This is a genomic window from Kitasatospora sp. GP30 (genome assembly GCF_029892145.1).
GTDB lineage: Bacteria > Actinomycetota > Actinomycetes > Streptomycetales > Streptomycetaceae > Kitasatospora > Kitasatospora acidiphila.
In genome coordinates, this window is record NZ_JARZAH010000027.1 from 1 (window position 1) to 55878 (window position 55878).

The 55878-nt window shown below is 72.2% G+C and carries 54 protein-coding genes and 1 pseudogene (1 of these 55 only partly in view); 32 read left to right on the forward strand and 23 right to left on the reverse strand.

Annotated features, from left to right (window positions below):
• The 4 genes from P3T35_RS28355 to P3T35_RS28375 all read left to right on the forward strand — a co-directional run.
• A partial coding sequence (locus tag P3T35_RS28355) for an SDR family NAD(P)-dependent oxidoreductase (RefSeq protein ID WP_280708287.1) occupies positions 1–3564 on the forward strand: 3564 nt, incomplete at its 5' end.
• Entirely contained in the window at positions 3561–5813 is a 2253-nt protein-coding gene (locus P3T35_RS40460; protein WP_180356273.1) for a cytochrome P450, read from the forward strand. The genes P3T35_RS28355 and P3T35_RS40460, both read left to right, overlap by 4 nt.
• Entirely contained in the window at positions 5813–6976 is a 1164-nt protein-coding gene (locus P3T35_RS28370; RefSeq protein WP_218976623.1) for a macrolide family glycosyltransferase, read from the forward strand. The genes P3T35_RS40460 and P3T35_RS28370 overlap by 1 nt, the downstream gene beginning before the upstream one ends.
• 538 nt (positions 6977–7514) lie before the next feature.
• Complete coding sequence (locus P3T35_RS28375) at positions 7515–7679, forward strand: SflA family class IV lanthipeptide (RefSeq protein WP_180356272.1); 165 nt, start codon at positions 7515–7517, stop codon at positions 7677–7679.
• Positions 7680–7829: 150 nt separating this feature from the next.
• Here P3T35_RS28375 and P3T35_RS28380 read toward each other — a convergent pair whose 3' ends face one another.
• Positions 7830–8789: a LysR family transcriptional regulator gene (locus P3T35_RS28380; protein WP_180356271.1), complete on the reverse strand. Its 960-nt coding sequence runs from the start codon at positions 8787–8789 to the stop codon at positions 7830–7832.
• A 158-nt stretch (positions 8790–8947) separates the two neighbouring features.
• Between P3T35_RS28380 and P3T35_RS28385 the strand changes: the two genes are divergently transcribed.
• The 5 genes from P3T35_RS28385 to P3T35_RS28405 all read left to right on the forward strand — a co-directional run bounded on the left by P3T35_RS28385 (position 8948) and on the right by P3T35_RS28405 (position 13448).
• Positions 8948–9616, forward strand: a complete 669-nt coding sequence (locus P3T35_RS28385) for a hypothetical protein (RefSeq protein WP_101378583.1) — start codon at positions 8948–8950, stop codon at positions 9614–9616.
• A 313-nt stretch (positions 9617–9929) separates the two neighbouring features.
• The gene (locus P3T35_RS28390; protein WP_101378582.1) at positions 9930–10313 is read left to right on the forward strand and encodes a DUF485 domain-containing protein; all 384 of its coding nucleotides are present in this window, start codon (positions 9930–9932) and stop codon (positions 10311–10313) included.
• Complete coding sequence (locus tag P3T35_RS28395) at positions 10310–12046, forward strand: cation acetate symporter (protein ID WP_101378581.1); 1737 nt, start codon at positions 10310–10312, stop codon at positions 12044–12046. Before P3T35_RS28390 ends, P3T35_RS28395 begins: the two co-directional genes overlap by 4 nt.
• Positions 12047–12192: 146 nt before the next feature.
• Positions 12193–12792, forward strand: a complete 600-nt coding sequence (locus P3T35_RS28400) for a cysteine dioxygenase family protein (protein WP_101378580.1) — start codon at positions 12193–12195, stop codon at positions 12790–12792.
• Between the two features lie 56 nt (positions 12793–12848).
• Positions 12849–13448: a GNAT family protein gene (locus tag P3T35_RS28405; protein ID WP_101378579.1), complete on the forward strand. Its 600-nt coding sequence runs from the start codon at positions 12849–12851 to the stop codon at positions 13446–13448.
• 15 nt (positions 13449–13463) lie between these two features.
• Here the strand turns inward: P3T35_RS28405 and P3T35_RS28410 are convergent, their stop codons facing one another.
• The gene (locus P3T35_RS28410; RefSeq protein WP_101378578.1) at positions 13464–14408 is read right to left on the reverse strand and encodes an NADP-dependent oxidoreductase; all 945 of its coding nucleotides are present in this window, start codon (positions 14406–14408) and stop codon (positions 13464–13466) included.
• 103 nt (positions 14409–14511) lie between these two features.
• On the opposite strand from P3T35_RS28410, the gene P3T35_RS28415 reads away from it, so the two are divergent.
• Complete coding sequence (locus P3T35_RS28415; protein WP_101378577.1) at positions 14512–15525, forward strand: helix-turn-helix domain-containing protein; 1014 nt, start codon at positions 14512–14514, stop codon at positions 15523–15525.
• Between the two features lie 17 nt (positions 15526–15542).
• On the opposite strand, the gene P3T35_RS28420 is transcribed toward P3T35_RS28415, so the two are convergent.
• The gene (locus tag P3T35_RS28420) at positions 15543–15872 is read right to left on the reverse strand and encodes a hypothetical protein (protein WP_280708297.1); all 330 of its coding nucleotides are present in this window, start codon (positions 15870–15872) and stop codon (positions 15543–15545) included.
• A gap of 82 nt (positions 15873–15954) precedes the next feature.
• Between P3T35_RS28420 and P3T35_RS28425 the strand changes: the two genes are divergently transcribed.
• A complete protein-coding gene (locus tag P3T35_RS28425) occupies positions 15955–18732 on the forward strand; it encodes a SpoIIE family protein phosphatase (RefSeq protein ID WP_101378576.1) in 2778 nt (925 codons plus the stop codon).
• A gap of 337 nt (positions 18733–19069) precedes the next feature.
• Here the strand turns inward: P3T35_RS28425 and P3T35_RS28430 are convergent, their stop codons facing one another.
• Positions 19070–20107 carry a cytochrome P450 gene (locus P3T35_RS28430; protein WP_280708299.1) on the reverse strand — a complete coding sequence of 346 codons (1038 nt, stop codon included), beginning with the start codon at positions 20105–20107 and terminating at the stop codon, positions 19070–19072.
• A 539-nt stretch (positions 20108–20646) separates the two neighbouring features.
• On the opposite strand from P3T35_RS28430, the gene P3T35_RS28435 reads away from it, so the two are divergent.
• The 4 genes from P3T35_RS28435 to P3T35_RS28450 all read left to right on the forward strand — a co-directional run bounded on the left by P3T35_RS28435 (position 20647) and on the right by P3T35_RS28450 (position 23629).
• Positions 20647–21141 carry an archease gene (locus tag P3T35_RS28435; protein ID WP_101378575.1) on the forward strand — a complete coding sequence of 165 codons (495 nt, stop codon included), beginning with the start codon at positions 20647–20649 and terminating at the stop codon, positions 21139–21141.
• A gap of 70 nt (positions 21142–21211) precedes the next feature.
• A complete protein-coding gene (locus tag P3T35_RS28440; protein ID WP_101378574.1) occupies positions 21212–22195 on the forward strand; it encodes a CapA family protein in 984 nt (327 codons plus the stop codon).
• Positions 22192–22971, forward strand: coding sequence for an RtcB family protein (locus P3T35_RS28445; protein WP_280708304.1), 780 nt, complete (start codon positions 22192–22194; stop codon positions 22969–22971). Before P3T35_RS28440 ends, P3T35_RS28445 begins: the two co-directional genes overlap by 4 nt.
• Complete coding sequence (locus P3T35_RS28450; protein ID WP_280708352.1) at positions 22877–23629, forward strand: RtcB family protein; 753 nt, start codon at positions 22877–22879, stop codon at positions 23627–23629. Before P3T35_RS28445 ends, P3T35_RS28450 begins: the two co-directional genes overlap by 95 nt.
• 40 nt (positions 23630–23669) lie before the next feature.
• On the opposite strand, the gene P3T35_RS28455 is transcribed toward P3T35_RS28450, so the two are convergent.
• The 5 genes from P3T35_RS28455 to P3T35_RS28475 all read right to left on the reverse strand — a co-directional run bounded on the left by P3T35_RS28455 (position 23670) and on the right by P3T35_RS28475 (position 27162).
• Positions 23670–24545, reverse strand: a complete 876-nt coding sequence (locus P3T35_RS28455; RefSeq protein WP_180356270.1) for a universal stress protein — start codon at positions 24543–24545, stop codon at positions 23670–23672.
• A gap of 38 nt (positions 24546–24583) precedes the next feature.
• On the reverse strand, positions 24584–25081 hold the full coding sequence (locus P3T35_RS28460) for a universal stress protein (protein WP_180356269.1): 498 nt from the start codon (positions 25079–25081) through the stop codon (positions 24584–24586).
• 171 nt (positions 25082–25252) lie between these two features.
• Positions 25253–26011 carry a hypothetical protein gene (locus tag P3T35_RS28465; RefSeq protein WP_101378571.1) on the reverse strand — a complete coding sequence of 253 codons (759 nt, stop codon included), beginning with the start codon at positions 26009–26011 and terminating at the stop codon, positions 25253–25255.
• A 158-nt stretch (positions 26012–26169) separates the two neighbouring features.
• Positions 26170–26778, reverse strand: a complete 609-nt coding sequence (locus P3T35_RS28470) for a GNAT family protein (RefSeq protein WP_101378570.1) — start codon at positions 26776–26778, stop codon at positions 26170–26172.
• Positions 26779–26904: 126 nt separating this feature from the next.
• Positions 26905–27162, reverse strand: a complete 258-nt coding sequence (locus P3T35_RS28475; RefSeq protein ID WP_101378569.1) for a dsRBD fold-containing protein — start codon at positions 27160–27162, stop codon at positions 26905–26907.
• A 144-nt stretch (positions 27163–27306) separates the two neighbouring features.
• On the opposite strand from P3T35_RS28475, the pseudogene P3T35_RS28480 reads away from it, so the two are divergent.
• Positions 27307–27738: pseudogene (locus P3T35_RS28480) on the forward strand (haloacid dehalogenase); the annotation flags it as partial.
• Positions 27739–27757: 19 nt separating this feature from the next.
• On the opposite strand, the gene P3T35_RS28485 reads toward P3T35_RS28480, so the two are convergent.
• Positions 27758–28726: an ROK family protein gene (locus P3T35_RS28485; protein WP_101384778.1), complete on the reverse strand. Its 969-nt coding sequence runs from the start codon at positions 28724–28726 to the stop codon at positions 27758–27760.
• A 119-nt stretch (positions 28727–28845) separates the two neighbouring features.
• Here P3T35_RS28485 and P3T35_RS28490 point away from each other — a divergent pair, with 119 nt between their 5' ends.
• Positions 28846–29484 (forward strand): hypothetical protein, encoded by a 639-nt coding sequence (locus tag P3T35_RS28490; RefSeq protein ID WP_143676695.1) that lies wholly within the window; start codon positions 28846–28848, stop codon positions 29482–29484.
• Positions 29485–29615: 131 nt separating this feature from the next.
• Here P3T35_RS28490 and P3T35_RS28495 read toward each other — a convergent pair whose 3' ends face one another.
• Both P3T35_RS28495 and P3T35_RS28500 read right to left on the reverse strand, forming a co-directional pair.
• Positions 29616–31583: an Ig domain-containing protein gene (locus P3T35_RS28495; protein ID WP_101378567.1), complete on the reverse strand. Its 1968-nt coding sequence runs from the start codon at positions 31581–31583 to the stop codon at positions 29616–29618.
• Between the two features lie 158 nt (positions 31584–31741).
• Positions 31742–32371 carry a DinB family protein gene (locus P3T35_RS28500; RefSeq protein ID WP_101378566.1) on the reverse strand — a complete coding sequence of 210 codons (630 nt, stop codon included), beginning with the start codon at positions 32369–32371 and terminating at the stop codon, positions 31742–31744.
• A 147-nt stretch (positions 32372–32518) separates the two neighbouring features.
• On the opposite strand from P3T35_RS28500, the gene P3T35_RS28505 reads away from it, so the two are divergent.
• Positions 32519–32857: a MazG-like family protein gene (locus tag P3T35_RS28505; RefSeq protein ID WP_101378565.1), complete on the forward strand. Its 339-nt coding sequence runs from the start codon at positions 32519–32521 to the stop codon at positions 32855–32857.
• Positions 32858–32902: 45 nt separating this feature from the next.
• Here the strand turns inward: P3T35_RS28505 and P3T35_RS28510 are convergent, their stop codons facing one another.
• Positions 32903–33739: a pentapeptide repeat-containing protein gene (locus P3T35_RS28510; protein ID WP_280708307.1), complete on the reverse strand. Its 837-nt coding sequence runs from the start codon at positions 33737–33739 to the stop codon at positions 32903–32905.
• A 272-nt stretch (positions 33740–34011) separates the two neighbouring features.
• Between P3T35_RS28510 and P3T35_RS28515 the strand changes: the two genes are divergently transcribed.
• The 5 genes from P3T35_RS28515 to P3T35_RS28535 all read left to right on the forward strand — a co-directional run bounded on the left by P3T35_RS28515 (position 34012) and on the right by P3T35_RS28535 (position 38697).
• Positions 34012–34692 (forward strand): CHAP domain-containing protein, encoded by a 681-nt coding sequence (locus P3T35_RS28515; RefSeq protein ID WP_180356268.1) that lies wholly within the window; start codon positions 34012–34014, stop codon positions 34690–34692.
• Positions 34693–34774: 82 nt separating this feature from the next.
• On the forward strand, positions 34775–35464 hold the full coding sequence (locus tag P3T35_RS28520; RefSeq protein ID WP_101378562.1) for a TetR/AcrR family transcriptional regulator: 690 nt from the start codon (positions 34775–34777) through the stop codon (positions 35462–35464).
• Positions 35461–36159: a VC0807 family protein gene (locus tag P3T35_RS28525; RefSeq protein ID WP_143676694.1), complete on the forward strand. Its 699-nt coding sequence runs from the start codon at positions 35461–35463 to the stop codon at positions 36157–36159. The genes P3T35_RS28520 and P3T35_RS28525 overlap by 4 nt, the downstream gene beginning before the upstream one ends.
• A 316-nt stretch (positions 36160–36475) precedes the next feature.
• Positions 36476–37231, forward strand: a complete 756-nt coding sequence (locus P3T35_RS28530) for a GNAT family N-acetyltransferase (RefSeq protein ID WP_101378560.1) — start codon at positions 36476–36478, stop codon at positions 37229–37231.
• 110 nt (positions 37232–37341) lie between these two features.
• Positions 37342–38697 carry a DUF5685 family protein gene (locus P3T35_RS28535; RefSeq protein ID WP_180356267.1) on the forward strand — a complete coding sequence of 452 codons (1356 nt, stop codon included), beginning with the start codon at positions 37342–37344 and terminating at the stop codon, positions 38695–38697.
• A 65-nt stretch (positions 38698–38762) separates the two neighbouring features.
• Here the strand turns inward: P3T35_RS28535 and P3T35_RS28540 are convergent, their stop codons facing one another.
• From P3T35_RS28540 to P3T35_RS28550, 3 genes are all read right to left on the reverse strand, one after another.
• The gene (locus P3T35_RS28540; RefSeq protein WP_218976622.1) at positions 38763–40844 is read right to left on the reverse strand and encodes a phospholipase C, phosphocholine-specific; all 2082 of its coding nucleotides are present in this window, start codon (positions 40842–40844) and stop codon (positions 38763–38765) included.
• 89 nt (positions 40845–40933) lie between these two features.
• On the reverse strand, positions 40934–41206 hold the full coding sequence (locus P3T35_RS28545; protein WP_180356266.1) for a hypothetical protein: 273 nt from the start codon (positions 41204–41206) through the stop codon (positions 40934–40936).
• A gap of 240 nt (positions 41207–41446) precedes the next feature.
• A complete protein-coding gene (locus P3T35_RS28550; RefSeq protein WP_101378557.1) occupies positions 41447–42799 on the reverse strand; it encodes a ricin-type beta-trefoil lectin domain protein in 1353 nt (450 codons plus the stop codon).
• A 232-nt stretch (positions 42800–43031) separates the two neighbouring features.
• On the opposite strand from P3T35_RS28550, the gene P3T35_RS28555 reads away from it, so the two are divergent.
• On the forward strand, positions 43032–43655 hold the full coding sequence (locus P3T35_RS28555) for a histidine phosphatase family protein (protein WP_101378556.1): 624 nt from the start codon (positions 43032–43034) through the stop codon (positions 43653–43655).
• Between the two features lie 72 nt (positions 43656–43727).
• On the opposite strand, the gene P3T35_RS28560 is transcribed toward P3T35_RS28555, so the two are convergent.
• The gene (locus P3T35_RS28560; protein WP_101378555.1) at positions 43728–44117 is read right to left on the reverse strand and encodes a hypothetical protein; all 390 of its coding nucleotides are present in this window, start codon (positions 44115–44117) and stop codon (positions 43728–43730) included.
• A 313-nt stretch (positions 44118–44430) separates the two neighbouring features.
• Here P3T35_RS28560 and P3T35_RS28565 point away from each other — a divergent pair, with 313 nt between their 5' ends.
• Complete coding sequence (locus tag P3T35_RS28565; protein WP_101384776.1) at positions 44431–45726, forward strand: MFS transporter; 1296 nt, start codon at positions 44431–44433, stop codon at positions 45724–45726.
• 4 nt (positions 45727–45730) lie between these two features.
• Here P3T35_RS28565 and P3T35_RS28570 read toward each other — a convergent pair whose 3' ends face one another.
• Positions 45731–46729 carry a zinc-dependent alcohol dehydrogenase family protein gene (locus P3T35_RS28570; protein ID WP_101378554.1) on the reverse strand — a complete coding sequence of 333 codons (999 nt, stop codon included), beginning with the start codon at positions 46727–46729 and terminating at the stop codon, positions 45731–45733.
• 117 nt (positions 46730–46846) lie between these two features.
• On the opposite strand from P3T35_RS28570, the gene P3T35_RS28575 reads away from it, so the two are divergent.
• Positions 46847–47191 (forward strand): helix-turn-helix transcriptional regulator, encoded by a 345-nt coding sequence (locus P3T35_RS28575; protein ID WP_101378553.1) that lies wholly within the window; start codon positions 46847–46849, stop codon positions 47189–47191.
• Between the two features lie 62 nt (positions 47192–47253).
• On the opposite strand, the gene P3T35_RS28580 is transcribed toward P3T35_RS28575, so the two are convergent.
• Positions 47254–47982 carry a hypothetical protein gene (locus tag P3T35_RS28580; protein ID WP_101378552.1) on the reverse strand — a complete coding sequence of 243 codons (729 nt, stop codon included), beginning with the start codon at positions 47980–47982 and terminating at the stop codon, positions 47254–47256.
• 140 nt (positions 47983–48122) lie between these two features.
• Between P3T35_RS28580 and P3T35_RS28585 the strand changes: the two genes are divergently transcribed.
• Both P3T35_RS28585 and P3T35_RS28590 read left to right on the forward strand, forming a co-directional pair.
• Positions 48123–48869 carry a TetR/AcrR family transcriptional regulator gene (locus tag P3T35_RS28585; RefSeq protein ID WP_280708317.1) on the forward strand — a complete coding sequence of 249 codons (747 nt, stop codon included), beginning with the start codon at positions 48123–48125 and terminating at the stop codon, positions 48867–48869.
• Between the two features lie 91 nt (positions 48870–48960).
• Positions 48961–50016 carry an alpha/beta hydrolase gene (locus tag P3T35_RS28590; RefSeq protein ID WP_101378550.1) on the forward strand — a complete coding sequence of 352 codons (1056 nt, stop codon included), beginning with the start codon at positions 48961–48963 and terminating at the stop codon, positions 50014–50016.
• Between the two features lie 358 nt (positions 50017–50374).
• Here the strand turns inward: P3T35_RS28590 and P3T35_RS28595 are convergent, their stop codons facing one another.
• Positions 50375–51271, reverse strand: a complete 897-nt coding sequence (locus P3T35_RS28595; RefSeq protein ID WP_101378549.1) for a class I SAM-dependent methyltransferase — start codon at positions 51269–51271, stop codon at positions 50375–50377.
• 47 nt (positions 51272–51318) lie between these two features.
• On the opposite strand from P3T35_RS28595, the gene P3T35_RS28600 reads away from it, so the two are divergent.
• Positions 51319–51888: an XRE family transcriptional regulator gene (locus P3T35_RS28600; protein ID WP_101378548.1), complete on the forward strand. Its 570-nt coding sequence runs from the start codon at positions 51319–51321 to the stop codon at positions 51886–51888.
• Positions 51889–51941: 53 nt separating this feature from the next.
• Here P3T35_RS28600 and P3T35_RS28605 read toward each other — a convergent pair whose 3' ends face one another.
• Positions 51942–52445, reverse strand: a complete 504-nt coding sequence (locus tag P3T35_RS28605) for a GNAT family N-acetyltransferase (RefSeq protein WP_101378547.1) — start codon at positions 52443–52445, stop codon at positions 51942–51944.
• Positions 52446–52552: 107 nt separating this feature from the next.
• Between P3T35_RS28605 and P3T35_RS28610 the strand changes: the two genes are divergently transcribed.
• Entirely contained in the window at positions 52553–53104 is a 552-nt protein-coding gene (locus tag P3T35_RS28610) for a GNAT family protein (RefSeq protein ID WP_101378546.1), read from the forward strand.
• 61 nt (positions 53105–53165) lie between these two features.
• On the opposite strand, the gene P3T35_RS28615 is transcribed toward P3T35_RS28610, so the two are convergent.
• Complete coding sequence (locus tag P3T35_RS28615; RefSeq protein WP_101378545.1) at positions 53166–53822, reverse strand: response regulator transcription factor; 657 nt, start codon at positions 53820–53822, stop codon at positions 53166–53168.
• Positions 53819–54877 (reverse strand): histidine kinase, encoded by a 1059-nt coding sequence (locus P3T35_RS28620; protein WP_101378544.1) that lies wholly within the window; start codon positions 54875–54877, stop codon positions 53819–53821. Before P3T35_RS28620 ends, P3T35_RS28615 begins: the two co-directional genes overlap by 4 nt.
• Before the next feature lie 150 nt (positions 54878–55027).
• Here P3T35_RS28620 and P3T35_RS28625 point away from each other — a divergent pair, with 150 nt between their 5' ends.
• Positions 55028–55534 (forward strand): hypothetical protein, encoded by a 507-nt coding sequence (locus tag P3T35_RS28625; protein WP_101378543.1) that lies wholly within the window; start codon positions 55028–55030, stop codon positions 55532–55534.
• Positions 55535–55612: 78 nt separating this feature from the next.
• On the forward strand, positions 55613–55878 hold the 5' portion of the coding sequence (locus tag P3T35_RS28630; RefSeq protein WP_280708323.1) for a DUF5995 family protein. 460 nt of this gene lie beyond the right edge of the window; only the first 266 of its 726 coding nucleotides appear in the window; its start codon is at positions 55613–55615; the stop codon falls past the right edge of the window.

A 55878-nucleotide genomic window follows, 5' to 3' on the forward strand; every position in this document is an offset into this window, starting at 1 on the left:
CCGGTGCTGGAGGAACTGGGCCAGGTGGCGGCGGGTTTGACGTTCGGTGAGCCGGCGATCCCGGTGGTCTCCACGGTGACCGGACATCCGGTGGATATGGGGGAGCCGGGGTACTGGGCGCGGCAGGTGCGGGAGCCGGTCCGGTTCGCCGACGCCTTGGAGTGGCTGGCGGGCCGGGGTGTTTCGGGGTTGGTGGAGGTGGGGCCGCATCCGCTGCTGGTGGGGAACGGTTTGATGCGTCGTCAGGGCGATTCGGTGGAGCGGTTGTTCGCGGGGTTGGGGCGGTTGTGGGCGGACGGTGCGGTGCGCTGGATGCCACCCGTGACCACAACGGCGGGGGTGTTGGGCGGGCGCGTGCCTTCGTACGCGTTCCAGCACCAGCACTACTGGCTCCAGCCCACCACCCCGTCGGAGGGCCTCGACACGCCCGACCACCCGCTGCTGCGGTCCCTGGTGAAGCTCCCCGACGGGCAGGGCGTGGTGCTGACCGGGAAGCTCTCCGCGTCCGTCCACCCGTGGTTGGCCGAGCACACCGTACTCGGTTCGACGCTGCTGCCCGCGATGGCGTTCGTGGATATGGCCGTCCACGCCGGCGAGCACACGGCCAGCCCCGTACTGTCCGAGCTGGTCCTGGAGGCGCCGCTCGTGCTGTCCGACCGCGACGGTGTGCACGTGCAGGTCACCGTCGGCGCGCCCGACGACACCGGACGCCGACCCGTCACCGTCCACTCCCGCACCTCCGCCGAGCCCGACGAGTGGACCCGCCACGCGACCGGCGTGCTCAGTCCGCCGGCGGACCGGGCGACACGGGCCGATCGGACGGCCGTGCCCGGGGCGGACGACGGCGAGGCCGCGCCGATCGACATCGACTCGCTCTACGACCGGCTCGCCGAAGCCGGCTACGACTACGGGCCGACCTTCCAGGGGCTCACCGGCATCCGGCGGCACGGCGAGGACCTGCACGCCGAGGTGAGCTTCCCGGCGGACCCCGCGCAGCTCACCGGTTACCGCGTCCACCCCGCGCTCCTGGACGCCGCCATACAGCCGCTGACCCTGCTCGCCGGCCTCGCGGCCGAGGACGGCGGCGCCGGCGGCAGCCCGGCGCGGCTGCCCTTCTCGTTCTCCGGTGTGTCGGTCACCGGGTCGGCCGCGACGGTCCGCGTGGTGCTGCACCCGACCGGGCCGGACACCTGCGCGGTGCGGATCACCGACACCGCCGGGAAGCCGGTCGTGAGCATCGACGAGATCGTCCTGCGGCCCGTCGAAGCGGCGGGTGACGGGGCCGGGCGCCGGCCGAACACGCTGTTCGCCGTTGACTGGACCCCGATGGCGGCACCGGACGGCCCGGACACCGAGACGGTCCTCCACGAGGTCGTCGGCGAGGGCGAACCGGTCGCGGCCGCCCACGCGGTGACCCGGGAACTGCTCGGCAGGGTCCGGGAGTTCCTGGCCACCGACACGTCGGCCCGGCTCGTGGTCCTCACCGGCGACGACCTGCCCTCGGCCGCCGCCCGCGGCTTCCTGCGCAGCGCGCACAGCGAGAACCCCGGGCGGATCCTGACCGTCCGGCACGACGGCACGGCCGCTTCACGACGGGCGATCCCCGCCGCGGTGCGCGCCGCCGTGAGCGACGGCGAGCCCGAGATCCAGTTGCGCGACGGAACCGCCCTCGTGCCGAGGCTGGTGAGGGCCGCCCCGGCCGGGCCGGCCGGGCCCCTGGACGGCGCGCCCCTGGACGGCACCGTGCTGATCACCGGCGGCACCGGCACCCTCGGCGTCCTGGTCGCCCGGCACCTGGTCGCACGGCACGGCGCCCTGCACGTGGTGCTCGCGAGCCGCCGCGGCGTCGAGCCGCCCGGGCTCCGGCAGGAGCTGGGCGCCGCCCTCACCGTGGTCGCCTGCGACGCCGGTGACCGCGGGGCACTGAGGGATCTCGTCGCCTCGATCCCCGACCTGCGGGTCGTCGTGCACGCCGCCGGGGTCGTCGACGACGCCATGGTGGGATCGATGACACCGGAGCAGATCGACACGGTGCTGCGCTCGAAGGCCGATGCCGCGTGGCACCTGCACGAGGCCACCGAGCACCTGGACCTGCGGGCGTTCGTGCTGTTCTCCTCGGCGTCCGGGGTGTTCGGCGCCCCCGGGCAGGCCAACTACGCCGCCGCGAACGCGTTCCTCGACGCGCTCGCCGAGCACCGGCACGCGCGCGGTCTACCGGTCACCTCCCTGGCCTGGGGCCAGTGGGCCGAGTCCAGTGGCATCACCGGGAACCTGACCGAGGCCGACCACCGCCGGCTGGCGAGGACCGGGATGCTGCCGCTGGCCACCGAGCAGGCCCTCGACCTGTTCGACACCGCCCTGGCCGGCGAACGCCCGGCGCTGGTGCCGGTCCGCCTCGACCTCGCGGCGATCGACACCCCGCCGGCGCTGCTGCGCGGACTCGTCCGGCCGCGGCGCGCGCCGGCCCCGGCGGCCGGCCCCGGCGACCTGCGGGCCAGGCTCGAAGCCCTGCCCGAGCGCGAGCAGCGCGCCCTGCTGCTCGACCTGGTCGTCACGCACAGCGCGAGCATCCTCGGGATGGCCCCCGGCGGGATCGACGACCCGCGTCAGCTGTTCCGCGACCACGGCGTCGACTCGCTGACCGCTATCGAGCTGCGCAACCAGCTCAACGCGGCCACCGGGCTCCAGCTCCCGGCGACCCTCGTCTTCGACTTCCCGACGCCCGAACAGCTCGTCAACCACCTCTACGGGCAGCTGTGCTCGCCGGAGAACCGGGTCGCCGGGCCGATGGAGCGCCTGCTGCGCAAGGCCGTCGACGTCGGCCGCGCGCAGGACGGCCTCGACCTGCTGGCCACGGCGTCCCGGCTGAGCCCGGCCACCGACGCGCCCAAGGCCGAGGTGGTCGCCCTCGCGGCCGGCTTCCTCCAGCCGTCGCTGGTCTGCCTGCCGTCCGCGCTGGCGTCCAGCGGCATCGAGGAGTACGGGCGGTTCGCCGTGGCGCTGGAGGCCGCCCGCGACGTCACGGCGGTCACCCTGCCGGGCTTCGCCGGCGACCCGCTGCCCGCGGACGCCGACGTCCTGGTCCAGGCGCTCGCCGAGGCCGCGTCGGCCGTCGCCTCGCCGGTGCTGGTCGGCCGTTCGGTGGGCGCGTGGCTGGCGCTGGCGACCGCCAGGGAACTGGAACGGCGGGGGGCCCGGCCCAGCGCCGTGGTGCTCATCGACGGCTACCCCGACGACCTGCCGGGTGTGCTCACAGGCATGCTGGACGCCGGCCACCAGGTCCAGCCGGTCGACGACGACCGGCTGGTGGCCATGGGCTGTTACCTCGATCTGGCCGGCGCCCCGGAGCCCGTCACCGCGCCGGTGCTGCTGGTGGGCACCGGGAAGCGCTCGTGGCCCCGGCTGTCCACCACCGCCCAGGAGGTGCTCACCGTCTCGGGCGACCACTTCACCGTACTGGAGGAGCACTCCGCGGCCACGGCGCTGGCCATCAGCACATGGCTCCTCGACTTCAGCGGATACGGGGCCGGGTTGTCCGCACTCAGGGGAAAGGACTATGCATGATCTGGGACAACGTCTACATCGGCGGAACGGGGCGATATCTGCCGCCCCGCACGCCCGCGACGCAGGCCGTGCCGGACACCGAGACCATGCGGCGGCTGCTCGCGCTGTCGGACTTCGTGTCGTTCACCCGCTCCGACGACGTCACCGAGCACGCGATGGCCGTGCACGCGGCGATCGGAGCCCTGCGCGAGTCCGGCCTCAGCGGCGCCGACATCTCCATGGCCGCCTACGCCCAGATGGACCACCAGGACCACATGGCGTCCTCCTGCCACCTGCAGCGCGTCCTCGGCCTCGGCCACGCCCTCGTCTACGAGGTCGAGGCGACCAGCAACGGCGGCTCGGCCGCGCTGCAGTCCGCCGCCGCGCACCTGGTGGCCGACCCGGCCGCGACCGCGACCCTGGTCACGGCTACCGCCCGGTTCCTGCCGCCACGGTGGGAACGCTGGCAGCCCACCATCGGGATCTTCCTGGCCGACGGTGCGGTCGCGGCCGTGCTCAACCGCGAGGGCGGCCGGGCGCGGCTGGTCGCGACCGCCAACAGCTCCGCGACCCAGATGGAGGTCCTCGCCACCCCGACGATCCCGGACCCCGAGGGCCACCGCAACCGTACGCCGATCGAGGTCACCGGCCTGGCCCCGTATCTGACGCTGATGAGCGGGGCACTGGTCACCGCGGTCGAGCAGGCCGCCAAGGAGGCCGGCGTCAGCGTCGCCGACGTCACCAGGTTCGTCGTGACCGGTCTGGGTCTGGCCCAACTGGAGGTCGTCGTGCTGGAGCCGCTCGGCATCGACCTGGGCCGCACCACCTGGCCGATGCTGCGCGAGCTCGGCCACGTCGGGCCGTGCGACCAACTGCTCGGCATGGACCACCTGCTGCACGACGAGACCCTCAAACCCGGCGACACCATCATGTCGATCGGCCTCGGCATGGGCTCGCGGTTCACCGCCTCCTTGCTGGAGGTCACCGAGCCGCCCAAGCCCCGTACGACCACCACCTTCACCGAGCCGGTGCGCGCGCAGGCCCCGCCCGCCGACGCGTACGTCATCGACCCCTCGGGCGGCGACATCTTCGGCGAGGCCGCTGCCTTGCGCGAGCGCGGCCCGGCCACGCCCGTCGAACTGCCCGGTGGCGTGTCGGCCTGGGCCGTCACCGGGCACGACCTGACGAAGAAGCTGCTGCTCGACCCGAAGGTCTCCAAGGACGCGAACAAGCACTGGCCCATGTGGCGCGACGGCGACATCCCGCCGGACTGGCCGCTGATCATGTGGGTCGCGATGCAGAACATGTTCACCGCCTACGGGGCCGACCACACCAGGCTGCGCAGCCTGGTGGCCAAGGCGTTCACCCCGCGCCGTATCGAAGCGATGCGGCCGCGCGTCGAGGAGATCACGGCCGGCCTGATCGCCGACCTGGCCACGGTGCCGCCGGGGCAGACGGTCGACCTGCGCGCACGGTTTGCGTTCCCGCTGCCGATCCAGGTCATCACCGAATTGTTCGGGGTGACCGCGCAGACGGGCGCGGACCTGCGGCGGCTGGTGGACGCGGTGTTCAGCCTCGACGCGGACCCGGCGGGCGTGCAGGCCGCCTCCGGCGAGCTGTACATGCTGCTCAAGGAACTCGTGGCCGCCAAACGGCGCGACCCCGGCGACGACATGACCAGCGACCTGATCGCCGCGCAGGAGGCGGACGGCACACGACTGTCCGAGCGGGAACTGCTGGACACCCTGCTGCTGACCATCTCCGCCGGCTTCGAGACGACAGTCAACCTGCTCGACCACGCCGTCCACGCGCTGGCCACGCACCCGTCTCAGCTCGCCCTGGTCCGGTCCGGGACCAGCACGTGGGAGGACGTGGTGGACGAGACCCTGCGCTGGCAGGCGCCGGTGCCGAACCTGCCGCTGCGGTACGCCGTGGAGGACATCTCCGCGGACGGCGTGCAGATCCGCAAGGGCGAGGCGATCCTGCTGTCCTACGGCGCGGCCGGCCGCGACCCGGCGCAGCACGGGGCCGACGCGGAGGACTTCTCCGTCACCCGGCCGTCGCGGGCCGACCACCTCACCTTCGGGCACGGCGTGCACTACTGCCTCGGCAGCCCCCTGGCGAAGCTGGAGGCGACGACGGCGCTGTCCGCGCTGTTCTCCCGGTTCCCCCGGCTGCGGCTGGCCGTCCCGTCGTCCGAACTCGAGCCGCTGGGTTCCTTCTTCACCAACGGGCACAAGACTCTACCGGTCATCCTGGAGGAGAGCTGATGGCCCACTTCGCCTTCGTGAGCGCGCCCGCGTCCGGGCATGTGAACCCGACCCTGCCGCTGGTCGAAGAGCTGGTCCGGCGCGGTCACCGGGTCAGCTACGCCACGGGACCAGCCACCATGGACGCCGCCTTCGCCGCCGGGGCGTCGCCGGTGACCCTGCCCTCGCAGCTGCCGCCGGACATGGCGGCGCGGGGCGAGTTCACGGCGGAACAGCTCGCCGTGACGATGGAGTACTACCTCGACGACGCGCGTGCCTCGTTCCCCGTCCTGGCCGAGCACTTCTCGGCCGACCCGCCGGACGCGGTGTGCTACGACTCGGTGACCTTCACCGGGAGGATGCTGGCGAACCTGCTCGAGGTGCGGGAGATCTCCCTGGTGCCGACCTTCGCGGAGAACGAGTCCTTCTCGGCGGCGCAGGTGTACTTACCGGCCGACTTCGACCACACCAACCCCCGGCTGGTGGCCGCGATTCAGGACATGGGGAAGTTCGCGCAGGGCCACACCTTCCTCGAGGACCCGAACCTGATGTTCGGCCACGTGGCCCCGACGAGCCTGGTGTTCATCCCCCGCGAGTTCCAGATGTCGGGGGATACCTTCGACGAGCGCTTCCACTTCGTCGGGCCGTCGCTGAGCAGCCGGCAGACCGCTGAGGAGTGGAGCCCCCGGTCGCAGGCCCCGGTGCTGCTGATATCGCTGGGAACCGTCTTCAACGACCGGCCCGAGTTCTACCGGACCTGCATCGAGGCGTTCGGGGACAGCGACTGGCAGGTCGTCATGGTGGTGGGCGGGCTGGACCAGGAGTCGCTGGGCCCGATCCCGGCGAACGTCGAAGTGCACGCGCACGTGCCGCAGGTGGCGGTGCTGCGACACACCGAGGTGTTCCTGAGCCACGCCGGCATGAACTCGGCGATGGAGTCTCTCTACCACGGGGTGCCCTTCGTGGCGGTGCCGCAGATTCCGGAACAGCGGGCGATCGCCCGGCGGGCGGAGGAGCTGCGGGTCGGCAGGACGCTCGCCGAGCCGACCGTGCAGGGCCTGCGCGACGCCGTCCATGACGTCCGGTCCTGCCGCCCCTGGGCGGAGGCCCTGAGCCGGATCGTGCGCGGGGCGGGCGGCGCGTCAAAGGGGGCGGACGTCCTGGAGAAGCTGCTGACGCGGTAGCGGCCGGGCTCCACCGGGCAGTCCGCACCCGCACCCCGCCCGGTGGAGCCCGTTCCCGCGCACAATCCGAGGCGATCGCCCGCCGCGCGGCGGCGAGGGTGCCTGGCCCTTGCAGACCGCCGAGGGCCTGCGCGAGCTGTGGGGCCTCGATGCGCGCGTGACGGGAGCGGCGCCGGCAGCTACTTGGGCGGGAGCCTCAGGGCTTGCTGATCGGGCGACGCCTGCGGTGCGGGTTTCCCGCGCGGCACGCAGCCAACAGGCCTCGGTGACCGCTGGATCTGCGTTGTCTGCCACGAGCCAGTGCAACAGCCGCCTGCTGCGTGCCACCACCCGTTGGTGTCCGCACCCCTGAGGGCCCATCGTGAGCTCATGACCTCGGCCGGGGTGCGGAGCGGGCGCATCGGGATTTTTTCCATCGGCTGACGTGAAGTACCGGTGAAAAAACGGGCTGGTCAGACCCCTAGGCCAAGGATGAGAGCCAGCTAGTGTGATTCGTCCTGGCAGTAGCATCAACCACAGTGAATGGAAGTGATCCCTCATGACCACCCTCGCTCTGGACATCCGCGACGCGGGCATGCTCGACATCGACGACGAAGTGATCGCCTTCGAGGACGACTTCGACGCCGAACTCGCCCCCGCCGCCTGCTGGCGTGGCCCCCTCACCTTCATACCGGTGCACGTCCCCGGCGACGACACCGTCTGATCCGTTCCACTCTGGGCGGCGCTCCGACGGATACCTGTCCGCCGGAACGCCGCCCGCGACAGGCGACGGCGGCTTCGCCAAGCTTGTGGGTTCCTCTCAAGATCTCTCCGGTCGCAGCCCGGCCCGTAAAGGTGCTTGCCGCACGGTCGCTCACTCGCTCGGGTCGCGCAGGGCGCGGACGCGGATCTCCAGGGCGACCCGGCCGGCCGCCGTTTCCGCTTCCAGGTGGTTCCGGGCGGCTTGGAGCAGGGCGTCGGCGGCGATGCGGGAGGCCAGGTCCTGGGCCGTGTGGCCGTCGCGGTGCAGCAGGCGGAAGATCAGGGTGCCGCCGACCGGCAGGGTGGTGGTCGTGGCCTGGGGCAACTGGGCTGCCATGAAGGTGGGGACGACTGCGGCGCCCAGCCGAGCTGCCATCAGGGCGGCCACCGTGGCCGGGTGTTCGGCGACGTGCACGGTGGCCGGCTCGATGCCGTGCTCGGCCGCGAACCGGGCGAAGGCCCGACCCCGGGCGGACTGCGGAGGAGCAGTGATCCACGGTCGGCCGGAGAGGTCTTGCGGTGTCTTCGGCGGCTCCCAGGAGTCCGGGACCACCACCCGGTAGTCGTCCTCGCCCATCAGCCTGGCCCGGGTGCCGGGCGGCAGCGGCACGGCGGTGTCCCGGTCGTCGGCGAGGACCAGCACGTCCAGCTCGCCGAGGCGCATTGCGCGCAGGCCGCCCACCAGGTCGTGCTCCTGGAAGCTCGGCTCCAGCCCCGGGTGGTAGTGGTTCAGCAACCGGACCACCCCGGCGGCCAGCCGGGCGATCATCCAAGGGCTGGCGCCGATCGCCACCTGACCGCCGAGCGATTGGCTGCCTGTCAGCTGCTCGCGCGCCGCTGCGAGCTGGCCGCTGATCTGCTCGCCGGTGGCGGCCAGCACCCGCCCGGCGCCGGTGAGTTCCGGGCGGGGGCCGGTGCGGTCGAGCAGCGGCAGCCCGGTTTCCTGCTCCAGGGCGGCGAGTTGCTGGGAGACGGCGGAGCGGCTGACGCCGAGGGCGCGGGCCGCCGGGGCGATGCCGCCGGTGCGGGCCACGGTGGCGAGCACCAGGAGGCGGCGGGGGTCGAGGTCCATGTGGGCCCGTCCAGGAGTGTGGGGTCTAGGTTGTGGGGTCTGGGGTGTCAGTTTTGCTTTCGGGCTGGGCAAGTATGCCTGGACGAGGGTGCTGCGCGGGCGGGACGGGGTTGCCAGACTGACGGGCATTCCCGGTTCCGCTCCTCAGGAGGCCTCCCGTGCCTGCTCGGCGTCTCGCCCTCGGCTGCTCGCTGCTCGCGCTCTCGGCGCTGCTGACCGCTTGCGGGTCCGCCGGCTCGCGTGGCGGTGGCTCCACGACCACCGGCTCAGTCGGCGGTTCCGCCCCCGTTCCCGGCCCCGCCGCCGCCCACTGGACCCTGACCGCCCCGCAGACCGCCGGTGGCTACCAGCTGGGCCAGCCCCCGTCGCAGACCACCCAGTTGGTCAACTCCGACCTCGGCCAGGACGCCAAACTGCTGAACCTCTCCGGCACCCCGGTGCACGCCACCTACGACGACCAGGCCGACGGCGCCTGGATCTTCTACTCCGGCCTCAACGGCAGCGGCTTCGACCCCGACCGCCTGCACGACGCGCTCACCCACCCGGTCACCACCGGCAACGACGGCGCGGGCGACCACACCACCTTCAGCTACGCCGACACCGAGCCCGGCCCGCACGGCGGTCGGGCGATCTGCGACAGCCTGCTGATCCGCAACGCCTTCCTCACCACCACCGCGACCACCTGCTCCTGGTTCACTCCCACTACGGCGGCGCGGGTCACGTTGGTGATCAAGGGTGACGGCAGCAACACCAAGATCGGCTTCACCGCCGCCGACGTCGGCCCGGTCATGCGCGCCATCCGCGGCGACGTCGAGCAGAAGCAGTAGTCGGGCGGGCCCGGCCACGTCGCTGCCGTCCCGTGCCGCGGTGAGCCGGCGCCCTGGCGGCCGGATGACCGCCCTGCCGGCCGACTGACCGCCCTGCGGAGGCGGAGCAAGTCCGCGGGTGGAGTGGGATGTTCTAACGCCGCGTTCAACGCGCGTTGATCGCGGGTTCCTATGGTGGTGCCGTTCCCGATCAGGGAGCGAGTCCCGCTGCGGCGGCCATGGTCCCGGACCCCGTGCCTGTCTCCCCGGTGCGGGGTCCGGTTGGGCCGGAACGCTCCGCGTCGCCATCCCGCACTGTCTCGAAGGATGTCCCATGTTTGACCCCGCTGCGCCGTCGCGCCGCGCCGCGCCCTGGATCGGCGACGATCCGCGATTCATCGAACTGCGTTCCGCCTACCGGAGGTTCGTCTTCCCGGTGACGGCGGCGTTCCTGCTCTGGTTCCTGACCTACGTCCTCTGCTCGGCCTACGCCCGCGGCTTCATGGCGACCAAGGTCGTCGGCAACGTCAACGTGGCGCTGGTCTTCGGCCTGCTGCAGTTCGCCTCGACGTTCGGCATCGCGGCCGCCTACAGCCGGTTCGCCGGGCGGCGGTTGGACCCGCCGGCGGCGGCCCTGCGCCTGCGGGCGACGGCCGCTGCGGGCGAGCCGCCGGCCGTCGCCGCCGCCGACGGCTCACTGAAGGGGCGTCAGGCATGAGCGAGCACCTGGAACTGGCCGCGAAGGCGGCTGCCGACGCGTCGAACAAGGGCCTGACCGTCGGCCTGTTCGTGGCCCTGGTGGCGGCCACCCTCGGGATCACGCTCTGGGCGCGGCGCAGTACCCGCGGCACCGGCGGGTTCTACACCGGCGGCGGGCAGTTCTCCGCCCTGCAGAACGGGATCGCGATCTCGGGGGACTACCTGTCCGCCGCTTCCTTCCTCGGCATCGCCGGGATCATCGCCCTGTCGGGCTACGACGGCTTCCTGTACTCGATCGGCTTCCTGGTCGCCTGGCTGGTCGCGCTGCTGCTCGTCGCCGAACTGCTGCGCAACACGGGCCGGTTCACCATGGCCGACGTGCTGGCTGCCCGGCTGCGCAGCGGGCCGATGCGGACCGCGGCCGGCGTGTCGACGATCGTGGTGTCGATCTTCTACCTGATCGCGCAGATGGTCGGCGCGGCGACGATCGTCGGGCAGCTGCTCGGCGTCAAGGGCGCCGCCGCGCAGATCTGGACCATCATCGGGGTCGGCGCGCTGATGATCGTCTACGTCGTGATCGGCGGGATGAAGGGCACCACCTGGGTGCAGATCGTCAAGGCGGTGCTGCTGATCGCCGGCGCGGCCACGATGACCTTCTGGGTGCTGGCGAAGTACGGGTTCAACATCAGCCACCTGCTCGGTGACGCCGCGACCGCCTCGAAGAAGGGCGACGCGTTCCTGCAGCCCGGGCTGAAGTACGGGGCGACCGACGGGTGGTCGAAGCTCGACCTGATCAGCCTCGGCGTCGCCCTGGTGCTGGGCACGGCGGCCCTGCCGCACGTCCTGGTGCGCTTCTACACCGTTCCGACCGGGCGCGACGCGCGCAAGTCGGTGAACTGGGCGATCGGCATCATCGGGGTCTTCTACCTGATGACGCTCGTCCTCGGCTTCGGCGCGGCCGCACTGGTCGGCACGGCGACGATCAAGGAGAAGGACCCGTCCGGCAACACCGCCGCCACGCTGCTCGCCCAGCACCTCGGCGGCGGCGCCGGCAGCACCGGCGGCTCGCTGATGCTCGCCTTCGTGGCGGCGGTGGCCTTCGCCACCATCCTGGCGGTGGTCGCCGGGCTCACCCTGACCTCCTCGTCCTCGTTCGCGCATGACCTGTACGCGAACGTGATCAGGAAGGGCCGGGCAACGGAGCGACAGGAGCTGACCACCGCGAAGATCGCCGCCGTGGTCATCGGCGCCGTGGCGGTCGCCCTGTCGATCTTCGCCAGGGATCTCAACGTGGCGTTCCTGGTCGCGCTCGCCTTCGCCATCGCGGCGTCGGCCAACCTGCCCGCGATCCTGCTCACCCTCTTCTGGCGGCGCTTCACCACCTTCGGCGCCAAGTGCGGCATCTACGCGGGCCTGGTCAGCGCGATCGGCCTGGTGCTGCTCTCGCCGATCTGCTGGGGCGGGGCCAGCAGCACCGTTCCCGCGGTGAAGCTGACGGCCGCTCAGGCGAAGGACTGCGGGGTCGCGGCGACGAACAAGCACGTGGGCAGCGCCACCGCGCTGATCTCCTGCACGGCCACGGCGCCGGTCCCGCTGCAGAACCCCGGCATCGTTTCGATCCCGATCGGGTTCGCCGCCGCGATCATCGGCTCGCTCGTCGGCGGACGCCGTCGGCGGGCGGAGGCAGCGGCCGATGAGCAGCGGTTCGCGGAGCTGGAGGTGCGGGCGCTGACGGGGGTCGGGGCCGGGTAGACGACTGCCGGCAGGCCGTCAGAAGAAACCATCAGGGGGGGTGCGCCCATGCGGGGGCGCACCCCCCTGAGGCATGCCGGGAGCCGGCCGGGGGCCGTCTATCCGACGGTGATCATCCGTCGATCCCCGGATCGCAGCATGGTGCCATGCAGAACAGCACCGAACGCGGTTCCAATCTCGACGAGTTCCTCTCCGATCTCCAGCGCTACGCCGCGGCCGGCGTCCTGACCCCGCAGCTCACCGCCGACACCCTGCGCAAGTACCTCCGCGCCGGCCTGATCGTCCCGGCGGACCTCTGCGCGGGCGACACCGACGGCTACGCGCAGCGGGTGCTGCACACGGCACGGACGTACTCCGTGGTGGCCCTGACCTGGCTGCCCGGCCAGTCCACCCCGATCCACGACCACATCGCCTGGTGCGTGTCGGGTGTGCTGGAGGGCGCCGAGGTGGACGAGGCGTTCCGGTTGTGGCGCCTGCCGCACTCCGGCCGCAAGGTGCTGGTGCCGACCGGCCGCACGACGTGCACGGCCGGCCGCGTGCAGCTGCTGGTGCCGCCGGACGAGGACATCCACCGGGTGTCGAACGGCGGCACGGGGCGTGCGGTCTCCCTGCACGTGTACGGGGCGGACATCACGCTGAGCGGCAACAGCTCGATCAACCGGGTCTTCGGGCACGAGGTGGTGGCCGGCCCGCCGCCGGGGGCGAGCCTGGTCAGCTGGCGGCTGGGGAGCGGGGTGGTGGGGTGAGCGGTTCCGCCGGCTGCTTCCTCTCGCCAATTACAAGATCATTTAGGGTTTCGAACATGAATCGCACAGCTGTCCAACCGGCCGCGACGCTGCCGGTCCTGGAGACCGCCCTCGTCCGCCTGCGGGACCACCGCGCCGACGACCTCGATGCCATGCGCCTGGTCTGGGGCGACCAGGCCGGGATGCGCCACCTCTCGACCGGCGTCATGGACGACACCCGGATCCGACGCAGGCTCGACGAGGCCGTGGCGACCGCCGCCGCGGCACCGCGCCGCCACTACCAGCTGGCCGCGTGCCTCCAGGGCGACGACCGCCCCGTCGGCGGCATCCGCCTCGACGTCGAGGACGCCACCACCGGCTACTCCGGCGTCTTCACCATGGCCCGGCACCTCCGCGGCTCCGGGTGCGCGCCCGACATCGGCTGGCTCATGCTCAAGCTCGCCTTCGCCGAGCTCGGCCTCACCCGGGTGTGGAGCATGGCCTCCCTGGAGAACACCGACGCGGTCCGCGCGATCACCCGCTTCGGCTTCACCCCCACCGGCGAGACCGAGCGCTACTTCGCCGAGGCCGACACCACCATGCGCCTGGTGACCATGGAGATCCTCGCGGACACCTGGCGCGCCATGCCGGTCCCGGCCGGCCCCGGCCCCGCATGACTCCAGCCCGCTGCGTCAGTCGACGGTGAGCACCAACTTCCCGGTGGTCCTCCCGGTTTCACCGAGCTCGTGGGCCTTGGCGGCGTCCGCCAGCGGGAAGACGGCGCCGACGTGCACCGTCAGCTTGCCGGTCTCGACCAGCTCCGTAACGGCCAGCAGCGCCCGCCGGTCGGGCTCGACCAGCATGAAGCCCGAGCGGATGGAGCGCGCGGCCGCGGCCGAGGCGAGCGCCTCGGTCTCGCGGGCCGGGAGGGTGACCAACGTGCCACCGCTGCGCAACACCGACAGTGAGCGCTCCTGGTAGTCCCCGGCGAGCGGGTCGATCACCACGTCCACGTCGGAGACCACCGAGGTGAAGTCGACCGCCGTGTAGTCGATCACCTCGTCCGCGCCCAGCCGCCGCACGAACGCGTGCTTGCCCGCGCTGGCCGTGCCGATGACGTACGCGCCGTACGCCTTGGCGATCTGCACCGCCAGATGGCCCACGCCACCCGCCGCGGCGTGCACCAGGACCCGCTGCCCCTCCCGCAGGGCCGCCATGTCCACCAGGGCCTGCCAGGCCGTGAGCGCGGCGAGCGGCAGGGCTGCCGCCTGCACGTGGTCGAGTCCGGCCGGCTTGGGGGCGAAGTGGCGTGCCGGAGCAGCCACGTACTGCGCGTAGCCGCCCACCATCCGCGGAAAGCCCGGCATGCCGTACACCTCGTCACCCGGCCGGAAGAGCGTCACGCCGAGGCCGACGGCCGCCACCACACCCGAGACGTCCCACCCCACGATGCCGTCGCCGGGGACGAACAGGGCACCCATCGCCCGGGTCTTCCAGTCCACCGGGTTGACGCCGGCCGCGTGCACCCGGACCAGGATCTCCGCCGGACCGGGTACCGGCCGCTCCCGTTCCACCACCTTCAGGACCTCCGGCCCACCGGGCGCTGCGAAGGCCACGGCCGTCATCTTCTCCGTCATCCGGATCCACTCCCCATGTCTCGTTCGCGGTTGATCAACAGCCTGACGCCACCCAGCCGTTGAAAAGAGTGGCCAGATAGCCAACAAGTGAGAGGATCCGGCCATGCAGCGAGCCAGGCACCGCGTCGTCGTCCTCGCCCTCCCCGGCGTCTTCCCCTTCGAACTCGGCATCCCCGCCAAGGCCTTCGGCCTCGCCCGCGGCCCGGGCGGCGACCGGCTCTACGAGGTGCTCACCTGCACCCCGGACGGTCGGCCGGTGCGCACCAGCGAGGACTTCTCGATCGCCGTCGAGCACGACGCGAGCGTGATCGCCACCGCCGACACCCTGATCGTGGCGGCCATCGACGACCCGATCGGCGGCAGCGACCCGCTCCCCGAGCCGGTCGCGGCCGCGCTGGGCCGGCTCCGGCCCGGTAGCCGGCTGGTGTCGATCTGCACGGCCGCCTTCGTCCTCGCCGCCGCCGGGCTGCTCGACGGCCGGCCCGCCACCACGCACTGGGTGCACGCCGAGCGCTTCCGCGAGCGCTACCCGCGGACCCCGCTCGATCCCGACGTGCTCTACGTGGACGACGAGGACGTGCTCACCTCGGCCGGCGCCGCCGCCGGGATGGACCTCTGCCTGCACCTGATCCGCAGCGACCACGGCAGCGAGATCGCCAACCGGGTCGCCCGCCTGTGCGTCGTGCCGCCATGGCGCGACGGCGGACAGGCCCAGTACATCGCCCGACCCGTCCCCGACGCGAGCGGCAGCGACACCGCCGGTGCCCGCGAGTGGGCCCTCCGGCAGCTCCACCAGCCCATCAAACTCGCCCAGTTGGCCACCCAGGCGGGCATGAGCGTGCGCACCTTCAGCCGTCGTTTCCTCGCCGAGACCGGCCAGACCCCCGGCCAGTGGCTCACCACCCAGCGGCTCGAACTCGCCCGCAGACTACTGGAATCCAGCGACCTGCCGGTGGACCGGGTCGCCGAGCACGCCGGGTTCGGCAGCGCCTCCTCGCTGCGCCAGCACCTGGCCGCCGCGATCGGCGTCTCACCCGCCGCGTACCGCCGCACCTTCCAGGGCCGGGACCGCGATCTGCCCGGCCGGCAGCCGGTCAACGCCGTCGCTGCCGGCTGACCCTGGCCTTGCCGGTGTCAGCTGCCGATGCCGGGAGCCTGCGGGAGGACGTTGATGTCGTACAGCCACGCCGCGCCGGCAGTGCCCGAGGCTTGGCGCGGATCCGGGCCGATCCACGCGTTCCCCACCGCCTCGCCCGACCCGTTCTCCGCCACCACGAGATGGTGACCGGCCGTGTCGACCCCGTCGGGGAGGAACCGCGCGGTACCCCGACGGGCCCGCTCCCGCGCCGGCTCCTCGGGCATGAACGTGCCGAGCTCTCGGGCCGTCTCGGCTTCTCGATGCTCGGTCGCCATGTCGTACTCCGACGGTGTCATCTTCCGTAAAGTCACCTTCTGCGCGGCCATGCCCCCATTCTCGTGAGCCCCTCCCGCTGTGCACATCCCTGGGCGGAGTGGCAGCGTGGAGGGGAGTTGAGGGACGGCCTGGATGGATGCAGCGGACGGTGACGGCGCTCGGGGCGCGGCGGTCGGCGGACCAGGGGAACACCGGTCCGCCGGGGGCCGGCTGCGCTCGCGGCTGGGGGTGCGCAGCGTCGCCGGGCAGGTGTTCGTCTGGCTGCTGGCCGTCGTGGTGCTGCTGGTCGGCGCGGCGCTGACGGCGCTCGTGCTGCAGGCCCGGAACAACGCCATGAACGATGCGGAGCATCGCACGCGCGCCGCGGCCGTCACCCTGGCGCAGGTCCCCGCGGTGGCGATCGCGCTGGACGGCCCCAATCCGACCGCGATGCTGCAGCCGCTGGCGAACGAGGTCATGACGAAGGGCAAGTTCGACTACGTGGTGTTCGCCAGCCCGCAGGGGATCCGCTACACGTCCGACAACCCCTCGCTGGTCGGGAAGCACGTCGTCGGCCCGTACCAGGAAGCCTTCAAGGGGCCGATCACGATCAGCTTCACCGCGCCCATCGGGAAGGTCGTGGAGAGCACCGCTCCGGTCACCAGGCCGGACGGTTCGATCGCGGGCGTGGTCCAGGTCGGCTACACGGTCGCGCACACGTCCAGCGCGGTGGGCCGGCAGCTCCCGGTCCTGATCGGCGGCGCGGCGGTCGCGCTCGTGGTGGGCACCGGTGGGGCGTTGCTGGTGCGGCGGCGGCTGCGCCGTCAGACGCGCGGCTTCGACCCGTCCGAGATGACGCGGATGTTCGAGCACCACGACGCGGTGCTGCACGCGGTCCGCGAGGGCGTGCTGATCGTCGGCGGGGACGGGCGGGTGCTGCTGGCGAACGACGAGGCCCGGCGGTTGCTCGAACTGTCGCCCGACGTGGAGGGGCAGCCGGTCGCCGGGCTCGGGCTCGACCCCGGGCTGGCCGAGCTGCTGGCATCCGGGCGGGTTGCCACCGACGAGGTGCACCAGGCCGAGGACCGGCTGCTCGCCGTCAACAACCGCCCCACCGCACCGTTCGGCGGCGGGCCCGGCAGCGTCGCGACCATCCGGGACACCACCGAGCTACGAGCGCTCGCCGGGCAGGCCGAGGAGGCCCGGGCCCGGCTGCAGCTGCTCTACGACGCGGGGGTGCGGGTCGGCACCACCTTGGACGTGGTGCGGACCGCTCAGGAGCTGGCCGATGTCGCGGTTCCCCGGTTCGCCGACTTCGCCACCGTCGACCTGGCCGATCCGGTGCTGCGCGGCGAGGAGCCGCTCCCGGACCCGGGCACCGCGGAGCGCCCGCGGATCCGCCGCACCGCCGCCAGCGGCATCAGCGACGACCAGCCGTTCCATCCGGTGGGCTCGCCGATCGAAGCGCTCCCGGGCACTCCGGGGGAGACCGCCCTGGAGACCGGGCGCGCCGCACTCGCCGCCGATCTGCACCAGGCACACGCCTGGCGGGCGTGCGACCCGGAGGCCACCGACCGGGTGCTCGACTACGGGATCCACTCGCTGATCTCCGCACCCCTGCGTGCCCGCGGCCTGACCCTGGGCACGGTCAACTTCTGGCGGGCGGGGGACTCCGCGCCGTTCGGGGAGGAGGACGTCTCGTTCGCCGAGGAACTGGTCGCCCGCGCGGCGGTCTGCGTCGAGAACGCCCGCCGGTACACCCGTGAGCACCGGATGGCCGAGACACTGCAGCGCAGTCTGCTGCCCCGGGGGCTGCCCGAGCAGAGCGGCCTGGACGCGGCCTACCGCTATCTGCCGGCGCTGCACGGGGTCGGCGGGGACTGGTTCGACGTCATCCCGCTGCCCGGGTTCCGCGTGGCGCTCGTCGTCGGTGACGTCGTCGGCCACGGGCTGCACGCCGCCGCCACCATGGGCCGCCTGCGCACGGCCGTGCTCAACTTCTCCACCCTCGACCTGCCGCCGGACGAACTGCTCGGCCGCCTCGACGAACTGGTCACCCGCCTCGACCAGGTGGAGGCGGCCGTGGGAGAGCAGGACATCACGGGCGATGGTGAACGAGCGCCCGTCACGGGCGCCACCTGCCTGTATGCGATCTACGATCCGGTCTCCGGGGACTGCACCATGGCGCGGGCCGGTCATCCACCGCCCGTGCTGGTGGACCCGGACGGCGGTGCGCAGTTCGTCGAGCTGCCGGCCGGGCCGCCACTCGGCGTGGGCGGTCTGCCCTTCGAGACGATCGAACTGCGGCTGGCGCCCGGAAGCGCCCTGGTGCTCTACACCGACGGGCTCGTCGAGAACCGGGACCGCGACCTGGAGACCGGCCTTTCCGCGCTGCGCCGCTCCCTGGTGGGCTCCGACGCCCGCCGCTCCCCGGACGACATCTGCCAGGCCGTGTTCGACGCGATGGTCCCGCCGCGTCGGAGCGACGACATCGCGCTCCTCGTCGCGCGCACCCGGCTGCTCGACCCCGGGCAAGTGGCCACCTGGGACGTGCCGTTCGACTTCGCCGCCGTGTCACGCGTCCGGAACGAGTGCGTCGAGCAGCTGGCGGCCTGGGGACTGGATGACCTGACCTTCACCGCCGAGCTGATCCTCAGCGAGCTGATCACCAACGCCATCCGCTACGGTGCCGCGCCGGTCCGGGTCCGCATGCTGCGGGACCGCAGCCTGGTCTGCGAAGTCTCCGACGGCAGCAGCACCGCCCCGCACCTGCGCTACGCCGCCACCACGGACGAGGGCGGCCGGGGCCTGTTCCTGGTGGCGCAGCTGGCCGAGCGGTGGGGCACCAGGTACCCGGCCCGGGGCAAGGTCATCTGGGCTGAACAGCCGCTGACCGCGCCGGAGTTCCAGTTCGAGGCGCTGCTCCTGTGAGCCGCCCCCCGCGCACCAGGCGCACGCGACGGCCCCGGCCCGGCGATCCCGTGTGCGAAGCGTGGGCGGACGGGCCGTGAGGTGCTACCACTGCTCGGTGGGCCCATGCCCGCGGGTTCGCCGCGTGAGCCCACCGAGCCGAGGTGCGGCATCCGGGTCTTAGATCCAGAACCAGTTACGGGCCGGCTTCCGGTTGAGGACGCGGCGCAGTGCAGCAGCCATGGTGAGTCACCCCCCTTCAGTCATCGATCACGTGAGCCATCGCTGGTCACACCCAGAACCAGTTCCGGGCCGGCTTCCGGTTGAGGACGCGGCGCAGTGCAGCAGCCATGGTGAGTCACCTCCTGGCGGTTTCGTGGGCCTGCCTGAGAGTGCGATGGACGGTGAAGGGCCGAGGGGTGGCGCCCTCGACCATGACCGGGTGCGTGCCGCTGCCAGTGACGGTGATTCGGGCGTCGCTGGTGAGGGCGCTCAGTGCTTCGGTCATCAACACCTGGGCCACCGCCGCGCCGGCGCAGGTGAAAGGGCCTGCGCCGAACGGTATGTAGGGACCGCTCGGGTGCGGCTCCGCCCAGCGTTCGGGGCGGAACACGTCGTGGTCGGTCCAGCCTCCGTCGTCGTGCTGCAGGAGGTAAGGGCTGACCGAGAGGATGTCGCCCGCTGGGATCGGAATGCCGCCGAATTCAGTGGCGTGCGGGCAGGCGCGACCGATCATCCATACCATCGGACGGTGCCGAAGTGATTCGCGTACTATCCAGTCTTCCGGCCATGGCAGCGGGGAATCCGAAGTGTGGTGTGAAAAGGCCAGCAGAACCGACCATGCCAGCGAGGCACCGACGGGTGCCACGACCGATCGGTACATCGTCAGGAATACCTCGGCCACGGTCCGGTCCGCCAGATCACTCGGACACGCGCCGAGTACGGCGTCCAGCACATCACGGGGCTCACCCGGGCCGCTTTTACGGCGATATCCGACCTGCTCGGTGATCGCCGCGATGAACTTCGCGCGCAGTACCTCCGCGCGTGCCCGCCGCCACACGCCCGGCGCTTGGAACACCACGCCGCCGTGGACGGCCCTGTCCATCAGGCGCCGGGCGTGGGGTGGACTGTCCGGATGCAGCAGTAGATCCGCAAGCGCCCGGTACACGAGGTCGGTCGCGGTGTCCGGCCACCGGCTGGTGGTCGGTAGTCGGACCACCTCCGCCAGGAGCGCCTCGCGGTACTCCGATGTGTGGGCTCGCAGCAGGTTTCGCACCGCGTGGCCGACATCGACCTGCGCGGAACGGGTCGGCAGCAGGTCCCCGAAGAAGAGCGACCTATCGCCGTTGAACTCCGGGCTGCGCAGCAATGCGTGGGCGAGATCGGCGTCGCTCACACACCATCCGCCCCAAGGTAGCCGGAGCATGCCGTTCGAACCGCGGCGACGCAGTTCTCTGAGGTACGCGAAAGGATCGCGCCGAAGCTGGCGCTGGTAGCCCACCCCCACCGAACAACCCCCCGTTGAGTGTCCGCCATGCCCGACTCATTGAACCCGGACCTGGTAAGGCCGGCCCGGTTTCTGGTGCGTCAGGCGAAGCCACTGTAGTCGAGCCTTCGTCGAGTGGGAACAGTCGTGCCGGTCATGCATCGGATTCACGTTCGGTGGTGCCGCGGTCATTATTCGTGCACCTTAATCCGGTGTGTCGAGCTGGTGATGATGAGATTCACGATGTGGTCGTTTGTCGGGTCGAGGGCTGGGTAGGATCGAAATTCGTTGCGATCGCCTCGCCGCAGGCCGTGCCGGAAATGCGCGATGTGAACCGGGCAACCGATCAAGGCCGTCATCGGCGCCGACCCGCCCACCCCGATCGCGTTGGCCGGGTCGGCGCAGCAGGATGGAAGCACGGGCCCGAACCGGCAAGGAGGGCCCGGGAGATGCGCGGACAGCCAGCTTCGCGCACGCGACGTGAGGGGGCGCTGCCGGTGACCGGGCAGCAGCGCTCAGCCAGCGGCCACCGAACCCTGGCGCACACGGCCGACCTGCGGGTGGAGGCGTGGTCGCCGACCGTGGCGGGCTGCATCACGCAGGCGGTGCGCGCGGTGGTCGACGGCTTCGCCGACACCTCGGCGGCCCGGCCCGTCGGCGAGCGGGCGTGCGAGGTCACTGCGGCGGCGGACGAGGACCTGCTGGTGGCCGTCCTGGAGGAGGTCGTCTACCGGATGGACGCCGACGGCGAGATACCGCTCGACACGGAGGTGCTCGCGATCCGGGACACGGCGGCCGGCCGGGTGCTGTCGGTGCGCTTCCGGATGGCGGACGCCGACACCGCCGAGCCGGTCGGCGCGGTGCCGAAGGCCGTCTCGCTGCACGGCCTCCGGCTGCGCGGCGGCCCCGACGGCTGGACCTGCCGGGTGACCGTCGACGTCTGACCGGCGCGGGCGGGAGCGGCGGCCTGGCACGAGTACGGAGCGGCGGCCCGGCGCGAGAGGGAGCGGAGGTATGGCGCTCACGGTGGCACTGGCAGGCGACACCATGCTCGGGCGCGGCGTCGCCGAGGAGCTGCGGCGCTCGCCGACACCGCAGACCCTGCTGGCCGCCGAGGTACGGCAGGCACTGGCGGCGGCCGACCTCGTGGTGCTCAACCTGGAGTGCTGCGTCTCCGACCGGGGCCGCCGCTGGCGGGACCCGCTCAAGCCGTTCTTCTTCCGCGCCCCGCCGGCCGCCGCGACCGTGCTCGCCGAGCTCGGGGTGGACTGCGTGACCCTGGCCAACAACCACGCCCTGGACTACGGATTCGACGCCCTGGCCGACACCCGGACCCTGCTGGAGCACGCCGGCGTCCGCGTGGTGGGCGCCGGGCGGGACGTCCGGGCGGCCCGGGAGTTCGCGGTCCTGGAGGCGGGCGGTGTGCGCCTGGCCGTGGTCGGCGCCACCGACCACCCGGAGGAGTTCGCGGCCGGCGAGCAGCGCCCCGGCGTCGCCTGGGCCGATCTGTACCGGGGCGTGCCGGACTGGCTCGGCCACTTGGTGGAGCGGGCCGCGCGGCAGGCCGACGCCGTGCTGGTCACGCCGCACTGGGGCCCCAACATGACCTCCCGCCCGCCGCGGCACGTGCGCGCGGCGGCGGCCGACCTGCTGGCCGCCGGAGCGACCCTGGTCGCCGGGCACTCCGCCCACGTGTTCCACGGCGTCGCCGACCGGATCCTCTACGACATGGGCGACTTCGTCGACGACTACGCCATCGACCCGGTCCTGCGCAACGACTTGAGCCTGCTGTTCCTGGTGACCCTGGGCGGGCCCGATCCCGCGCGCCCGGCCCCCGTCCGGCTGGAGGCGCTGCCCCTGTTCCTCGACTACTGCCACACCCGCCCGGCCCGGGGCGAGGAATGGGTGTGGATCCGCGAGCGGTTCACCACCGCCTGCGCCGAGTTCGGCACCCCGGTGGGTGAGCGTGCCGGACGGCTGACCATCGATTGGAGATGAGTGACGTGGAGATCAGGCTCGCCGAGGAGAGCGCGTACCGCTTCCGCATCGAGCGGCAGGACCTGATGCGAGTGCCGGGGGTGGTGTACGCGTCCAAGGAGCTGCTGCCGCAGGGGGAGGGGGACAAGGCACTGGAGCAGGTGGCCAATGTGGCGACCCTGCCCGGGATCGTGCGCGCCTCCTACGCCATGCCCGACGTGCACTGGGGCTACGGCTTCCCGATCGGCGGAGTGGCCGCCACCGACATCGGCCACGGCGGCGTCATCTCACCGGGCGGCGTCGGCTTCGACATCTCCTGCGGGGTGCGGCTGCTGGCCGCCGGCATCGACCGCGAGGAACTCGATCCCCGGCGGATGCACCGCCTGATGGACATCCTGGACGACACCACCCCGCGCGGCATGGGGCGCGGCGGCCTGTGGGAGCTGTCCGGCACCGAGGAGATGGACGAGCTGCTGGTCGGCGGGGCCCGGTACGCGGTGGAGCACGGCCACGGCGTGCCGCGCGACCTGGACCGCTGCGAGGACCTCGGCGTCCTGGAGGGCGCCGCCCCCGGGCAGGTCAGCAGCCGGGCCGTGGCACGGGGCCTGTACCAGGTCGGCAGCCTGGGCAGCGGCAACCACTTCCTTCGAGGTCCAAGCCGTCGACCAGCTCTTCGCCCCCGACACCGCGGCCGCCTTCGGGCTGCACGAAGGCCAGGTCTGCGTCATGATCCACTGCGGCTCGCGGGGCCTCGGCCACCAGGTCTGCACCGACCACGTCCGCACCATGGAGCGTGACCTGCACCGCTACAAGATCTCCCTCCCGGACCGCCAACTCGCCTGCGTACCCGTCGACTCCGCACCCGGCCGTGCCTACCTCGGCGCCATGGCGGCCGCCGCCAACTACGGCCGCGCCAACCGGCAGTTGCTCTCCGAGGCCGCCCGCCGCGCCTTCGCCACCGCGGCCGGGGCGGGTCTGGAGCTGGTCTACGACATCTCCCACAACATGGCCAAGATCGAGACCCACCGGGTCGGCGGTGCCGAGCGGCAGCTCTGCGTCCACCGCAAGGGCGCCACCCGGGCCCTGCCGCCCGGCGATCCGAGCCTGCCGCCCGACCTCGCCGACGCCGGGCAGCCGGTGCTGGTCCCCGGCACCATGGGCACGGCCTCGTACGTGATGGTCGGCCTACCGGGCAACGACGCGTTCCACTCCGCCTGCCACGGCGCCGGCCGGGTCTGGAGCCGCCACCACGCGTTGCGCATGGTGCGCGGTGAGCGGCTCCGCGACCAGCTGGAGGCGGGCGGCATCGCGGTGCGCCCGGCTTCCTGGCGCGGTCTCGCGGAGGAGGCACCCGAGGCGTACAAGGACGTCGACGCGGTCGCCGCCGCCACCGAGGGTGCCGGGCTCGCACGGCTGGTCGCCCGCCTGGTACCACTGGGGGTCGTCAAGGGCTGACGCACCGCTGACCTGCCGCCCGGTCGTACGGCGCTCGCTGTCAGTCGCGGGGGTCGTGGGGGATGACGGCGACCGGGCAGACGGAGTGGTGGATGGCGGCGTGGGCCACCGAGCCGATCCGGGGCGCCGGGCCACTGCGGTATCCGCCGCGGCCGACGACCAGGAGCCGGGCCCCGACCGCGATGTCCACGACGGCGCGGGCCGGGCTCTCCTGGCTGAGGTGCTCCACGACGTGGACGTCCGGGTACTTCGCCCGCCACGGCAGCAGCGCGGCGCTCAGCGCCTGCCGGTCCACCTCGGGCGAGGACTCCGCCGGCGGGTGCTCCCGGGCGATCACCGGCCGGCGGCGGCTGGTGGCGTGCACGGCGAGCAGCGCGGCGTCGCGCCGCCGGGCGGCGTCGAAGGCGAAGTCCAAGGTGTTGTCGTACCCGGCCCGGAGACTGACGCCGACCGCGACGCCGCCGGGCGGTGCGGCCGGGATCCGGGTGCCGGACGGCTCCACATCCGTCCGGACCAGCACCACCGGGCGGTCGGCGTGGGCGACGGCGTACAGCGCTACGGAGCCGAGCAGGTAGCCGCTGACGGTCCCGAGCCCCTGCGAGCCGAGGACCACCAGCTCGGCGTCCTGGGCGGCCGACAGCAGGGCGTCGGGGGAATGGGCGGGCAGCACCTGGTTGATGAGCTGCAGGCCGGGATACTGCTGCCGCATGGCGTGCCTGGCCTCATGGAGCAGGCGCTCGGAGGCGGCGGCCTGCTGGTCCTCGCGGACGATCTGCTGGCCCGTCATCGGCGGCAGGATCCACAGGTGCAGCAGCCGCAGCGCCAGGGCCCGCCGCTGGGCCTCACGGGCGGCCCAGTGGGCGGCGGACAGGCTTTCGGGTGAGCCGTCGAGACCGACGACGATCTCGGGTCGCATGCTGGTTGCCCCACCTTCCTGGCGTGGGTTCGGACCGCTCATTTGCGGGTCGGCACGACGACGACCGGCAGATGGGCGTGGTGGACGACCTCGGTGCTGGTCGAGCCGAGCGCGAGGCGGCCCCAGGCACCGGTACCACGGGAACCCACCACCAGCAGGCTCGCATCCTGGCTCTCGTCCAGCAGGACCTGTGCGGGACGGCCGCGGTCGCAGCGGACCTCGACCTCCACGAACGGCTCGCCGACCTGCCGGCGCAGTTCCTCGACCGAGTCGGTCGTCTCGCGCGTCACGATGTCGTGTTGGTGCGCGGGCAGGTTTCCGGTAGCGCTGGGCCACGCGATCCGCTCCATGCCGTGCTGGGCGGTGCGGCTGGTGCCGTGGGTGCGGCCGGAACCGTAGGCGCAGACCGCGCGCACGCTGGTGCCGCGCAGCTGCGCCTCGCGCAGGGCGAAGAGCACGGCTTGGCGGGCCGACTCCGAGCCGTCCGTGCCGACCACGATCGGACCGGTGGATGCCTGCGGGTGAGTGTCGCTCATGGGGACCTCCAGCGACGTGCTGCCGGTGGGCGAGGCGGGCTCGGCACACCCGAGCCGGTCCGGCGGGTGCGGCCGCCGGACCGTGCTCTGCTGTTCATGGTCCTCTCCTACCGGCCGGTTCGCGCGTGCCCACGGTACGGGGAGCATGGCCGGCTTGCCGCGATCAGCGGCTCAGCCGCTCAGTCCCCGCACCTCCATCGTGGCGAGGTCCTGCACCTTCGGCATCCCGCCCTGGTGGCTGTCGCCGGTGACGAACAGCACCCGGTCGCCGACCCGGACGATGATCGACTCCATCCGCTGCACGATCGCGTTCGGCCCCGGCGTGCACTTGAGGTCGATGGCCTCATCGCCGAGCCCGGACAGCGGGTCGGCGGTCACCGTCATGGTGGTCTGGCTGCCCGCGTACACGTCGAAGGAGGAGCAGCGGTCCGCGAAGTCCCGGATATCGCCGAGGAGCTTCTTGGCGTCGCCGGGCTGGTAGGCGGCGATGAAGTCGTCGACCACGGGGTGGAAGACGCTGTCGCTGGGGGCGTCGTCGCTCTCCCTGGCCCAGGCGGTCCGGAAGTCGGTGGACAGGTTGAAGCCCTTGGCGTCCACCAGGAACGAGCAGTCCTTGCCGGGCAGTTCGGCCGCGGCGGGGGCCGACGCGGGCCCGCCGTCCTCCAGGCTCTTGAGCTCCGGCGTCCAGTCGGCCGGCCGGTTCTGGTACTGGCAGACCGGCAGCAGGGCCCGCAGGTCATGGCCGTTCACCGTGCCGCCGGGCGCCGGTGAACCCGACGGGCAGTCAGGCGGGGTGTAGGACGGGAGGGCGTCGGTCGGCGAGGCCGACGGGGTGGGCACGACGGCGACCGCCGTGGTCGGCATCCCGCTGCCGTCCACCACCGGTCTGCCCTCGTCGGACGAGCAGCCGCTCGCCCCCAAGACCACCATGAGCACTACCCCGACCGCACCCGGCATCCATCCCGCTCGCACTGGAACCCTCCCTGAAAATGGCGGAGTTGGCATTCTGCCATGCGGGTCGGACGATTCTGGCGGACCTCTTATCGGACGGGGCCGGCCGGACGGGGCGTCTCGGACCGGCGGGGGCGTCAGCTCACCCGGGCGGCGCGCAGCCGCTCACGCGAGGCGAGGAACTCGGCGCGCTGCTCGCTCGCCAGCCACTCCTCGGCCAGCAGCGACCAGACCTCCTTGTTCTGCCGGACGCCGTTGTGGGGGTAGCGGGAGCGGAGCACGCCGTCCAGGCTCATCCCGGCCCGCTCGGCGACCGCCCGGCTGCGGGTGTTCTCCGGGCTGCTCCGCCACTCGACGATCGGCATGCCGCGCTCCACCAGGGCGTACTCGATCAGGTGCCGCACTCCGGCGGAGATCAGCCCGAGCCCCTCGCCGGCCGGCTCCGCCCAGACCCCGATCTCGGCGATCCCGTGCGCGGTGTCGAAGTGCGGGAACATCACCCCGCCCACCAGGGTGCCGTCCAGCCAGATGCCGTAGATCCGCGCGGTGTCCGCGGCGGCGCGGTCGGCGTACCGCTGCAGGGTGGCGCGGGCGGAGTCAAGGTCGGTGCTGTGCGAGGCGAAGCCGATGAACTGGTCCACGCTGACCCGGCCCCGGTCCATGTGCGCGAGGAACTCCTCGGCGTGGTGCGGCTCCAGCGGGCGGAGCTCGGCGGGGAGGGTCTCGGACAGCGGTATGGCGAACACCAGGGCTCCTTGGGGCGCGACTATGCATAACAAACGTTTGGTACGCATGAGGAGCCTAGCGCGCGCCAGGGCTTTCCGGGAGAGCGGGGCGCTCTCAGATGACCGGGGCGTTCACTCCGGGGTGGGCTACTCCCGGGCGGCCGGGTCGTTGCCGGTCGCCTCCGCCGTGCCGGCGCGGAGCAGCTGGTGGCCCAGCTCCACCAGGGCCCGGCCGGCGGCGAACTCGTCGCCGATCTGCGGCACCCGGGCGTCCAGCGGATTGCGGCGCGCGCTGCTGATGGTCTCCAGCACTCCCTCGCCGGTGTCCAGCACGGCGTGCACCGTGGTGAGGTCCCCGTCCTCGGTGAGCTCCAGCCGCAGCTGCCACTCCTTGGTACGAACCATGCCGACCAGCCTCCTAGACGCCCGTCTCCCATCCTGCGCCCGCCCGGGCCGCCCCGCCGAGCGCGCCGTACTCCGGCTGTGGGGGCGTGGCATCATGGGCCGACACTGACGGATGATCATGTAATCGGTGCGGTCTTCTTCGATGTGGACGGCACGCTGGTGCCTGGGACCAGCTCCTCCGTCCATCTCGCGGGATCCCTCGGGCATCGTGCCGAGCCGGCGGCTGCCGAGGACGCCTATGCGGCCGGCACGGTGGACAACCGGCAGGTCTCCGAGCTGGACGCGGCGGGCTGGACCGGTGCGACCGAGGTCCGGGTGCGCGGACTGCTGGACGAATTGCCGCTGGTCACGGGCATGGCGGAGACCGTCGCCTGGTGCCGCGACCGCCGCCTGGTGCCGGTGCTCGCGACCCTCGCCTGGTCACCGGTCGGCGGTTACCCGGCCGAGCGGTTCGGGTTCCAGGCGTTCAGCGGGCCGACCCTGGAGACGGTCGACGGCCGGTACACCGGTCGGGTCGCGACCCATTTCGACGAGTACGACAAGCGGGACTTCGCCCTGGCCCAGGCCCGCGCCCTGGGGCTGGACCGGCGCTCGGTCACTGGGTCGTGCCGAGCGCCAGCGCGGCCGCCCCGATCACCCCCGCGTCGGTGCCCAGCTGCGCGGGGGCCACCACCAGGCCACGGGTGTAGGAGAGCGTGGCGTAGTCGTCGAGGTGGCGCCGCAGCGGGGCGAAGAACAGCTCACCGGCCTGCGCGACGCCGCCGCCGATCACCGCCGCCTCCAGGTCGACCAGCGCGGCGGTGCCGGCGATGCCCACCGCCAGCGCCCGGGCCGCGCGATCGAAGGCGGCCAGGGCCGGCGGATCCCCGGCCCCGGCGGCCTGGGCGACGGCCACCGCGGAGTCGTCGCCGCCACTGGGCCGCCAGCCCGCCGCCCGGGCATGGCGGGCGATGGCGGTGCCGCTGGCCAGCCCTTCGAGGCAGCCGCGCGAACCGCAGGCGCACGGTTCGCCGTCCGGGTCGATGCTGATGTGGCCCAGGTGCCCGGCGTTGCCGCTCGGCCCCGGACGCACCTTGCCGTCCAGCACCAGCCCGGCGCCGACCCCGGTGGAGACCACGATGCAGAGTGCGTTGCGGTACGGCCGCGCGGCGCCGCGCCAGTGCTCGGCGGCCGCCATCGCGACGGCGTCGCCACCCAGCACCACCGGCCGGTCACCGATCGCGGGGTGCTTCAGCACCTGCTCGACCAGCGGGAAGTCGCGCCACCCGGGGATGTTGACGGGGCTGACGGTGCCGGACCGGATGTCCACCGGCCCAGCGCTGCCGACGCCGACGGCGGTGGCCCGGGACCACAGCGGGTGCTCGGCGAGCGCGTCCACGGCCCGGGCCACCGCGGCGAACACCGACTCCGCCGACTCCCGGGCAGGGGTGGGCACTTGGCAGCGGTGCAGCAGGGTGCCGTCCCGGTCGACGAGGCCGGCGGCGATCTTGGTGCCGCCGATGTCGACGGCCGCGGTCACGGCGGCTTCGCTGCGGCTCGGTCGGTGCACGGGGTGGCTGTCCATGATCTGGAGCATACGGGCCGGCGTTCGGCGCAGGGGAGAGGACCGCTCCGGCGAGCACAGGTTGTCAGCCGTCACCGCTAGCGTTCCCACTGCGACGTCCGAGAGTGGGGGAAACGATCGTGAGCTTCCTGGGAATGTGGGTGGTGGTCCCGTTGCCCGACCCGGTGGTGGCGGAGCTCGCGCCGGTGCTGAAGCCGGTCATAGCCGAGCGGCAAAACCTGCCGGAGACACGCGGGTTGTGGGAGCAGTGGGTTCAAGCGCCGGAGCTGGTCCGGGGGTTGTGGCGGCGGCGCCGGTCCGACGAACCGGTGTCGGAGGCCGCGAGTGAGGCGTTCATGGAACTGTCCAACGCCTGCCCGCTGGACGAGCACGTCGAGTTGCTCTACGACGCGATGAACCGGTCACCGAAGGAGTGGCACGACCTGGCGGTCTGCGCCGGATGCCGCAAGGGCTACCCGGCGGCGGCGCTGGCGCACGGCCTGGGCCCGGCCCGCTTCGCCATGCTGCCCGGCTGGTTCGGCGACTTCGTGCTCACCGCCGACGAAGTCCGCTCCGCCTTGCCGGCCGTCACCGCCGCCCTGGCCCTGGCGCCCGAGGAGCGCCGCGCCGCCGAGGAGCGCACCGTCGAGTGGCTCTGCGAGATGGGTGACGGTGACCCCCGCGAAGCGGACCTGATGCTGGACGGGCTGGTGCCGCTGTGGCGCGGGGCGGTGGAACGCGGGGCCGGACTGCTGGGCTGCATGATCATCCCGAGCTGATGCCGAGCCGGATGCGCGGCGACCGGTGGCTGGGCCGCGCTCCCGTGCACCGCGACCGGTGGCCCGGCCGCGCTCCCGGACTGGCGGTGGGTCTGCCCCCGGCCATGCGGCCGGGGGCAGACCCGGATGCCTCAGTAGAGCTTCACGGAGGCGTCGTCGATCAGGAACGCGGTCTTGCCACTGGTCTCATGGGCGACCAGCTTGATGCCGACCGTGGAGCCGAACTCCGGTGACACGAAGGGTGTCAGGTCCAGCTGCTGCAACTGGTAGCCGCTGGTGGTGTTCTGGTTGTTCCAAGTCCGCACGGTGCCGAGGTAGTTGCCGCTCCACTGGTCGTAGAGCTCCAGGGCGAGGGTGTCGACCGGCGGGCCGGCGGCGGCCGTGGTGCCCGGGGTGTTGCCGGTGATGTTCAGCCAGAAGGAGAGGTGCTCCTTGCTGTAGCCCGGGGTGGTCTCGACCCACTGGGTGATGGAGTCGTCGGTCGCGGTGTTCTGGCCCAGCCAGGCGTACTTCATCCCGCTGTGCGGCTGGTGCGCGCTGGACGGCGTGATGATGTTGTAGCCGGAGGCGTTCCAGACACCGTGGTCGCTGGTGCCGTTCTCGAAGCCGGCGTCGTTGAGCTGCTCGATCGCGGTGCAGCCGAGCTGCGGGCCCTTGAAGAAGCCGGCCTTGAAGGTCTGGCTCTGCGAATTGCCCTGGTCGTCCTGGCCGGTGACGGTGATGGACTTCCAACCCGTGCTGGTGGTGGTGCCGGTGATGTGGCCGGTGTCGGCGTTGATCTTCAGGCCGCTGGGCAGGCCCTTGGCGCTGTAGCGGATCGGGCGCCCGGCGGCGTCGGACGCCAGCACCGGGATGTCCACCGGCTTGCCGCTCGTCACGGTCTGCTCGCACGGCTGGGTCACCAGCAGCGGGGAGTTGGTGACCAGCGGGTCGTCGCCCATGCAGAGGTGGTCGTAGTTGGACCAGGTGGTCTGCACCGGGAAGTTGCCGGTGGACAGCTTCAGGTTGAACATCCCGCCGTTGGTGCCGACCGGGATCCAGGAGCACTTGTCGCCGTTCTCCTGGCCGGTGGCGTCCGTCCAGGCGCCGACGGCGTTCTGGTCGGTGATGGTCTCGGCGTACTCATGGCCGCCGATGATCCCGTAGCCGTCCAGGCGGCCGCGCGGACCGGGGTTGATCCAGTTGGTGCCGCACGGGCCGACGTCGGTCAGGTACGGCATCAGGGTGTAGGCCAAGGTGCCGGCCGAGGGGGTCCGCATGAAGGTGTGCCAGGCGCAGTAGCCCAACTCCTTCCACTTGTCGGAGTCCTCGCCCTGCGGGGTGTTGATGATGTACTGCACGTTGCGGTTCTGGTTCGGGTCGCCGTTGCCGAAGTGCTTTGCGGCGGCGAGCACTTCGGCCGCGATCTGCGGCTCGGTGGCGGCCTGCGGGGAGGGTGCCGCGTTGTCGTACCAGACGCCGGCCAGGGTCTGCCCGGCCTGCGGGAAGCCGACGTGGTTGGCGCCCGCCGGGCAGGAGTCGGAGCCGGGGGCGATGCCCTCGCAGTACTGGGTCATCACCTTGGACCAGGTGTCGGTGCTGCTGCCCAGGCCCTTGAAGAACTCCTGCTGGTAGGGCGCGGCCTGGTCGGGGTCACCGGTGAAGGTGGTGTCGCCGGTGGCCGGGTCGGCGCCCTTGGTACCCCACTGGCTGCCCCAGTAGATCAGGTAGACCTTGGGCGATCCGGTGGTGACACCGATGGAGTCCTGGCCGCCGCGGTAGGTCATCTGCAGGTCGTAGTTGTTGTGCGTGATGACCTTGCCGCTGGCGTTCGCCGCAGCCGTCTTGGCGGCCTTCTGCTTGGCGAAGGTGTCGGCGTTGGGCATCGCATTGGGGCGGGTGGCGCCGAGTTGCACCCAGGTGCCGTCGATCTGCTGCCAGCCCTCGGCGGCCGGGTGGGTGTCCGGGCTGGTGGCGGCCGTGGTGCTGCTCGCCGGGGTGGTCGGCTGCGGCTGCGCGCCGGCCGTACCGCTGAGCCCGGCGGTGGCGACACCTAAGGTGAGGCCGGTCAGCAGCAGTCGTTTCAGTGCGCTACCGGCGCGGGAGCGTGCTGTGGGCACAAGGGGGTCCTGACTCTCAGTGAAATGGGACGACGGCAGCCGTCGACGCGCGTTGTGCAGCGCAGCGGTCGACGGTGCCGTGTGCAATAACACATGTCACCCGTCACAGGGTCAAGCCTTCGGCGCGATGTTCTCCCGACGGCTCGGGTGTCCCGGGGCTACCCGACGGCCGGCCCCCGGTCCCGGTGCAGGTCGCGCAGCAGGGCGATCTCGGCGCCGTGGTGCAGCAGTTCCTGGTTCATCCACCAGGCCACCTCGATGAACGGTTCCTCCGCATCGCTGCCGTACGGGTAGGTGCAGTACCCGACCGTGTCGAGCGCCGCGTCGTCCGCCGCGAGCAGCGCGCCGCGCCAGGCCTGGGCGGCCGAGGTCAGGATGGCGACCGCGGAAGCGGCGTCCGTACCGACCGGGCAGTCGTCGAAGGTCAGCGACCGGCCGCCGACCGTGTACTCCGCGCGCAGCGCGAGCATCTCGCTGAGGTGGGTCATCCGCCAGGCGATCGTGGTGAACGGCGGCGGCCACGGGTGCTCCCCGGCCGCACTGTCACGCCCCCAGTCACCGCCGCCGAGCAGCCGCGTCGCCCGGGGGCCTGGCCCGTCCACGCGGGGCCGCACCGACCAGCAGCCGGCCACCGGCTCCCAGAGGTACTCCTCGTCGGTCAGCGGACCGGTCTTGATCGGCGTCCCGTTGCCGCTGTCCATCATCGGTCCGGCCAGCCGGTCCCGCAGTCGCTGGTACGCGAAATCGAACTGCGCCAGCAGGGGGTCGAGCCTTGCGGATGTCGCCACCGTGGAACTCCTCTGTGTGAAGACGGCAATGCGTCGAACACTGCCACGGTGGGTTCCGCAGGCGCACCCCATTTCGAGGGTGACCGATCGTCAAGTCACTGGCCCGGCTTGGACAACCGGCGGGTCCACCGGGCAGGATCAGCGGGCATGGACGATGCAGCGTGGCGGTTCGCCGAAGACTTTGTCGGCTACCTGGAGACGCATTCGGAACTACCGAGGGACCAGCGGGTGCTGGTGCAGGCCCTGAAGCTCCAGGAGGAGAGCGGTGAGGTCGCCTCGGCCGTCATCGGCGCCCTCGGGGCGAACCCGCGCAAGGGGCCGGACCCGCGCGGCTGGGACGGAGTGCGGGCCGAGGCCTGTGACACCGCGATCACCGCGCTGGTGCTGCTGACCCACCTCAGCGACGACCCGGCCGGGTACTTCGCCGCCCACCTGCGCGGGCTGACCGAGCGCCTGGCGGCCCTGGAGTCACCCGGGGCCGCGTAGCACCGGCGGGGAGGGGCCAGTGCGCGGGCCGGGTGCAGGAGCCGTCTAGGACCAGTGCGCGGGCCGGGTGAGGGCGGCCGGCAGGGCGGTGGCGGCATCGCCCTTGGCGGCGTTGAGCTGGGCCTGGGTGACGAAGAGGGCGCCGGTGAGGTCGGCGCCCCGCAGGTCGGCGTCGCGCAGATCGGCGCCGATCAGGTCCGCCGTGCGCAGATCGGCCTTCTTGAGGTCGGCGGCGACCAGCAGCGCCCCGCGCAGGCTGGCGCCGCGCAGGTCCGCACCGGCGAGCTTCGCGCCCATCAGGTCGGCCCCGCGGTGGTTGCGCTTCTTGCCGGGCATCGTGGCACGGGCCAGCTCGCTGGCCCGCAGCAGCAGCTCATTGACCTCGCCGCGCAGCGCCATCACATCGAGCTCGGTGATCGACTCGGCGCTGCCCCGCGTGAGGCCGTCCACCTTGTCGTAGGCGCCGCGCAGCTGCTTGTGCACGGAGCGGGCCTCGGGCAGGGCGAGCGCCTCCGCGACGTACCAGAGCAGCTCCTGCAGGTGCCGCATCACCGGGAAGACCTGGAACATCAGCCGTGAGCTGCCCGGTTCCTCCCGCCAGCTCCGGCCGCCGAAGGTCACCTGGGAGACCTTCTGGCCGGCGCCGAAGCAGTCGAAGACGGTGCAGCCGGCGAAGCCCTTCGGCCGGAGCTCCGAGTGGATGCCGCACTGGAAGTCCTGCTGCAGGTTGCGGCACGGCTGACCGGCGTCCTTGTCGACCGCGAAGTCGGCGGACCGGGCGAACGGCAGCGCGACGCAGCAGAGGCCGAAGCAGTTCGCACAGTCGGCCGTCAGCTCCTGGCGGCCGTCGTGGTGGGCTGGGGCGTGGGGCTGCTCGGACAACGCGCTGATCTCCTGCCGAGTACTCCGGGCCTCCTGCCGAGTGCTCCGGAACCGATCCATTCTCCCAGACGCCGGGGCCCTTCCGAACGCCGAGGCCTCCGTCGCACATCTGCGCCAACCGGGTGGACCCGGCCGTCGCCCCACCCCGGTGCGTCGGTGAAACGGCGGGCGAGTGGTCCGATGGTGCCCCCGATCCCCGCCGAACGGAGGCGTTACCGATGCGCTCGTTCCGCCGCGCGTTGCCCGTGACCACCAAGACCACTGTGAGCACCGTGACCACCACAGCCACCACGGCCACCAGGCCCGCACTGCCCGGGCGGGCGGTCGCGCTGGGGGTGCTGCTCGCTGCCGCGCTGGTCGCGGCCGACGGCTCGACGGCCTCCGCGACGGGCATGCGGTTCGGCTGGCACCCGGGCCGCGCCGCCGCACGGCTGGCGCGGGCGAACGAGGGGCGCGGGGCCGGGACCTGCTCCAGCGTCAACCCGTCCCGGAACGTGCTCGGCGGCAGCGCGTTCGGCGAGAGCTGCACCGGGAACAACGGTGCGCCCGAGTACTGGTGCGCGGACTTCGTCAAGTGGGCCTGGCAGCGCGCGGGCGCCGACGTCACTGGCCTGGACGGCTGGGCGCACAACTTCGTGAGCCATGCGCCCGACAATGGCAGCAAGGTGCACAGCGACCCCGACTACCGCCCGCGGTTGGGCGACGCCGCCGTCTACTCCACCCACCATGTCGGTATCGTGACCGCCGTCCACCGGGACCGCTCCATCGAGATCACCAACGGCGACTGGGGCGGCGAGGACATCCCCGGGGACCCGGTCGCCGCACAGGCGCACTTCGCCAGGACCTCCCGGGTGGTCACCGAGCCGGTGGCCGCCGAGCAGGTCCCGGTCGGCAGCTACCAGACGGCCCAGCACTACGTCATCACCGCGTATGTCACGCCCCGAGGAATCTGATCCCCAGCGGCGCTCCCCCACCCCGCAGTTGATGGACCGTCTGCTCTTGCCAGGAGTTACTCGCAAGACGTAATTTTTACTCATGCCAGTAAGAGATCCGGGCCGCTCGGCCACCGCCGTCGCCCGGCGCGCGCAGATCGTCGCGGCCACCATCGAGACCATCGCCGAACTCGGTTACGCCCAGACGTCGTTCGCGCGAATCGCGGAGCGCGCCGAGCTGAGCAGCACCCGGCTGATCTCCTACCACTTCGCGGGCAAGGACGAGCTGATCCAAGCGGTCGTGGCCGACGTCCATGCGAACATGGCGCGGCGCCTGGGGGAGCGGCTGGCGAACTGCGCGGACTCGCGCGGCGCCCTCGCCGCGTACATCCGGGGCGTGACCGGCTTCATCGCCGAGCACCGGCCGCAGATGCAGGCCCTGATGTCCATCTTCCTGGAACGCCAGGGCAGTGAACGCCGAGGCGCGGAAGGCCAGGGCACTGAACGGCGGGGCGCGGAAGGCCAGGGCGCGGAACGCCAGAGTGCGGGCCCGGCCGCCGGCTACGACGCGGGCACCGAGCGGGAGGTGCTGGGCCATCTGCAGCGCATCCTGGCCGCGGGCCAGCAGGCGGGGGAGTTCCGCCCCTTCGACACCTTCGTCATGGCGGCCGCCGTGCAACGCTCGCTGGACGGCCTGCCGTTCCTGCTCCGCACCGAACCCGGCCTCGATCTCGGCCACTACGCCGAGGAGTTGGTCACCATCTTCGACCTCGCCACCCGGCGGACCCGATGAACCCCGTGCAGCGGCGGCGACTTGGCCGAGTGCTGCGGGTGCTGGCGGACATCGGAGTCCCCACGGCCATCTACTACGGGCTGCGCGCCGCGGGCGTCGGCGTCTACCTCACGCTGGTGATCGTCGCGGTGCTGCCCGCGGCCGTCGCCGTGATCCGGCTGCTCCGCTACGGCAAGGTGGAGGGCCTGGCGCTCTACATGATGGCCGTGATGCTGTTCAGCACCGCCGTCTCGCTGATCGACGGCAGCCCGCGATTCCTGCTCGCCCGCGGCGCCTGGCTGACCGGGATCTCCGGGCTCTGGTTCATCGGCTCGGTCTGGGCGGCCCGCCCGCTCGCGTTCCACTACACCCGGCCGCTACTCGAGCACCGCACCCGGGTGGTCAGCATCCCGGGCGACTGGGACGAACTGTGGGAACGACTGCCGAAGTTCCGCCGCATCTGGCGAGTCGGCAGTGTGCTGTGGGGCATCGCGCTGCTCGCCGATTCGGCGACCCGGGTGGTGATGGCCTACACCCTGCCGCCCGATCTGGTGCCGGGCCTCGGCAACCTGCTGTACGGCGTCACGCTGCTGGTCATGACCGTGATCACCAACGTCTACTACATCGCCACCGGCCTCTACGACCGCCGCTCCAGCCTCTACGCCCCGCTCGCCGAACCGGCGCGACCGGCAAGTGCGGAGACCGCGACCCCTTGACGTCCCCGCGCCGTCGGCCTCTTGCGTGCACCCTCGCATGACCTCTTGCGCCGACGCGAACCCGCGTGGGACGATCTTCCCGCCTTGCAGAATGCAAGCAATTCTCATCGAAGGAATGAAGTCCTATGGCCCCGGCGTCCTTCAGCGGCCGCCGCCGGTACTGAGCAACTGCTCCAGTCTCAACTGGCAGCACTCGCCGTACCGTTCACCCCAGCGGTGGCCCCACGAACGCGCGAGCTGACGCAGCGTCAGCAGTGCCGCATCCGTTGAAGCATCCTGCCTTCATCCGTCTTCTTTTCGTGAGGTCAACACCACCGTGGACACCCTTGTCCAGAACTTTGCCGTTGCCAACCTGCGCCGCCGCCCCGAGGTCGTCGAGACCGGGGGCTTCGTGGTCGGGATCGACCCCGGCACCACCAGCCCGTACATCAACTACGCCACCCCGCTGCCCGGTACCCGGCCCACCGAGGCCGATGTCGCCGCACTGATCGCGGTCTTCCGGGAGCGCGGGCTCAAGCCGCGCCTGGAGTTCGCGCCCAACACCGCGCCCGAGGTGGCGCCGGCGCTGCTCGCCGCCGGCTTCACCGTCGAGGAGACGCACGAGTACCTGGTCTGCACCCCGGATACCCTGATGCTGCCCACGGCGGCCGACGGCCCGACTGTGGAAATCCCGTCCCTGGACGAGGAGTTCGCCGCCATCGACGCGGCGCTCGCCGAGTCGTTCGGTGGCGCCTTCGCCCACTCCCCGGAGGGCATCGCCCGGCTGCGCCGGACCCAGCAGAACGGCGGGGCCGTGCGGTTCGTCCGGGCGCCCGACGGGAGTTGCGCCGGTGGGGCGTCCTGCTCGGCGCCGGCGGTGGGCACCTCGGAGCTCGCCGGGGTCGGCACCCGGCCGGAGTTCCGCCGCCATGGGATCGCGGGCGCCGTCACCGCCGCGCTGACCGAGGCGATGTTCGCGCAGGGCGCCGAGTCGGTCTGGCTGGAGTACTCGGGCGACGGTTCACGCCGGGTCTACGAGGGCGTGGGCTTCCGGTCGGCGGGCACCCGCCTGTACATCTCGCTCGAAGGCTGAGCAGCTCTGGTGGTGGAGGCGGTCCCGACCGCCCCCACCACCACGGATGATCAGTAAGATGACGCCCGATCATGGGGGCGCCCTCGTCGGCGCGGACGAGGAGACATAACGTGTTCGGAATCATCAGACCGTGCCAGCACCGGCTGACGGACAAGCTGAAGACGTCCTGGATGGCGCACCTGTGCGGGCTCTGCCTGGCACTGCGGGACGACCACGGCCAACTGGCCCGGACCGCCACCAACTACGACGGCCTGATCATCTCGGTGCTGGTCGAGGCCCAACGTCCGGCCGCCGCCCGAGCCGACGGACGGCGCACGGCCGGACCGTGCCCGCTGCGCGGCATGCGGTCGGCCGAGGTGGCGAAGGGCGAGGGGGCCAGGCTGGCGGCAGCCGTCTCGCTCGCCCTGGCCTCCGTCAAGGTCCGGGACCATGTGCTGGACGCCGACGGGGTGTTCGCCCGCCGTCCGGTGGCGGCCGGCGCCCGCGTGGTGGCCCGCCGCTGGGACAAGCAGAGCGCGGGGAGCGGATCGGTGGTCGGCTTCGACACCGCCGTGCTGCTGGACGCCGCCTCGCGGCAGGGCGAGTTGGAGCGCACCGCGATACCCGGCAGCTCGGTGCTGCTGGTCACCGAGCCCACCGAGACCGCCACCGCCGCCGCTTTCGCCCACACCGCGGTGCTGGCCGAGCGCCCCGGCAACGCCGCCGCGCTCAGCGAGGCGGGCCGCCTCTTCGGCCGCCTCGCCCACCTGCTGGACGCGGCCGAGGACCAGGAGGCCGACGACAAGGCCGGCGCCTGGAACCCGCTGACCGCCACCGGCACCTCCCGGGCCGAGGTCGAGCGCCTCTGCCGGGACGCGGTGCACGGGATCCGCCTCGCCCTCAAGGACGTTGAGCTCACCGACCGGGCGCTGACCCATCTGCTGCTGGCGCACGAGACCGAGGCGGCCGTGGAGCGGGTCTTCGGGCACCGGCACGGATCCGGCTGCGCCACGAAGTCGCAGGGCGCCACGGGCTCGCACAACCCGCACCAGGGCAACCCGTACCAGGGCAACCCATACCAGGGTGCGCCGAACCAAGGCGGGCCGTACCAGGGCGGGGCGTACCAGCAGAACCCCTACCAGGGTGGGCCGTTCCAGGACGCGCCGCCGCCCGGCAACCCGTACCACTACGGCGGGGGCCAGCCGCCGATGCCGCCCCAGACTCCGGGCAAGCCGCCGCGCGGCCCGCTGGCCGGCTGCGCGATGTGGGTGCTGCTCGCCTGCACCTGCCAACTGCTCTGCTGCGAGCACAATCACCCGTTCACCCGCGAGCCCCGCAAGGGCTTCTGCGAGCGGCACGACTGCGACTGCTGTGACTGCTGCGACCCTTGCGACTGCAGTTGCCAGGGCTGCCAGTGCTGCTGTGACGCCGAAAGCGCCGGCTGCTGCGATGGGTGCGACTGCTGCGATTGCTGCGACTGCAACTGATCCCCACCGGACGGGGCGCGGCTTCCAGAGGGAAGTCGCGCCCCGTCCTCAGCTACTGACTGTTCTCAGCCGCTCACGCTCGCACCACCGGTCTCGATGTGGCCGGTGGCGCGGCGGCTCCAGCCGGCGTCGCCGCTGACGGTGACGGTGAAGTCGTACCAGCCGTTGCAGATCGCGACGTTGTTGAAGTAGTCGGTCACGGTCGCACCCGGGGCGACCTGGTAAGTCCAGGTGCCGGTGCGGTAGTTGGTCGAGGTGATGGTGAAGGTCACGGCGGCGGTGCCGGTGTTGGCCATCTTGAACCAGACGGCCTGCCGGCCGGAGTCCGGCGCCGGGGCGTAGTAGGTCGACGCCTCGGCGGTCTTGCCGGCCGCGGTGGCGTCACCGGTGAAGTGGCGCAGGAAGCGGTTGGGGCCGTACACGCTCAGGTCGTACTGGCCGTTGCCGTAGTTGGCACCGATGTTGAAGAAGTCGCTGGTGCTGCCGTCGGTCCCGGTGGCGGCGTCGTGGGGCGCCACGGTGTACTGCCAGGGGCCGCCGGTGCGGTGGGCGTTCGCGTAGATCGAGTAGTGGGCGTAGGCGGTGGCCTGCGGGCCCTGGTTGGCCATGTCGATCCAGAGCAGGATCTGGTTGTTGGCGTCGTACTCGATCCGGTCGACCCAGGCGTTGGGCTGGTAGGGCAGCGCGCGGGCCGGCTTGGTGCCGGACTCCTGGGTGGGCAGTGAGTTGGTGCCGGGGCTGGGGTTGATCTGCACATTGGCGGTCGCCTGGCTGATGGTGGCGCCGGTGTCCGGCAGGCTGGGCAGGCCGTAGACGGGGTTGGTGAAGTCGAACGCGCCGGTGAGGTCGCCGCAGACCTGACGCCGCCAGGCGCTGATGTTGGGGGAGACGGCGGGGGTGCCCAGCGCAGCGGTCCAGGTCTCCAGGAACCGGATGACGCTGGTGTGGTCGTAGACCTGGGAGTCGACCCAGCCACCGCGGGTCCACGGCGAGGCGATGATCATCGGGACCCGGAAGCCGAGGCCGATGTTGGTGCCGTTGTAGAACTCGCCGGAGGTGTTGGCCGGCGCGACGGGCGGCGGCACGTGGTCGAAGAAGCCGTCGTTCTCGTCGTAGTTGAGGAACAGGACGGTGGAGTTGAAGGTGTCCGGGTTGGCGGCCAGCGCCTGCAGCACCAGGTTGACGAAGTGCGCGCCGTTCTCCGGCGGACCGTCCGGGTGCTCGGAGAAGAGCTGGTTGGAGACCACCCAGGAGACCTGCGGCAGGGTGCCGTTGACGGCATCGGCCTTGATCGCGTTGGCGATGTCGTCCGGAGTGGAGCCACTGCTGGGCACCGAGCCCATGCCGTACTGCGACAGCGGGCTCGAACTCGGCGCGCTGGTGAACTGGTTGAAGTAGGCCAGGCCGTTGTCGCCGAAGTTGTCGGAGGCGTTCTGGTAGACCTTCCAGGTCACCCCGGCGTTCTGCAGCGCCTCCGCATAGGTCTGCCACTTCAGACCGGACTCGGAGCCGCCGTCGTAGGCCGGGCCGCCCGCCGCGCCGGCCGGGTCGATCATGCCGGACCACAGGTAGGTGCGGTTGGGGCCGGTCGCCGACAGGATCGAGCAGTGGTACGCGTCACAGATGGTGTAGGCGTCGGCCAGCGCGTAGTGGAACGGGATGTCCGACCGGTTCATGAAGCCCATGGTCCGGTTGGAACCCTTGGCGGCGATCCAGGAGTCCATCTTGCCGCCGTTCCAGGCCTGGTGCTGGGTGGACCACGAGTGGTCCAGCGACCCGTCGCACTGGGCCAGCAGCTCGCCGCTCGACCCCCACCACCAGGTGCCGGTCGCGCTCAACTGCCACGGGTACTGCCGGCCGCTGCCGTTCGGCTGGTTGAACACACTGTTGCCGTCAGGCAGTTGGACGGCCGTACGGTCGCCGAAGCCGCGCACGCCCTTCAGCGTGCCGAAGTAGTGGTCGAAGCTGCGGTTCTCCTGCATCAGGACCACGACGTGCTTGACGTCCGTGATCGTACCGCTGGTGCCGGCGGCACCGGTTGCGGCGGCGGCGCGCTGGGCGGCACCGGGGAGAGCCTCCAGGCCGACGACCGCGCCAAGCGCGGCGGCAGAGCCCAGGAACGTGCGGCGGGTGACGGGGGACACCATGGCCTCCGGGGAAGAGTAAGCTATACAACTTGGGGGGCCATAGGACTATCTGGCAAGCAGGTTGCGACTCGCCAGTAACTGTATGGCTGTCAGATGAAACCGAGCGGACGGTTCACCGTCAAGCCACCCGACAGTACGGAGTCCGTCGCGGGCGGAGTACAGAGCTTCCCTTGAGGTGCGGGCTGCGTACTGAGTGCCACGCTGGCTGACAGCCGGTTCGGCAAGCTAGGGGGAACCTGATGGACGGTCACGGCGGCGGCGACTTCGGTGGGCACCACGATGGCGGGCACCACCACTACGGCGGGCATCACGACGGTGGAAACCACCACCACGGCGGGCATCACCACGGTGGACAGCGCCACCAGGACGACTGGACCGCGGCTCCCTGGGTGCCGGGCGAAGGGGGGAGCGGGCGGCCGGCGTCGTCGGCGTCCCCGGCCTTGCGGGCCCAACGGCGGAGCTTGATGGTCGTCGTGTCGGTGCTGCTGGGGCTCTTCGGGTTGGTGCTGGTGCTCCTTCCGCTGCTCGGCGGCTGACAGCGGATGCGGCTCGGGGCCACCGCAGCGAAGGCAGCGGTGGCCCCGACGATCACCAGGGTTGGATCAACTGGGCAGCTTCCACTGCTGGTTGGCGCTTCCGGTGCAGTCCCAGATCTGCACCTGGGTGCCCGGGGTGGTGGACCAACCAGTGTCGTCCAGGCACCTGTTGGACTGCGGGTTGTAGAGGGCGCCGTCAGACTGCGGGATCCAGACCTGGGCGGCCGTGTTGTTGCAGGTGTAGAGGTCGACGGTGGTGCCGTTGGCAGTGCCGCCACCGTTGATGTCCAGGCACTTGCCGAGCGCGTGCAGGGTGGTGCCGGCCTGGACGAAGGTCCACTGCTGGGCGGGTGTGCCGTTGCAGGTGTAGACCTGGACGGGGTTGTAGTCGGCGGTGCTGCCGTTGCGGTCGTCCAGGCAGAGCCCGCCGTAGCCCACCACCGGTCCGCCGCCCGAACCACCGCCGCCCGAGCCACCGTTGGTGGTGTACGCCGCGACATAGCCGACGCTCATCGTGCCGCCCGAGGTGGTGGCGGAGGTCGGTGTGGTGCAGCCGCAGACGCCGTTGGGGAACCCGCCGCCGATCGCCAGGTCGAAGATGATGGACAGGTTGTGGTCGAAGGCCTGCTGCCAGACGGCGGCGCCGACCTGGCTCTCGTTGACGCTGAAGTAAGCGGCCCCATCCAGGTACCAAGTGATGCTCTCGGCCGCGGTGTTGGTGCGGTCGAGGATCATCGAGTAGGTGTGGAAGCCGCTTTGGCAGCCCGAACAGGCCCGCAGCCCGCTGCCGATGCCGTTGCCCTCGTTGCAGACGCCACCGGGGTAGGTGCCGCAGTGGATGGTCCCGGCAACCTCGGAGAGGGAGTTGACGTCCTCCATGATGTCGATCTCACCGTTCTCGGGCCACTGGCCGGGACCCAGCATCCAGAACGCGGGCCAGTAGCCGGGGCCGCCGGTGGGTTGCTGGATGCCGGCGGTCACCTCCAGCTTGCCGCCGGCCGGTGCGCCGACCAGCGCGCTGGGGGTGTGGATCCGGCCGGAGGTCCAACTACCGCCGCTGCCCAGGGCGGTGATGTCGAGATGGCCGTTCCCGTCCAGGTACACATTGCTGGTCGAGTTGGTCATGGTCTCGATCTCGCCGGTGCCGAAGTTCGAGCCCGGCCCGGTGTCGTAGGTCCAGTTGGCAGCTGAGGGCGCGCTGCCGGCCGGCCCGGAGAAGTCGTCACTGAACACGGTCGTCCAGTCGGCCGGGGGCGGGGGCACCGCGGCGGCTGCGGCCCGGGTGGCCGGGGTGACCAGGACGGCGAGCGCGGCCACCAGCGCGGCGACCGTGGAAGCGGCCGCCCAGCGACGGAACAGGCGGCGGAGCAGCCGGCGAGGGTGGTGGGGGACAGGGTGGGGGATGGTTCGGGAAGGCATGAGTGGCTCCCTGAATCGACTGACGCGGATTCAACTCCTGTAGTAAGGGACACGTCAATACGCTGAACAGCCTTGGCCTGCCAGGAGAGTTGATTCAACTAATGGACGATCACCGCGACGGCCGGCCCGATGATTGATCAGGTTCGGAAGTGGAACCAGGGGCGCACGAACGAGCGTCAACGGGCGGAGGGGCGGCGGCGACCGCCCGGGGGATGAACATGGAGCACAGGACATGACCGGCACGGCAAGCCGCTACCTCTACCTGGTCCGGCACGGCGAGGCGCTGCCCGACGAGACCGGCCTGTCGGCGAACGGGCGGCGGCAGGCCGTGCTCGTCGGGCGGCGACTGGCGGGGCGGCCGATCTCGACGGTGCACCACGGTCCGCTCTGCCGGGCAGCGCAGAGCGCCCGGCTGATCGCTGAGCAGTTGCCGGGCGCCGAGCTGCGCGAGGCGGAGTGCGCCGGCGACTACGTCCCATCCTTCCCGCAGCGCTCGGAGCTCCCACCGGAGGCCGCGGACCACCTGATGCGGTTCCTCGCCCAAGCGACGGACGAGGAGCGGGAACACGGGCCGGGGCTGGCGCGACAGGCGGTGGAGCGGTTCACCGGCCCGGTCGTCGGTGACCGCGAGCGCCATGAACTGCTGGTGACGCACAGCTTCCTGGTCGGCTGGCTGGTCCGGCACGCGCTCGGCGCGCCCGAGTGGCGCTGGCTCGGGCTCAACCAGGGCAATGCCGCGTTGACGGTGATCCGGTACGCGCCCGGGCGGTTGCCGTCGGTGCTGGTGCACAACGACGTGGACCACCTGCCCGCCGAGCTCCGCTGGACCGGGTTCCCGCCCGAGCTACGGGTCTGACGCACCGTACGGGTGTCATGCGTCGTCGCGGCGCGGGGGTTTCCCGCCGCACCACGACGCGATGCTGACCGCTCAGCCGCAGTCCTCGTACATCGAGCCGACCGTCAGCGAGGGTTCGCCCGGCTTGGCGAGGTTGGTCATCGGGCCCGCGATCCAGGTCGCGTCGCCGCCGAGGCCGTGGTCGGGGTACAGGCCGATGGCGCAGTCGCCGTCCGGCGGCAGCGGCGTGCGCGCCGACCTGGCCTCGACCTTGGGGTCGACGTTGGTGATGTCGCCCTTCTCGATGGCCTCCAGCGTGTTCCGGTAGACGATGACACCGTGGCCGTCCTCCTGCGAGTAGAGGCAGACCTCCTTCTTCCCGCACGGGCGGGTGCCCGCGTCATCGTCGGCCTGGGCAGCGGGCGCCAGCACGAGCGGGCCGGCCAGCAGGGCGGCGGCGAGGCAGATTCCAAGAGCGCGCATGGCGGTCGGTCACTCCTTGTGAGCGGTGGGCCTTTGCGCCTTATCCAGCCATGAGCGCGGGCCGGCGTCCATTGTCCGCGCCGGGACTTAGCTCGTTCGTGTCAGTACCAGCTGGCCGTCGGTGTCCGCCGACCCCGAGCGGAATTTCAGTGGTGTAGACCACTCTGCCTCGCTAGGTTGCGTGGTCATGACTGGTCAACGGCCGCACCCTCCAATCGCCGACCGGGCAGTACCACTGACGGAGAATCAGCAACAACTCCCGGGCCTGTTCTCCCGCCGGTACGCCGCCGCGACGGTCAGCTTCACGGCGGTGATGTTCCTCACGGGGTTCGCCGCGCTCGCCGTGCTGCCGACGCTGCCGCTGGCGGCGCGCGAGCTGCACGGCCTGTCGCTCTACCCGCTGGCGGCCGGGTGCTTCGTGGCGGCCGGCCTGCTCGGTGGGGTGATCGGGGGCGGCTGGGCCGACCGCCGGGGCGCGCGCCGGCCGCTGGCGGCGGGCGTGCTGCTCTCCGTGGTCACCCTGCTGGTCTCGGCCACCAGCACCTCGATCTGGCAGCTGGCGGCCGGCCGGTTCCTGGACGGGATCGCGGCGGGTCTGGTGGCGGTGTCGGTCAACACCGCGATCGGGCAGTCGTTTCCGGACCGGCTCCGGGCCCGGGCGTTGTCGCTGATGAGCTCCGCGTGGATCGTCCCGTCGCTCACCGGGCCGCCGCTGGCCGGACTGGTCGCCTCCTGGTGGTCATGGCGGGCGGTGTTCTTCGCGCTGGCCGCGCTGACTGTGCTGCCGTCCGTGGCCGTCGTGCTGATGCTGCGCCGCCGCGGACCCGAGCCGTCGCCTTCCCAACTGTCCACCGCAAGGCCTGGGTTGGGTGCGGCAGCCGCCGTCAGTGTCGGGGCCGCGCTGGGGCAGTACGCCGTCGCCGGCTCCGACCTCGGCCATCTGCTCTGCGGCGCCGCGGGCGTGCTGCTGCTGGTGCTCTTCGCCTCCCGCCTGCTGCCGCACGGCACTTGGCGGGCGGCGCGCGGACTGCCCGCCTCGGTGCTGCTGCGCGGCCTGAGTTCGGGTGTGTACTTCACCGTCGAGGCGTTCGTGCCGCTGCTGCTGGACACCGTGCGACGCGTTCCAACGGCCGTCCCCGCGTTGGCCTTTACGGGTGCGGCGCTGGCTTGGGCAGCGGCCTCCTGGGCGCAGAGCCACTGGCTGGAACGGGTGCCGCGCCACCGGCTGGCGGCCGGCGGCGCGGTGGTGCTGGCGGGTGCGGCGGCGCTGGCGGGGCTCGCCACGGTGCGCGCGCTGCCGGCAGCGCCGGCCGCCGCGGCGTTGGTGCTCGCCGCCGTGGGCATGGGCGCGTTGGCCCCCTCGCTGACGCTGCTCTCCCTGTCCCACGCACCGGCGGACCGCCAGGGGTTCGCCAGCAGCGCCATGCAGACCGCCCAGAACCTCGGGCAGATCGTGGTGCTGGGCGCCGCGTCGGGGCTGTTCAACGGGCTCGGCGGCGTCGCGGCCGGCGTGGGGGGCTTCCGCTGGGCGTTCGTGGTGCTGCTGCTGCCGTGCGCGGCGGTGGTACTGCTGGCGGGACGGGCCAGGGCAGCCTCCGCACCCGCCTGACCGCTCAGCGCGGCACGGTCACCACGATCTTGCCGATCTGCGCATTGGACTCCAAGTGGCGGTGCGCGTCCACGATGTGGTCCAGCTCGAAGGTCCGGTCCACCACCGAGCGGAACGCGCCGGACCGCAGCCCGGCGATGATGAAGGCCTCGGCCCGGCGCAGCCGTTCGGGGTGCCGGCTGACCTCGTGCATGGTGTACGAGCGGATGGCGAGGGCGGGCAGGCCGAGTTCGATGCCGGGGTAGGGGGTGGGCTCGCCGCTCAGCGCGCCGTAGACGATGTGGGTGCCCTCCGGGGCGACCAGCCGGGCCAGTTCGGTGATACCGGGGCCGGCGACGGCGTCGAAGACGAACTCCGCGCCCCGCCCGTCGGTGGCCGCGTGCACCCGCGCGGCGACGTCCTCCTGCTCGGTGGCGATCACCTCCGCCGCGCCCTCCTTCAGCAGCGCCTCCTTCTTGGCCTCGGTGCGGGTCAGCGCGATCGCGCGGGCGCCGATCCGGTTGGCGAGGTGGATGGCCGCCAGGCCGGTGCTGCTGGACGCCGCGTTCACCAGCACGGTGTCGCCGGGCCGCATGCTGCCGGTCTCCATCAAGGCGCCGTAGGCGGTGAGGTAGGGCATCCAGACCGAGGCGCCCGCCACCGGGTCGAGCTCCTCGGGGCGGTGCAGCAGCGCGCCGGCGGGGACCAGCGCCTGCTCGGCGTAGACGCCGTAGTCGTTCTGCGAGAAGCCGGGCACGGTGCTGACCGGCTGGCCGGGCCGGAAGTCGGTGACACCCTCGCCGACCGCCTCGACCACGCCGGCGGCCTCGGTGCCCAGCCGCGCCGGGAACTGCCTGACGTCCTCGATGTAGTAGCCGGTACGGAACAGCACCTCCGCCCGGTTGAGGCCGATCGCGTCCACCCGGATCCGCACCTCGCCGGGGCCCGGCTCGCCGACCGTCACCTCCTGAAGCCGCATCACCTCAGGTCCGCCGAGCTCGTGGAACAGCACTGCCTTGGTCATCGCGTCGTCCTCCCCTGCCCTTGTGCGGGTCGCCCCGGAGGCCTCTCCGAGGCGGTTCCTACTCAAACGGAAAGTATGATCACTGTCAAACTTTGATGATGGTCGTACTATGGGGGAATGGACGCCGATCGCACCCCGCACCACCCCGACCCGCGGACCGTCAGCCTGCAACAGGTCCTCGAAGCCCTGGTGGACCCGGTCCGGCGAAGCATCGTCACGCAACTCGACGGTGCCCGCGCCGACGTCAAGTGCGGTGAGTTCGACCTCCCGGTCGGCAAGTCCACGGCCACCCACCACTTCCGGATCCTGCGCGAGGCAGGCCTGATCCGGCAGTGCTACGCGGGCACCGCGCGGATGAACGAGCTGCGCGGTGCGGAGGTCGAGGCGGCCTTCCCCGGCCTGCTGGCCGCGGTGATCGAGGCGGAGCGGGCGGCGCAGGGGGCGGACCCGGACGGCGCGTAGGGGAGGCCCCGGCGGCGCGCTGACGGTGTGTCGCCAAGCGAACGATCAGACCTGCCCAGTGGTCAGACTTGCTCCAGGTCGGCGGTGAGCGCTGCCATGTCGATGCCGTTGACGGTCCCCGCCTCCTTGTACTCCTGGGCCAGCACGGCCCATGCCTCGTCGGAGTAGGTGGACCACCAGTCCCAAGCGATCCGCTGCACCCCACCCCAGGTGATCGCATAGATGTAGTCCGCGTCATAGCCGAGCAGCGGGATCGCGTGCCCGCCCTCGATCGGCTGCTGCTGCCAGTCGGGCACCAGGGACCACGGCTGCCCCTGCTGGAACTGCGTCTGTGCGTTGGCCGGCACCTGAATGCCCGCGTACACGGCACCGAAGAGCCACATGGTCTGCTGGAGTGCGGTCAGGTCGTGCACGTTGACCGGTGCGTAGCCGAGTGCGGTGTTGCCCCACAGGCCGCTGCGCTGCCAGTTCTTGAGCACATCGGCCTCCACCAGGCCGGTGTCCTGGCCGCCGGTGAGCTGGAGGTACTCGGCCACGACGTCCTTGGGCGTCGGGACGGCGTCCACCTCCTTGGTCTCGGCGTTCCAGGACTGGATCATGTGCGCGGCGGCGGCCATGGTGCAGTCGCCGTACTGGTCGTTGCCGTCCATGGGCCACTCGGGGACGTTGTTGGCCCAGTCCACCGCCGCCGGGGGCACGGGGAGCGGGGTCTTGGCATAGGCCGTGAAGTCCCGGAGCACGGTGGGGAACTGGGGGGCGAGCTTGCCGAACTTGCCGGCGACGTGGTTCATGGTCCATCTCCCATGCGCGGCTACGCGTTGGATGTACGTATATGCCGGATATGTACCTTGTATACTTACAAGCCTGCGCCCCCTTGGAGGACGAGTCAACAAGGACGAGGCAAGCCACCGCAAGAGCCCAGGAGGCGGCCGTGAGCAGGGACGGGACCGGCAGCTCCGCCGCACATGACGGGGATCGTGCACCCCCGGCGCGGCGGGCCCGACTGACCCGCCCTCGGGTGCTCGCCACAGCCGTCGCCCTGGTCGACCGCGACGGCCTGGCCGCACTGACCATGCGCAGCCTCGCCACCGAGCTGGGCGTCGAACCGATGGCCCTCTACCGCTACGCCTCCGGCAAGCAGGCGCTGCTGGACGGCATGGTGGAGGCGTTCTGTGCCGAGGTGAACGAGCGGCTCGGGCTGGCCGCCGACTCCGGCCCGGCAGACGCTACCGTCAGTGCGGACTGGCGTGCCGAGCTGCACCGGGTCGTCAACGTCTTCCAAGCAGTCGCCGAAGCCCACCCCCGGGTGTTTCCGCTGGTGGTCACCCGCCCGCTCGACGTGCCGCTGACCCGCCGCTCGACGGCGGCGCTCCGCCTCAATGAACACGTCCTGGCGCTGCTGACTCAGGCCGGACTCGACGACCGCGCCACACTGCGCCTCTACCGCGCCGTCGTCGGCTGGACGACCGGCTACCTGCTGGTGGACCGGCGGCAGGTGGTCGACAACCCCGACGAGCCGGAACCGCTGCTCAGGCTGGGGCTGCACCGGCTGCCCGTCACGGAGTACCCGCGGCTGCGCGCGCTGGCCGGACTGCTGGCGGACCATGATCCGGAAGTGGAGCTGGCGGCCGGCCTGGACATCCTGCTCGACGAGCTGGGGAAGCCCCCGCAGCGGTGACGGGCGGGGGCCTGCCCAACTCGGCTACCGTCCGGTAATTTTGTCGCCACCCCGGCCGGCGGCCGGCCGAGGTGGCGAGAGAGGCAGGCCGATGGCGATTCCGTTCCAGGTCCGACTGCAGGCGGCAGCGCTGCGGGCGGTGTACGGGCTGCCCGCGCCGCTGCGCCGGGCGATCGCCGGACCGCAGGTGCGCCGCGACGGACAACTGCTGGCCCTCGACGCCCAGCTGCTGCTGCGGTTGCAGCAGCTCTCCGGCGAGGGCCTGGTGCACCCCAGCGGCCAGGTAGAGCCGTCCCGGACCGGAGTGGAGCACTCGCGGCACACCCTCGGCGGCGCGCGCATCGAACCGATGACGGTCCGCGAGATCCCGATGCCGGCCGAGCACGGCGAGCTCCCGGCCACCCTCTACACCCCGGCGGGCCTCGGTGACGAACCGTCCGGGCTGCTGGTCTTCTACCACGGCGGCGGCTGGGTGCTCGGCTCCCGGGCCAGCCACGACGGCGCCGCCCGGTTCCTGGCCCGGCACGCGGGCGTCCGGGTGCTCTCGGTGGAGTACCGGCGAGCACCCGAGCACATCTTCCCGGCCGCCGTGGACGACGCACTCGCCGCCTTCGACCAGGCCCACGCCAAGGCCGCCGACCTCGGCGTGGACCCGGACCGGATCGCGGTCGGCGGCGACAGCGCCGGCGGCAACCTCGCCGCCGTCGTCGCCCAGCTCGCCGTTGCCCGGGGCGGTCCGGCACCGGCCTTCCAACTGCTCTGCTACCCGGCCACCGACGCCTCCCGGCGCCGCCGCTCCCGCGAGCTGTTCGCCGATGGCTTCCTGCTGACCAGCGACCAGATGGACTGGTTCGGCGACCACTACGCGCCGGCCGGCGTTGACCGCGCCGACCCGCGGATCTCCCCGCTGCTCACCGCCGACCTCACCGGCCTGCCGCCGGCCTACATTGCCACGGCGGGCTTCGACCCGCTGCGCGACGAGGGCGAGGCCTACGCGGAGCGGCTGCGCGAGGCCGGCGTCCCGGTGGCACTCAGCCGGCAGCCCGACCTGATCCACGGCTACCTCAGCTACCTGGGCGTCGGCCGCCGCTTCCGCGAGGCCGCCGCCGAAGCGGCGGGCGCGCTGCGGATGGCGCTCAGCCGCTGAGCGGCGTCGCGGACCGGGGTGGCCGGGCCGGCGGCCTGGCTGCGCGTGGCGGCTGGCGCCGGGCGGCTCGCGGGTCACTTGGTGCGGCGGGTGGCCGGGCCGCGCTCGGCGGCTGGCGTTGAGTGGTCCGCTGTACAACTTGCTGGCCGGCGGCCCGGCCACATTTGGCGCCCGGCTCTGAGTGACTCCCGGAGCACTTCGCTCACCGGCGGTCCAGCCACGCCTGGCCCCCGCCGTTGAGCAGCCAGGCGTCACTTCAGCGGGCGGTGTCCCGGCCGCACCTGGCGGCCGGCGCGGAGCTGCTGAGGCGGCGGGACCCACCGCATCACGCAGCCGCTGACGCTGACCCGCCTGCGCGTCACTTCACCGGACGCCGCCCCAGCCACACCTGGCGGCCGGCGCGGACGGTCAGGTCGTCACGCCGCAGCACACTGTGCGGGCCGTCGTCGTCGGTGAGCTGGTCGAGCACCGCCAGGTCGTCGGCGGCCGCCGCCTCGGCGATCCGGTCCCGCAGCCCGCGCAGCACCAGCTGGGCGTAACGGGCGACCACCTTCGACCCGGTCGGCGCCAGCTCGGCCGCGAACCGCCGCTCGGCTGCGATCTCGAACCCGGCGCCCGTCAGCAGCGGCCCCCAGTCCGCGCCCAAGTACGGCAGCTCCACGGCCCGTTGGGGCTCCAGCAACGCGCGGCAGCGGAGCTCGAGACCGGGCCGGCCGATGCCGAGCTCCTCCGGCAGGAACCGGGGCTGCGAGTCGATCTCGACCAGGGCGAACAGCCCGCCGGGCCGGAGCCCGGCGAACACCTCGCGCATCGCCCGGGCCGGGTCCGCCATGTGGTGCATCGCGGTCGCGGACCAGGCCAGGTCCAGCCCGCCGCCGAAGTCCGGCCAGTCGTCGTCCAGGTCCGCTTCGACGGCGCGCACTCGGTCCGCCGTCCCATTGGCCTTCGCCTTGCGGAGCAAGTGCTCAGTCATCATCGGCGATCCATCGACGGCGACCGCCTCGGCCGCGGGGAACCGCGACAGCAGCGCGAAGATGCCGGCCCCGGTGCCGCTGCCCAGGTCGACGAACCGCCGCACGTCCCCCGCGTCCCCGGCGTGCGCGGCGACCAGGTCGACCACGTCGTCGTGCAGCGAGCGCAGTACCTCGGCGTCCAGGTCGAGCATCTCGGCCAGTGCGGCTTCCCGCTCGGTGCTCTCCGGTCCGCCGTGGCCGCTGCCGTGGTGGTGATGATGGTGGTGGGTGTGATCAGCCATGCTTCGACGATACGAACACCTTGCGCCAATGGCATAGCCTTTTGCCCATGGCGCAAGAATTCAGCGAGTTGGACGCCCTGGTGCGCAAGCGGATCCGCGGACTGCGGCTGGCGATGGGCTGGTCACTCGACGAACTCGCCGCCCGCTGCTACCTCAGCGCGTCGACGCTGAGCCGCATCGAGACCGGGGCCCGCCGGATCAGCCTCGACCAGTTGGCCTCGCTGGCGCGCGCCCTGGACACTTCGCTGGACCAACTGGTCCAGGCCGGCACCGACGAGGACGTGATCCTGCGGCCCCGCCCCGACTCCGGACCCGGCGTGACCAGCTGGGCCCTGGGCCGCGACCCGGCCGTCACCGTGGCCCGGATGCGGATCACCCGCCCCGCGCCGACCGGCCCCGCCGACCTGAAGGCCCACCCTGGCCGCGAATGGTTCACCGTGCTCTCCGGCACCATCGTGCTGCTGCTCGGCGACCGCCGGATCCTGGTCGACGCCGGCCAGGCCGCCGAGTTCTACACCATGACCCCGCACGCGATCGGCGCCCAGTCCGGTGCTGCCGAGATCCTCGGCATCTTCGACCGCGATGCCCAGCGCACCCACCTGCGGCCGGAGAGCTAGCGCACCCACCTGCCCAGCGCACCCACCTGCGGCCGGAGAGCTGACGCACGCCGTCAGGTGACCGGCAGCCGGGCCTCGACCTGGTCGCCGTCCGGCGCGGGGCTGAGTGCGGCACCGTTGCGGCGCAGGGCGCCCAGCGCTGCGGCGTTGTGGGAGCGGGTGTCGGCGACCACGTGGTCGGCGCCCAGGCGCGCGGCCTCGGCGCGGATCAGCCGCAGGGCGGCGGTGCCGGTGCCGCGTCCGCGCCGGGAGCGGGCGAGCCAGAGGCCGGTCTCCAACACCCCTGGGGTGGACGGGTCGCGGCGCGCCAGGCGGGCCGAGCCCACGATGCTCCCGTCGTCCACCACGGCGAAGGTGACCTCGCCGAGCGGGCCGGCGAGGCCTGGTCGGTGGGCGCGGTGCCAAGCGCGGAAGGCCTCCTGACGGGTCTGCGTCCACCCGGGCGGGCCGGCGACGGGCGGCATCACCTCCTCGGGTGCCGCGTCGGCGACCGCCACGGCCAGCAGCCCGGCCAGCACCTGCTCGTCCATTGCCTGCAACTCCACCTGTCCGGCCATCTGTTGGGAAGTCCTCTCTGGTCGCGTCGGCTGCCGACCGCTGATCCGGTCGGCCGGCCAAGGGAATTCGCTGGCAGGCCGGCCAGGACGGGTGTTAGGTGTAGGGCATGCTACGAGGTGTCAGGACACTGCTCAGGGCCCAGCATCAGGACGACGTTCCGGTGCTGCAGGCCGAGTTGTACGACGATGTCCCGGTCCGGGTGCAGGGCGACAGCCAGCCCTGGCGCCCCGTCCCGGCCGGCAGCGAAGCCGCCCCCTTCGCCGTGCGGGCCCCGGCACCCGAGGTCGCGCACTTCTCCGTGGTCGAGCTGGCCACGGGGGAGTTGGCGGGAGCGGCGCTGCTCTGGGGGATCGACCAGCACAACCGCGGTGCTCACCTGGGCCTCGCGCTGCGACCGGCCTGGCGCGGCCGGGGGCTGGGGAGCGACGCGGTCGAGGTGCTCTGCCACTACGGGTTCACGGTGCTCGGTCTGCGGCGCCTGCAACTTGAGACGCTGGCCGAGAACACCGCCATGATCCAGGCCGGCACCCGGTCCGGCTTCGCCGTGGAGGGCCGGCTGCGCCGAGCGGCCTGGGTGTACGGCGAGTTCCGCGATGAGGTGATCATGGGTCTGCTCGCCGAGGAGTGGCAGGACGGTCGGCTCGGCGAGCCGGCGTGATCCGCTGGGCGGCCGTGGTGACGGGGGTGGCGCAGCTCACCCGGCCCTGACGCCAAGTCGACTACCGGGGACGCTGGTCCCAGACCCATGCCGCGATGCCGACGCGGTTGCGGGCGCCCAACTTGCGCTGGACCGTGGCGAGATGGTTCTTCACCGTGCCGGCGGCGAGGAACAGCTCCGCCGCGATCTCGGCGTTGGTGGCGCCGTCCGCGACCAGCTCGGCGATCTCCTTCTCCCGAGGGCTGAGTGGCTCCAACGGCGGTGCGCCGACGGGCGGCTGGGCGCCATCACGCCGGGACAGCTCGCGCAGCAGCCGTACCGTCACCTGCGGGCTGAGCAAGGTGTCCCCGGCCGCCGCCGCGCGGACCGCCTCCGCCAGCAGCGCCGGGCTGGACCGCTTGAGCAGGAACCCGGCGGCGCCGTGCCGCAGCGCGGTGTGCACATACTCGTCCAGGTCGAAGGTGGTGACCACGACCACCCGCAGCGGGTCGGCCACGCCGGGGCCGGCGAGTTGCCGGGTGACCTCCAGTCCGTCCAGCTGGGGCATCCGGATGTCGGCGAGCACCACGTCCGGGCGCAGCGCCCGGGCCTGCTCGATGGCGCTGCGGCCGTCGGCGGCCTCACCGACCACCGTCATGTCCGGTTGGGCTTCCAGGATGATCCGGTAGGCGCTGCGGATGTCGTCATGATCGTCGGCCAGCAGGATCCGAATGGTCACAACGCCTCCCCGGCGAGCGGCAGCAGCGCCTGAACCTGCCAGCCATCTTCCGTGCGACCGGAGTTGAACGTGCCGCCGAGTGCCTCGACCCGGGCGCCGAGCGCCGCCAGCCCGTGGCCGCCGTCCCGCCGGGTCCGCCGATCGCCGGGCCTGCCGTCGTCGGTGATCCGCACCTCCAACTGCCCGCCGGTACTGCGCACGCTGACCTCGACTCGGGTGGCGGTGGCTGCGTGCCGCCGCACATTGGTCAGCGCCTCCACCACGATCCGGTAGGCGGTGGCGCCGACTTCGCGGCTGACCTGCCGCGCGGAGCTCCGCAGCCGCACCTCGACGGACCCGGCGGCGATGAACCGGTCGGTCAGCGCGGGCAGTTCGTCCAACCCGTGCTGTGGCTCGCGCTCGCCGGCCTGCTGCTCGGTCCGGAGCAGCCGCACGGTCCGGTCCAGGGCGGTCAGTGCCTGCTGCCCGGCCTGCTCGATCCGTTGGAAGACGGCGGCCGCCTGCTCCGGGTGCTGCTGGGCCAGGATCGCCCCGGCCTGCGCCTGGGCGACCATGCCGCTGACATCATGTGCCACGAAGTCATGGAGGTCGTGGGCGAGTTCGAGGCGCTGGGCGCGGCGGGTGGCCGCCACCTCCCGGTGCCGCCGCTGGTCCAGGGCGCCGAGGTACCGGCCGACCAGGGCCGCGACCGCCAGGCCGCCGGTGCCGAAGCCGAGCAGCTGCACCTGCTCCGTCCAGGTCGGCGGGTGCATGAAGCGCAGCGGCCACAGCAGCGCGGCCAAGCCGGCCGGGGCCAGCGCGAGTTGCTGCCGTCCGGCCCGCACGGCCAGCGCCACGAGCAGGAGCAGCGCCAGCAGTTCGAGCACCCCGGCCAGCCCGGAGAGCCGGTCGCCCTCCTGGTACGGGCGGGCCCACCAGCCGGCCGCCGTCAGGGCCGTGGACCCCCCGCCCACGCAGCCGGCCGCCAACGCCGGCCGCACCCGTCCACCCCAACCGGCCAGCACCGCGCCCAGTAACGCCCCCGCGGACATCAGAACTGCCAACACTTCGTACATGGTGATCAGCTTAGGGAGTCCCACCGGTCCCGCGCCCGTGCCGAAGGGCACCTGAGCGGGCGTCAGTAGTGCCGATCGGCATCTGCCGCCGAGCCCGGCGACTCGCGGAAGCTGGCGTCATCCCGAAGACGTCTCCCCGAGGAGCTCACCATGATCGACACCGCACCGCGCTGGGCCGACCGCGCCGCCCGCCTCACCGTGCTCACCACCGTGCCGTCCGGACTCTGGCGGCTGGCCCTGGGGGTGGGCATCCCGGTCGGCTTCTCCGGCGACCTCAAGCGCGTGTTCGACTCCCACATGCCCGGCTGGGGGACCGCCTATGTGATCGCCCTGAGCGCCCTCGCCGAGGCGCTCGCCTTCCTCACCGTCGGTCTGGTCCGCCCCTGGGGTCGGGTGGCGCCCCGCTGGCTGCCGTGGTTCGGCGGGCGCCGGATCCATCCGCTGGCCGCCGTCACCCCCGCCGCGCTCGGTGCCGCAGCCGTCACGCTGATCACTTGGTCGGCCGCGCTCGGCGGCTGGGAGCACAACATGAGCAACCCGGACTCCCCGCACGGGACGGCCGGCGTGATCATGACGCTCTGCTACGCGCCACTGCTGCTCTGGGGGCCGCTGCTGGGCGCCGTGACAGTGGACTTCCTGCGCCGGTCCCGGGCGTGACGCGCGGAGCGGGCCTGATCTGACGATACGTCATATATGGAGCGTATGGTCTGACGGAAAGCCACCCGGGAGGTCACTGTGGGTACCGAACCCGCCCCCGCGCCCGTCGCCCAGCTGCCGAACACCGTCCAGGACGTGATCCAGCGGATGAAGCAGATCGACGCCGAACTCGATGCCCGCGACGGGGTCGCCTGCTTCAACCGGATGTACCTGAGGGTCACCGAGCTGGTCGCGGCCAGCCTCACCGAGAACTACTTCGCGGACGGCGCCTTCATCGAGCGGATGGATGTGATCTTCGCCGGCCTGTACCTGCGCAACGTCGACGCCGCCAAGGCCGGCAAGCC

Coding starts and splice junctions, on each gene's coding strand:
- P3T35_RS28445 (WP_280708304.1), top strand. CDS start 22,192: ATGAGTGACGTGGAGATCAGGCTCGCCGAGGAGAGCGCGTACCGCTTC.
- P3T35_RS28570 (WP_101378554.1), bottom strand. CDS start 46,729: ATGACCAAGGCAGTGCTGTTCCACGAGCTCGGCGGACCTGAGGTGATG.
- P3T35_RS28405 (WP_101378579.1), top strand. CDS start 12,849: ATGAATCGCACAGCTGTCCAACCGGCCGCGACGCTGCCGGTCCTGGAG.
- P3T35_RS28485 (WP_101384778.1), bottom strand. CDS start 28,726: ATGGACAGCCACCCCGTGCACCGACCGAGCCGCAGCGAAGCCGCCGTG.
- P3T35_RS28595 (WP_101378549.1), bottom strand. CDS start 51,271: ATGGCTGATCACACCCACCACCATCATCACCACCACGGCAGCGGCCAC.
- P3T35_RS28525 (WP_143676694.1), top strand. CDS start 35,461: ATGAACCCCGTGCAGCGGCGGCGACTTGGCCGAGTGCTGCGGGTGCTG.
- P3T35_RS28600 (WP_101378548.1), top strand. CDS start 51,319: ATGGCGCAAGAATTCAGCGAGTTGGACGCCCTGGTGCGCAAGCGGATC.
- P3T35_RS28555 (WP_101378556.1), top strand. CDS start 43,032: ATGACCGGCACGGCAAGCCGCTACCTCTACCTGGTCCGGCACGGCGAG.
- P3T35_RS28395 (WP_101378581.1), top strand. CDS start 10,310: ATGAGCGAGCACCTGGAACTGGCCGCGAAGGCGGCTGCCGACGCGTCG.
- P3T35_RS28415 (WP_101378577.1), top strand. CDS start 14,512: ATGCAGCGAGCCAGGCACCGCGTCGTCGTCCTCGCCCTCCCCGGCGTC.
- P3T35_RS28375 (WP_180356272.1), top strand. CDS start 7,515: ATGACCACCCTCGCTCTGGACATCCGCGACGCGGGCATGCTCGACATC.
- P3T35_RS28465 (WP_101378571.1), bottom strand. CDS start 26,011: ATGGTGGTCTTGGGGGCGAGCGGCTGCTCGTCCGACGAGGGCAGACCG.
- P3T35_RS28605 (WP_101378547.1), bottom strand. CDS start 52,445: ATGGCCGGACAGGTGGAGTTGCAGGCAATGGACGAGCAGGTGCTGGCC.
- P3T35_RS28410 (WP_101378578.1), bottom strand. CDS start 14,408: ATGACGGAGAAGATGACGGCCGTGGCCTTCGCAGCGCCCGGTGGGCCG.
- P3T35_RS28390 (WP_101378582.1), top strand. CDS start 9,930: ATGTTTGACCCCGCTGCGCCGTCGCGCCGCGCCGCGCCCTGGATCGGC.
- P3T35_RS28455 (WP_180356270.1), bottom strand. CDS start 24,545: ATGCGACCCGAGATCGTCGTCGGTCTCGACGGCTCACCCGAAAGCCTG.
- P3T35_RS28420 (WP_280708297.1), bottom strand. CDS start 15,872: ATGGCCGCGCAGAAGGTGACTTTACGGAAGATGACACCGTCGGAGTAC.
- P3T35_RS28460 (WP_180356269.1), bottom strand. CDS start 25,081: ATGAGCGACACTCACCCGCAGGCATCCACCGGTCCGATCGTGGTCGGC.
- P3T35_RS28590 (WP_101378550.1), top strand. CDS start 48,961: ATGGCGATTCCGTTCCAGGTCCGACTGCAGGCGGCAGCGCTGCGGGCG.
- P3T35_RS28575 (WP_101378553.1), top strand. CDS start 46,847: ATGGACGCCGATCGCACCCCGCACCACCCCGACCCGCGGACCGTCAGC.
- P3T35_RS28400 (WP_101378580.1), top strand. CDS start 12,193: ATGCAGAACAGCACCGAACGCGGTTCCAATCTCGACGAGTTCCTCTCC.
- P3T35_RS28550 (WP_101378557.1), bottom strand. CDS start 42,799: ATGCCTTCCCGAACCATCCCCCACCCTGTCCCCCACCACCCTCGCCGG.
- P3T35_RS28475 (WP_101378569.1), bottom strand. CDS start 27,162: ATGGTTCGTACCAAGGAGTGGCAGCTGCGGCTGGAGCTCACCGAGGAC.
- P3T35_RS28625 (WP_101378543.1), top strand. CDS start 55,028: ATGATCGACACCGCACCGCGCTGGGCCGACCGCGCCGCCCGCCTCACC.
- P3T35_RS28380 (WP_180356271.1), bottom strand. CDS start 8,789: ATGGACCTCGACCCCCGCCGCCTCCTGGTGCTCGCCACCGTGGCCCGC.
- P3T35_RS28370 (WP_218976623.1), top strand. CDS start 5,813: ATGGCCCACTTCGCCTTCGTGAGCGCGCCCGCGTCCGGGCATGTGAAC.
- P3T35_RS28435 (WP_101378575.1), top strand. CDS start 20,647: ATGCGCGGACAGCCAGCTTCGCGCACGCGACGTGAGGGGGCGCTGCCG.
- P3T35_RS28610 (WP_101378546.1), top strand. CDS start 52,553: ATGCTACGAGGTGTCAGGACACTGCTCAGGGCCCAGCATCAGGACGAC.
- P3T35_RS40460 (WP_180356273.1), top strand. CDS start 3,561: ATGATCTGGGACAACGTCTACATCGGCGGAACGGGGCGATATCTGCCG.
- P3T35_RS28505 (WP_101378565.1), top strand. CDS start 32,519: ATGGACGATGCAGCGTGGCGGTTCGCCGAAGACTTTGTCGGCTACCTG.
- P3T35_RS28520 (WP_101378562.1), top strand. CDS start 34,775: ATGCCAGTAAGAGATCCGGGCCGCTCGGCCACCGCCGTCGCCCGGCGC.
- P3T35_RS28440 (WP_101378574.1), top strand. CDS start 21,212: ATGGCGCTCACGGTGGCACTGGCAGGCGACACCATGCTCGGGCGCGGC.
- P3T35_RS28540 (WP_218976622.1), bottom strand. CDS start 40,844: ATGGTGTCCCCCGTCACCCGCCGCACGTTCCTGGGCTCTGCCGCCGCG.
- P3T35_RS28425 (WP_101378576.1), top strand. CDS start 15,955: ATGGATGCAGCGGACGGTGACGGCGCTCGGGGCGCGGCGGTCGGCGGA.
- P3T35_RS28565 (WP_101384776.1), top strand. CDS start 44,431: ATGTTCCTCACGGGGTTCGCCGCGCTCGCCGTGCTGCCGACGCTGCCG.
- P3T35_RS28580 (WP_101378552.1), bottom strand. CDS start 47,982: ATGAACCACGTCGCCGGCAAGTTCGGCAAGCTCGCCCCCCAGTTCCCC.
- P3T35_RS28620 (WP_101378544.1), bottom strand. CDS start 54,877: ATGTACGAAGTGTTGGCAGTTCTGATGTCCGCGGGGGCGTTACTGGGC.
- P3T35_RS28560 (WP_101378555.1), bottom strand. CDS start 44,117: ATGCGCGCTCTTGGAATCTGCCTCGCCGCCGCCCTGCTGGCCGGCCCG.